This window comes from Achromobacter dolens (genome assembly GCF_902859745.1).
GTDB lineage: Bacteria > Pseudomonadota > Gammaproteobacteria > Burkholderiales > Burkholderiaceae_B > Achromobacter > Achromobacter dolens.
On sequence record NZ_CADIJW010000023.1, the window covers coordinates 1 to 55677 of the forward strand.

60 protein-coding genes (1 of these 60 only partly in view) are annotated in these 55677 nt (G+C 66.7%); 17 read left to right on the forward strand and 43 right to left on the reverse strand.

The genetic code is table 11. The features are described 5' to 3' along the window. Window positions 1–427: single-stranded DNA-binding protein (gene ssb / locus HV783_RS16735; protein WP_175189525.1), on the reverse strand; the 427-nt coding region annotated here is incomplete at its 3' end. 282 nt (window positions 428–709) lie between these two features. Continuing rightward, complete coding sequence (locus tag HV783_RS16740) at window positions 710–1894, reverse strand: MFS transporter (RefSeq protein ID WP_054500255.1); 1185 nt, start codon at window positions 1892–1894, stop codon at window positions 710–712. A gap of 134 nt (window positions 1895–2028) precedes the next feature. Here HV783_RS16740 and uvrA point away from each other — a divergent pair, with 134 nt between their 5' ends. Together uvrA and HV783_RS16750 are read left to right on the forward strand one after the other, a co-directional pair. Then, window positions 2029–4884: an excinuclease ABC subunit UvrA gene (uvrA, locus tag HV783_RS16745; RefSeq protein WP_410546462.1), complete on the forward strand. Its 2856-nt coding sequence runs from the start codon at window positions 2029–2031 to the stop codon at window positions 4882–4884. Between the two features lie 42 nt (window positions 4885–4926). Continuing rightward, a complete protein-coding gene (locus HV783_RS16750; RefSeq protein ID WP_175189526.1) occupies window positions 4927–5589 on the forward strand; it encodes a glutathione S-transferase family protein in 663 nt (220 codons plus the stop codon). A gap of 85 nt (window positions 5590–5674) precedes the next feature. Here HV783_RS16750 and HV783_RS16755 read toward each other — a convergent pair whose 3' ends face one another. From HV783_RS16755 to HV783_RS16765, 3 genes are read right to left on the reverse strand one after another with little or no spacing between them, the layout of a single operon-like run. Next, on the reverse strand, window positions 5675–6802 hold the full coding sequence (locus tag HV783_RS16755) for a deoxyguanosinetriphosphate triphosphohydrolase (protein ID WP_054500252.1): 1128 nt from the start codon (window positions 6800–6802) through the stop codon (window positions 5675–5677). Between the two features lie 26 nt (window positions 6803–6828). Continuing rightward, the gene (gene aroB / locus HV783_RS16760; protein WP_054500251.1) at window positions 6829–7905 is read right to left on the reverse strand and encodes a 3-dehydroquinate synthase; all 1077 of its coding nucleotides are present in this window, start codon (window positions 7903–7905) and stop codon (window positions 6829–6831) included. Next, on the reverse strand, window positions 7902–8543 hold the full coding sequence (locus HV783_RS16765; protein ID WP_054500250.1) for a shikimate kinase: 642 nt from the start codon (window positions 8541–8543) through the stop codon (window positions 7902–7904). The genes aroB and HV783_RS16765 overlap by 4 nt, the downstream gene beginning before the upstream one ends. 115 nt (window positions 8544–8658) lie before the next feature. On the opposite strand from HV783_RS16765, the gene HV783_RS16770 reads away from it, so the two are divergent. Next, the gene (locus tag HV783_RS16770; protein ID WP_049077212.1) at window positions 8659–11106 is read left to right on the forward strand and encodes a penicillin-binding protein 1A; all 2448 of its coding nucleotides are present in this window, start codon (window positions 8659–8661) and stop codon (window positions 11104–11106) included. Between the two features lie 47 nt (window positions 11107–11153). On the opposite strand, the gene cyaY is transcribed toward HV783_RS16770, so the two are convergent. Then, window positions 11154–11483, reverse strand: a complete 330-nt coding sequence (gene cyaY / locus HV783_RS16775) for an iron donor protein CyaY (protein ID WP_049077214.1) — start codon at window positions 11481–11483, stop codon at window positions 11154–11156. A gap of 55 nt (window positions 11484–11538) precedes the next feature. Between cyaY and lptM the strand changes: the two genes are divergently transcribed. Together lptM and lysA are read left to right on the forward strand one after the other, a co-directional pair. Beyond that, a complete protein-coding gene (gene lptM, locus HV783_RS16780; RefSeq protein WP_276608455.1) occupies window positions 11539–11706 on the forward strand; it encodes an LPS translocon maturation chaperone LptM in 168 nt (55 codons plus the stop codon). Beyond that, on the forward strand, window positions 11703–12995 hold the full coding sequence (lysA, locus tag HV783_RS16785) for a diaminopimelate decarboxylase (RefSeq protein ID WP_175189527.1): 1293 nt from the start codon (window positions 11703–11705) through the stop codon (window positions 12993–12995). Before lptM ends, lysA begins: the two co-directional genes overlap by 4 nt. Window positions 12996–13058: 63 nt before the next feature. Here the strand turns inward: lysA and ccsB are convergent, their stop codons facing one another. From ccsB to HV783_RS16800, 3 genes are all read right to left on the reverse strand, one after another. Further along, on the reverse strand, window positions 13059–14405 hold the full coding sequence (ccsB, locus tag HV783_RS16790) for a c-type cytochrome biogenesis protein CcsB (RefSeq protein WP_006392019.1): 1347 nt from the start codon (window positions 14403–14405) through the stop codon (window positions 13059–13061). Between the two features lie 8 nt (window positions 14406–14413). After that, window positions 14414–16492, reverse strand: a complete 2079-nt coding sequence (locus tag HV783_RS16795) for a cytochrome c biogenesis protein ResB (RefSeq protein ID WP_175189528.1) — start codon at window positions 16490–16492, stop codon at window positions 14414–14416. 117 nt (window positions 16493–16609) lie between these two features. After that, window positions 16610–17311 (reverse strand): c-type cytochrome, encoded by a 702-nt coding sequence (locus tag HV783_RS16800; RefSeq protein ID WP_100503279.1) that lies wholly within the window; start codon window positions 17309–17311, stop codon window positions 16610–16612. Window positions 17312–17566: 255 nt separating this feature from the next. On the opposite strand from HV783_RS16800, the gene yihA reads away from it, so the two are divergent. Continuing rightward, window positions 17567–18190, forward strand: a complete 624-nt coding sequence (gene yihA, locus HV783_RS16805; protein WP_049077223.1) for a ribosome biogenesis GTP-binding protein YihA/YsxC — start codon at window positions 17567–17569, stop codon at window positions 18188–18190. Further along, complete coding sequence (hemB, locus tag HV783_RS16810; RefSeq protein ID WP_175189529.1) at window positions 18187–19203, forward strand: porphobilinogen synthase; 1017 nt, start codon at window positions 18187–18189, stop codon at window positions 19201–19203. Before yihA ends, hemB begins: the two co-directional genes overlap by 4 nt. Window positions 19204–19331: 128 nt before the next feature. Here the strand turns inward: hemB and HV783_RS16815 are convergent, their stop codons facing one another. From HV783_RS16815 to cutA, 3 genes are all read right to left on the reverse strand, one after another. Beyond that, window positions 19332–20195, reverse strand: a complete 864-nt coding sequence (locus HV783_RS16815) for a DMT family transporter (protein WP_054472680.1) — start codon at window positions 20193–20195, stop codon at window positions 19332–19334. Window positions 20196–20326: 131 nt separating this feature from the next. Beyond that, a complete protein-coding gene (gene dsbD, locus HV783_RS16820) occupies window positions 20327–22168 on the reverse strand; it encodes a protein-disulfide reductase DsbD (RefSeq protein WP_421422003.1) in 1842 nt (613 codons plus the stop codon). A gap of 32 nt (window positions 22169–22200) precedes the next feature. After that, complete coding sequence (gene cutA / locus HV783_RS16825) at window positions 22201–22548, reverse strand: divalent-cation tolerance protein CutA (RefSeq protein WP_054500245.1); 348 nt, start codon at window positions 22546–22548, stop codon at window positions 22201–22203. 119 nt (window positions 22549–22667) lie between these two features. Here cutA and HV783_RS16830 point away from each other — a divergent pair, with 119 nt between their 5' ends. After that, window positions 22668–23105 carry an HIT family protein gene (locus tag HV783_RS16830; RefSeq protein WP_049077232.1) on the forward strand — a complete coding sequence of 146 codons (438 nt, stop codon included), beginning with the start codon at window positions 22668–22670 and terminating at the stop codon, window positions 23103–23105. A 101-nt stretch (window positions 23106–23206) separates the two neighbouring features. Here the strand turns inward: HV783_RS16830 and rplQ are convergent, their stop codons facing one another. From rplQ to HV783_RS16925, 19 genes are all read right to left on the reverse strand, one after another. Beyond that, window positions 23207–23599 carry a 50S ribosomal protein L17 gene (gene rplQ, locus HV783_RS16835; protein ID WP_006389635.1) on the reverse strand — a complete coding sequence of 131 codons (393 nt, stop codon included), beginning with the start codon at window positions 23597–23599 and terminating at the stop codon, window positions 23207–23209. A 188-nt stretch (window positions 23600–23787) separates the two neighbouring features. Next, window positions 23788–24774, reverse strand: a complete 987-nt coding sequence (locus tag HV783_RS16840) for a DNA-directed RNA polymerase subunit alpha (RefSeq protein WP_006216514.1) — start codon at window positions 24772–24774, stop codon at window positions 23788–23790. A 213-nt stretch (window positions 24775–24987) separates the two neighbouring features. Further along, the gene (rpsD, locus tag HV783_RS16845; protein ID WP_006389633.1) at window positions 24988–25611 is read right to left on the reverse strand and encodes a 30S ribosomal protein S4; all 624 of its coding nucleotides are present in this window, start codon (window positions 25609–25611) and stop codon (window positions 24988–24990) included. An 11-nt stretch (window positions 25612–25622) separates the two neighbouring features. Further along, window positions 25623–26024 carry a 30S ribosomal protein S11 gene (rpsK, locus tag HV783_RS16850; RefSeq protein ID WP_006216516.1) on the reverse strand — a complete coding sequence of 134 codons (402 nt, stop codon included), beginning with the start codon at window positions 26022–26024 and terminating at the stop codon, window positions 25623–25625. A gap of 15 nt (window positions 26025–26039) precedes the next feature. Then, entirely contained in the window at window positions 26040–26405 is a 366-nt protein-coding gene (gene rpsM / locus HV783_RS16855; protein WP_006389632.1) for a 30S ribosomal protein S13, read from the reverse strand. A 43-nt stretch (window positions 26406–26448) separates the two neighbouring features. After that, window positions 26449–26562: a 50S ribosomal protein L36 gene (gene rpmJ, locus HV783_RS16860; RefSeq protein WP_003806928.1), complete on the reverse strand. Its 114-nt coding sequence runs from the start codon at window positions 26560–26562 to the stop codon at window positions 26449–26451. 34 nt (window positions 26563–26596) lie between these two features. Next, window positions 26597–26815: a translation initiation factor IF-1 gene (gene infA / locus HV783_RS16865; RefSeq protein WP_003806927.1), complete on the reverse strand. Its 219-nt coding sequence runs from the start codon at window positions 26813–26815 to the stop codon at window positions 26597–26599. Window positions 26816–26822: 7 nt separating this feature from the next. After that, window positions 26823–28148: a preprotein translocase subunit SecY gene (gene secY / locus HV783_RS16870; RefSeq protein ID WP_006389630.1), complete on the reverse strand. Its 1326-nt coding sequence runs from the start codon at window positions 28146–28148 to the stop codon at window positions 26823–26825. Between the two features lie 14 nt (window positions 28149–28162). Then, on the reverse strand, window positions 28163–28603 hold the full coding sequence (gene rplO, locus HV783_RS16875; protein ID WP_020925824.1) for a 50S ribosomal protein L15: 441 nt from the start codon (window positions 28601–28603) through the stop codon (window positions 28163–28165). 9 nt (window positions 28604–28612) lie between these two features. Further along, window positions 28613–28798 (reverse strand): 50S ribosomal protein L30, encoded by a 186-nt coding sequence (gene rpmD / locus HV783_RS16880; protein ID WP_006216520.1) that lies wholly within the window; start codon window positions 28796–28798, stop codon window positions 28613–28615. A 3-nt stretch (window positions 28799–28801) separates the two neighbouring features. Beyond that, complete coding sequence (rpsE, locus tag HV783_RS16885) at window positions 28802–29323, reverse strand: 30S ribosomal protein S5 (protein WP_006389628.1); 522 nt, start codon at window positions 29321–29323, stop codon at window positions 28802–28804. A 15-nt stretch (window positions 29324–29338) separates the two neighbouring features. Next, window positions 29339–29704 carry a 50S ribosomal protein L18 gene (gene rplR, locus HV783_RS16890; RefSeq protein ID WP_006389627.1) on the reverse strand — a complete coding sequence of 122 codons (366 nt, stop codon included), beginning with the start codon at window positions 29702–29704 and terminating at the stop codon, window positions 29339–29341. A gap of 21 nt (window positions 29705–29725) precedes the next feature. Next, window positions 29726–30259, reverse strand: a complete 534-nt coding sequence (rplF, locus tag HV783_RS16895; protein WP_049077235.1) for a 50S ribosomal protein L6 — start codon at window positions 30257–30259, stop codon at window positions 29726–29728. Between the two features lie 12 nt (window positions 30260–30271). Then, window positions 30272–30667, reverse strand: coding sequence for a 30S ribosomal protein S8 (gene rpsH, locus HV783_RS16900; protein ID WP_006216525.1), 396 nt, complete (start codon window positions 30665–30667; stop codon window positions 30272–30274). A 10-nt stretch (window positions 30668–30677) separates the two neighbouring features. Next, complete coding sequence (gene rpsN / locus HV783_RS16905; protein WP_006227037.1) at window positions 30678–30983, reverse strand: 30S ribosomal protein S14; 306 nt, start codon at window positions 30981–30983, stop codon at window positions 30678–30680. Window positions 30984–30995: 12 nt separating this feature from the next. Then, window positions 30996–31535 (reverse strand): 50S ribosomal protein L5, encoded by a 540-nt coding sequence (rplE, locus tag HV783_RS16910; protein WP_006389624.1) that lies wholly within the window; start codon window positions 31533–31535, stop codon window positions 30996–30998. A gap of 12 nt (window positions 31536–31547) precedes the next feature. Continuing rightward, window positions 31548–31868 carry a 50S ribosomal protein L24 gene (rplX, locus tag HV783_RS16915; protein ID WP_006389623.1) on the reverse strand — a complete coding sequence of 107 codons (321 nt, stop codon included), beginning with the start codon at window positions 31866–31868 and terminating at the stop codon, window positions 31548–31550. An 11-nt stretch (window positions 31869–31879) separates the two neighbouring features. Then, window positions 31880–32248, reverse strand: a complete 369-nt coding sequence (gene rplN / locus HV783_RS16920; RefSeq protein WP_006216531.1) for a 50S ribosomal protein L14 — start codon at window positions 32246–32248, stop codon at window positions 31880–31882. 353 nt (window positions 32249–32601) lie between these two features. Further along, on the reverse strand, window positions 32602–33366 hold the full coding sequence (locus HV783_RS16925; protein ID WP_054500244.1) for an aspartyl/asparaginyl beta-hydroxylase domain-containing protein: 765 nt from the start codon (window positions 33364–33366) through the stop codon (window positions 32602–32604). 186 nt (window positions 33367–33552) lie between these two features. Between HV783_RS16925 and HV783_RS16930 the strand changes: the two genes are divergently transcribed. Further along, window positions 33553–34980 carry an NAD-dependent succinate-semialdehyde dehydrogenase gene (locus HV783_RS16930; RefSeq protein WP_006389621.1) on the forward strand — a complete coding sequence of 476 codons (1428 nt, stop codon included), beginning with the start codon at window positions 33553–33555 and terminating at the stop codon, window positions 34978–34980. A gap of 41 nt (window positions 34981–35021) precedes the next feature. Here the strand turns inward: HV783_RS16930 and HV783_RS16935 are convergent, their stop codons facing one another. After that, on the reverse strand, window positions 35022–35984 hold the full coding sequence (locus HV783_RS16935; RefSeq protein WP_175189531.1) for an AraC-like ligand-binding domain-containing protein: 963 nt from the start codon (window positions 35982–35984) through the stop codon (window positions 35022–35024). 164 nt (window positions 35985–36148) lie between these two features. On the opposite strand from HV783_RS16935, the gene HV783_RS16940 reads away from it, so the two are divergent. Genes HV783_RS16940 through HV783_RS16965 form a run of 6 tightly spaced genes read left to right on the forward strand, consistent with a single transcriptional unit; the run spans window position 36149 to window position 41852 of the window. Continuing rightward, window positions 36149–37045: an alpha/beta fold hydrolase gene (locus HV783_RS16940; protein ID WP_175189532.1), complete on the forward strand. Its 897-nt coding sequence runs from the start codon at window positions 36149–36151 to the stop codon at window positions 37043–37045. 16 nt (window positions 37046–37061) lie between these two features. After that, window positions 37062–38234 carry a substrate-binding domain-containing protein gene (locus HV783_RS16945; protein WP_054500241.1) on the forward strand — a complete coding sequence of 391 codons (1173 nt, stop codon included), beginning with the start codon at window positions 37062–37064 and terminating at the stop codon, window positions 38232–38234. A 12-nt stretch (window positions 38235–38246) separates the two neighbouring features. Continuing rightward, window positions 38247–39017 carry an ABC transporter ATP-binding protein gene (locus HV783_RS16950; protein WP_144656143.1) on the forward strand — a complete coding sequence of 257 codons (771 nt, stop codon included), beginning with the start codon at window positions 38247–38249 and terminating at the stop codon, window positions 39015–39017. Next, entirely contained in the window at window positions 39014–39766 is a 753-nt protein-coding gene (locus HV783_RS16955; protein WP_175189533.1) for an ABC transporter ATP-binding protein, read from the forward strand. Before HV783_RS16950 ends, HV783_RS16955 begins: the two co-directional genes overlap by 4 nt. Beyond that, window positions 39763–40773 carry a branched-chain amino acid ABC transporter permease gene (locus HV783_RS16960; RefSeq protein WP_054500238.1) on the forward strand — a complete coding sequence of 337 codons (1011 nt, stop codon included), beginning with the start codon at window positions 39763–39765 and terminating at the stop codon, window positions 40771–40773. The genes HV783_RS16955 and HV783_RS16960 overlap by 4 nt, the downstream gene beginning before the upstream one ends. 11 nt (window positions 40774–40784) lie before the next feature. After that, the gene (locus HV783_RS16965; protein WP_054500237.1) at window positions 40785–41852 is read left to right on the forward strand and encodes a branched-chain amino acid ABC transporter permease; all 1068 of its coding nucleotides are present in this window, start codon (window positions 40785–40787) and stop codon (window positions 41850–41852) included. Between the two features lie 51 nt (window positions 41853–41903). Here HV783_RS16965 and HV783_RS16970 read toward each other — a convergent pair whose 3' ends face one another. The 11 genes from HV783_RS16970 to HV783_RS17020 form a co-directional block, all read right to left on the reverse strand. Continuing rightward, window positions 41904–42434 carry a hypothetical protein gene (locus tag HV783_RS16970; protein WP_175189534.1) on the reverse strand — a complete coding sequence of 177 codons (531 nt, stop codon included), beginning with the start codon at window positions 42432–42434 and terminating at the stop codon, window positions 41904–41906. A gap of 155 nt (window positions 42435–42589) precedes the next feature. Next, window positions 42590–42991, reverse strand: coding sequence for a hypothetical protein (locus HV783_RS16975; RefSeq protein WP_175189535.1), 402 nt, complete (start codon window positions 42989–42991; stop codon window positions 42590–42592). A gap of 208 nt (window positions 42992–43199) precedes the next feature. After that, window positions 43200–43937 (reverse strand): hypothetical protein, encoded by a 738-nt coding sequence (locus HV783_RS16980; protein WP_175189536.1) that lies wholly within the window; start codon window positions 43935–43937, stop codon window positions 43200–43202. Between the two features lie 118 nt (window positions 43938–44055). Beyond that, entirely contained in the window at window positions 44056–45198 is a 1143-nt protein-coding gene (locus HV783_RS16985) for an alginate O-acetyltransferase AlgX-related protein (protein WP_144656151.1), read from the reverse strand. An 11-nt stretch (window positions 45199–45209) separates the two neighbouring features. After that, entirely contained in the window at window positions 45210–46619 is a 1410-nt protein-coding gene (locus HV783_RS16990) for an MBOAT family O-acyltransferase (RefSeq protein WP_175189537.1), read from the reverse strand. 65 nt (window positions 46620–46684) lie between these two features. Beyond that, the gene (locus tag HV783_RS16995) at window positions 46685–47359 is read right to left on the reverse strand and encodes a cell division protein FtsQ (protein WP_054500232.1); all 675 of its coding nucleotides are present in this window, start codon (window positions 47357–47359) and stop codon (window positions 46685–46687) included. 32 nt (window positions 47360–47391) lie between these two features. Continuing rightward, window positions 47392–48054 (reverse strand): SGNH/GDSL hydrolase family protein, encoded by a 663-nt coding sequence (locus HV783_RS17000; RefSeq protein WP_081273406.1) that lies wholly within the window; start codon window positions 48052–48054, stop codon window positions 47392–47394. A 25-nt stretch (window positions 48055–48079) separates the two neighbouring features. Beyond that, on the reverse strand, window positions 48080–52042 hold the full coding sequence (locus HV783_RS17005) for a cellulose biosynthesis protein BcsC (RefSeq protein ID WP_254603924.1): 3963 nt from the start codon (window positions 52040–52042) through the stop codon (window positions 48080–48082). Then, window positions 52033–52413 carry a hypothetical protein gene (locus tag HV783_RS17010; protein ID WP_254603926.1) on the reverse strand — a complete coding sequence of 127 codons (381 nt, stop codon included), beginning with the start codon at window positions 52411–52413 and terminating at the stop codon, window positions 52033–52035. The genes HV783_RS17005 and HV783_RS17010 overlap by 10 nt, the downstream gene beginning before the upstream one ends. Beyond that, window positions 52410–53216 (reverse strand): hypothetical protein, encoded by an 807-nt coding sequence (locus tag HV783_RS17015; protein WP_175189538.1) that lies wholly within the window; start codon window positions 53214–53216, stop codon window positions 52410–52412. The genes HV783_RS17010 and HV783_RS17015 overlap by 4 nt, the downstream gene beginning before the upstream one ends. Then, the gene (locus tag HV783_RS17020; protein ID WP_054500222.1) at window positions 53213–53977 is read right to left on the reverse strand and encodes a WecB/TagA/CpsF family glycosyltransferase; all 765 of its coding nucleotides are present in this window, start codon (window positions 53975–53977) and stop codon (window positions 53213–53215) included. Before HV783_RS17020 ends, HV783_RS17015 begins: the two co-directional genes overlap by 4 nt. A 272-nt stretch (window positions 53978–54249) precedes the next feature. Between HV783_RS17020 and HV783_RS17025 the strand changes: the two genes are divergently transcribed. After that, window positions 54250–55368 (forward strand): SLBB domain-containing protein, encoded by a 1119-nt coding sequence (locus tag HV783_RS17025; protein WP_175189539.1) that lies wholly within the window; start codon window positions 54250–54252, stop codon window positions 55366–55368. Next, window positions 55368–55677, forward strand: partial view of an SGNH/GDSL hydrolase family protein gene (locus tag HV783_RS17030; RefSeq protein ID WP_144656174.1) — the 5' portion only. Its footprint extends 452 nt past the window's final position; only the first 310 of its 762 coding nucleotides appear in the window; it begins with the start codon at window positions 55368–55370; its stop codon lies beyond the right edge, outside the window. The genes HV783_RS17025 and HV783_RS17030 overlap by 1 nt, the downstream gene beginning before the upstream one ends.

Below are 55677 nucleotides of genomic sequence, written 5' to 3' on the forward strand. Positions count from 1 at the left end.
GTGCCGGGGCGCGCTGCTGCGGCTGGCGCGCGGGCGCGTCGTCGTAGCCGCCGCCACCGCCGTAGCTGCCGCCACCGCCGCCGCCGTCTTCGCGGCCGCCCAGCATCTGCATCTGGTCGGCCACGATTTCGGTGCTGTAGCGGTCAGCGCCAGTGTCCTTGTCCTGCCACTTGCGAGTCTTCAGGCGGCCCTCGATGTAGACCGAGCGGCCCTTCTTCAGGTATTCGCCGGCGATTTCGGCCAGGCGGTTGTACATGACCACGCGGTGCCATTCGGTTTCTTCGCGGCGCTCGCCCGAGGCCTTGTCCTTCCAGGTGGAGGTGGTGGCGATGGACATGTTGCAGATTGCGGCCCCGTCGGGGCTGTAGCGGACTTCCGGGTCGCGACCCAGGTTGCCCACGAGAATGACTTTGTTAACCGATGCCATGCCGTTGTCCCTCTGTTGTTGACAGCCTGTGCCACGCGTTGCCGCGAGCGCGCCGGCAACAACATAAATAGCGATGTTGAAGACCGGCTTCATGAAACTCGCCGGTCATCGCAGCGATGACCGGCGACGCCGGTGAAGCCCTAATTTGCCTTCTATTATCGACGAAAAGCGTCTGGCGCGCCAAACCCGATTGGTGACAAAGCCATCCGTCCAGGGAAACGATTTCACCGCTGTTGGACACCGTTGGCGGCGCGATCCGCGACTTTCGCCAACCGCGGTCTTCTAGGCCAGCGGCTTGAGCGCCCACGTCACGGCCAGCCAGACGGCGGCCAGCACCGCGGCGCCGACGAACACCGCACCGGGGCCGGAATGCGAGGCGATCCAGCCGCCCAATGCGCCGCCGGTGAACAGGCCTGCGGCCTGGGCAGTGTTGTAGAAGCCCAGCGCCAGGCCCTTGTAGGCCTGCGGCGCCACCCGAGACACCAGCGAAGGCTGCAGCGCCTCCAGTACGTTGAAGGCCACGAAGAAGCCGGTCAGCGCCGCCGCCAGGGTGTAAAAGCCGTGGCTGGCCGCCGGCAGCAGCGCGCACACCAGCACCAGGCCGGCCACGGCGGCGCGCAAGGCGCCCCGGTGGGCGCGGCGCTTTTCCGCCACGAACACCACCGGCACCATCAGCACGAACGACACCAGGATCACAGGCAGATACACCTTCCAGAGCTCACGCGCATCCAGGCCGCCAACTTTGGCCAGCAACGCCGGCACCACGACGAACAGCGACACCTGGATCAGGTGCAGCACGAACACGCCGAAATTCAGCCGCAGCAGGTCGGCATGGGTCAGCACCTGGCGCGGACTGGCGGCCTGCATGCTGCGGGCCTGCGTACGCGGCACCACCGGCACCACCCAGCGCGCCACCGCCAGGCACACCACGCCCAGACAGGCGATGGTCCAGAACAGGCCCGACAACCCCCACCAGCCCACCAGCAGCGGCGACAGCACCAGCGACGCGGCGAACGACAGGCCGATCGAGCCGCCCACCATGGCCATTGCGCGGGTGCGCACCTCGTCACGGGTGGCGTCGGCCAGCCAGGCGGTCACGGCGGCCGAAATGGCCCCGGCCCCCTGGATGGCGCGACCGATGGTGATCCAGAACACGTCGTCGGCCTGCGCGCAGACCACGCTGCCCGCCACGAACAGCAGCAGGCCGAACAGCACCACCGGCCGGCGGCCCCAGCGGTCCGACGCCAGCCCGAAGGGAATTTGCATGAACGCCTGGGTCAGGCCGTACATACCCAGCGCCAGGCCGACGCGGGCGGGGTCATCCCCCCCGGGCAGGCCGCGGGCGGCCACGGCGAACACCGGCAGCAACAGGAACAACCCCAGCATCCGCGCGGCGAACAAACCGGCCAGCGCCACGCTGGCACGGCGCTCGGAAGGGGTCAATTTCAGTTTCGTGTCTGCCGGCATGCGGAATTTTCAACGATGACGAGGGCCGTTCGCGCGTGAATGTCATGCGCTGGCGGTCTGATCTATGGCCTGGGGACTCGGCGCGCTATAGTACCAAGTTGGCCTTTGCAACCGCTTAAAAGAGCCCGATAGACGTGACCATACGCATTCGGGGTGCCCGCACCCACAATCTCAAGAACGTCTCGCTGGATCTGCCGCGCCACAAACTGGTGGTGGTTACCGGCCTGTCCGGCTCGGGCAAGTCCTCGCTGGCATTCGATACGCTCTACGCGGAGGGGCAGCGGCGCTACGTCGAAAGCCTGTCCGCCTACGCGCGCCAGTTCCTGCAGTTGATGGACAAGCCCGACGTCGACCTGATCGAGGGCCTGTCGCCGGCCATCTCGATCGAGCAGAAGGCGGCGGGCCACAACCCCCGCTCCACGGTCGGCACCATCACTGAGATCCACGACTACCTGCGCCTCTTGTACGCGCGGGTCGGCACGCCCTATTGCCCGGACCACGGCCTGCCGCTGCAGGCGCAGAGCGTCAGCCAGATGGTGGACGCGGTGCTGTCCTGGCCGGCCGACACCCGGCTGGCGGTGCTGGCCCCCATCGCGCGCGGCAAGAAAGGCAGCTTCGAGGACGAATGCGCCAGCCTGCAGGCACAGGGCTACGTGCGCCTGCGCGTGGACGGCCAGATGGTCGAAATCGACGGCATGGCGCCGCTGAAGAAAACCGAGAAGCACGACATCGACGTGGTCATCGACCGCCTGCGCATCAAGCCCGAAAGCAAGCAGCGCCTGGCCGAGAGCTTCGAGACCGCGCTGCAACTGGCCGACGGCCGCGCGCTGGCGCTGGACATGGACGGCGCCCGTGAACAGGTCTTCTCCAGCCGCTACGCCTGCCCGGTGTGCAGCCACAGCCTGCCGGAACTGGAACCGCGCCTGTTCAGCTTCAACAACCCGATGGGCGCCTGCCCCAGTTGCGATGGCATCGGCCAGGTGGGGTTTTTCGATCCCAAGCGCGTGGTCGCCTTCCCCGAGCTGAGCCTGGCGGCCGGCGCCATCCGCGGCTGGGACCGCCGCAACGCCTTCACCCACTCGCTGCTGACCAGCCTGGCGGCGCATTACGAATTCGACATCGAGGCGCCCTTCGAGGACCTGCCCGAGGCGCTGCGCGACAAAGTGCTTTACGGCTCGGGCGACGAGGAAATCTCGTTCCTGTACCTGAATGAAAAAGGCCGCAGCACCGTCAAGCGCCACACCTTCGAAGGCGTGATTCCGAACCTGGAACGCCGCTGGCGCGAGACCGATTCGGCCACCGTGCGCGAGGAATTGGGCAAGTACCGCAACATCAAGACCTGCCCCGACTGCTGCGGATCGCGCCTGCGGCCGGAAGCGCGCAATGTGCTGATCGGCCAGGATCCGCGCGGCGGCGAGCGCCACGGCCAGGCCATCTATGAAGTCGAAGCGATGCCGCTTTCGACCTGCCTGGCGTGGTTCCGCGACCTCACCCTGACCGGATCCAAGCAGGAGATCGCGCAGCGCATCGTGCGCGAGATCGAGGCGCGCCTGAGCTTCCTGAACAACGTCGGCCTGAACTACCTGTCGCTGGACCGCAGCGCCGACACCATCTCCGGCGGCGAGGCCCAGCGCATCCGCCTGGCCAGCCAGATCGGCTCGGGCCTGACCGGCGTGATGTACGTGCTGGACGAGCCCTCCATCGGCCTGCACCAGCGCGACAACGATCGCCTCATCGGCACGCTGCAGCACCTGCGCGACCTGGGCAACAGCGTCATCGTGGTCGAGCACGACGAGGACATGATCCGCATGGCCGACTGGGTCGTGGACATGGGCCCGGGCGCGGGCGAGCACGGCGGCGAAGTGGTGGCGCAGGGCGATCCTGAGACCGTGCAGCGCGACCCGAATTCGCTCACCGGCCAGTACCTGAGCGGCCAACGCGCCATCGCCATCCCGCAGCGCCGCCCCGTCACGGACGATCTGCCCTGGCTGACCCTCACCGGCGCCACCGGCAACAACCTCAAGAACGTCGACCTGCGCCTGCCTGCCGGCCGCCTGATCTGCGTCACCGGCGTGTCCGGTTCGGGCAAGTCGACCCTGGTCAACGACACGCTGGCGGTGGCGGTGTCGCGCCAACTGCATCACGCCCAGAGCGAACCCGCCCCCTACACCGCGATGCAGGGCCTGGAGAACTTCGACAAGATCATCAGCGTCGACCAGAGCCCGATCGGCCGTACGCCGCGCAGCAACCCGGCCACCTACACCGGCCTGTTCACCCCGATCCGCGAACTGTTCGCGGGCGTGCCCGAGGCCCGCACCCGCGGCTACGATCCCGGCCGCTTCAGCTTCAACGTCAAGGGCGGCCGCTGCGAGGCCTGCCAGGGCGACGGCGTGGTCAAGGTCGAGATGCACTTCCTGCCCGACATGTACGTGCCCTGCGACGTCTGCCACGGCAAGCGCTACAACCGCGAAACGCTCGAGATCCGCTACCGCGGCCGCAACATCAGCGAAGTGCTGGACCTGACCGTCGAGCAGGCGCTGGAGTATTTCGAATCGGTGCCGGCGATCGCACGCAAGCTGCACACGCTGATCGACGTCGGCCTGTCGTACATCCGGCTGGGCCAGAGCGCCACCACGCTGTCGGGCGGCGAAGCGCAGCGCGTGAAGCTGTCGCAGGAACTGTCGCGCCGCAGCACCGGCCGCACGCTGTACATTCTGGACGAGCCCACCACCGGCCTGCATTTCCGCGACATCGAACTGCTGCTGCAGGTGCTCAACCAGTTGGTGGACAGCGGCAACACCGTGCTCATCATCGAGCACAACCTGGACGTCATCAAGACCGCGGACTGGCTCGTCGACATGGGCCCCGAAGGCGGCGACGGCGGCGGCCGGGTCGTGGCGCAAGGCACGCCGGAAGACGTGGCGGCGGCGCCGGAAAGCCACACCGGACACTATCTCGGCAAACTGCTGCGCCGCACGCCCGGCGGCTGAACGGCGCGGCGCAATCAGGGCCTGTCACTAAGGGGAATCGGCATGTACACCTTGATCATCGGCAACAAGAACTACTCGTCGTGGTCGCTGCGGCCATGGCTCGCGCTGCGCGCCACCGGCGTCGCTTTCACCGAACAGAAGCTTGGCCTGTTCACCGAGGCGTTCGCCCGCCACCTGGAAACGCTCACGCCCGCCGGACTGGTGCCGGTGCTGCTGGATGGCGACCTGGCGGTCTGGGACTCGCTGGCGATCTGCGAATACGTGGCTGAACAGCATCCCGAGGCCCGCCTGTGGCCGCAGGACGCCCGCGCCCGGGCCCGCGCCCGTTCGCTGGCGGCGCAGATGCACAGCGGCTTCGGCGCGCTGCGCCAGGCGCTGCCGATGAACATCGAGGCGCACCTGCCTGGCATCGACATCCCCGAGGCCGCGCGCCAGGAGATTTCGCGCATGCACGCCATCTGGCAGGACACGCGCGCGGAATTCGGCCAGGGCGGCCCGTTCCTGTTCGGCGCCTTCTCGATCGCCGATGCGTTCTTTGCGCCGATCGTGTCGCGCTTCGTCACCTACGGCATCGCCGCGGCCGGCCCGGTGCGCGACTACATGGACGCGGTGCTGGCGCTGCCGGCGATGCAGGAATGGATGCGCGACGCGCGCGCCGAAGCCACCTTCGTCGAGGCCGACGAGCCCTACCGCAAGCATCGTTGACGCCGCTGGGCCGCGTCTCGCCGCCTGAACCCGGCGCGGGTGCCGCCCAGGACACGTCAGCCTGAACGCCGCCTGGCGTCGGCGCCTAGCTCATGTCGAACAGGCGCCGGTGCTCGCGGATGGCGTAGCGGTCGGTCATGCCGGCGATGTAGTCGGCGATGGCGCGGGCCTGGTCGTTGAAGGCGGCGCGCCGATAGTCCGGCGGCAACAGGCGCGGATCGTCCAGGAACGCCGCGAACAGTTCGCGCACGATGCGCCGCGCCTTCGTGGTCATGCGCAACACGCGGTAGTGTCGGTACAGATTGTCGAACAGGAACTTCTTGAGTTCGTCGGCTTCGCGCCGAATGTCGTCCGAAAACCCAGCCAGCGGCGGCGCGCGGCGCACGTCGTCGGCGCAGGCTGGCGCCGCCTCGCGGATGCGCGCCAGCGACGTGCGCGTCAGGTCGCCGATCAGCGTATTTATCATGCGGCGGATGGTCTCGGCCACCGCGCGGCGCGACGCCAGTCCGGGATAACGCGCCAGCACCTCGGCATGATGACGCTGGAAGATGGACACTCCCTGCAATTGCTCCAGTGTGATCAGTCCCGAGCGCAGGCCGTCATCGATGTCGTGGTTGTTGTAGGCCACTTCGTCGGCCAGGTTGGCGATCTGCGCCTCCAGCGACGGCTGGGTGCGCGCCAGGAAACGTTCGCCCACGGCGCCCAGTTGCCGCGCATGGGCCGCCGAGCAATGCTTGAGGATGCCCTCGCGGGTCTCGAAGCACAGGTTCAGGCCGTTGAAATCGGCATAGCGCTCTTCGAGCTCGTCGACCACCCGCAGGCTCTGCAGGTTGTGCTCGAAGCCGCCGGCCTCGGGCGCCAGCTCGCGCATGCAGGCGTTGAGTTCGTCCTGGCCGGCATGACCGAACGGCGTGTGGCCCAGATCGTGCGCGAGCGAAATGGCTTCGGTCAGGTCTTCCGACAGCCCGAGGCTGCGCGCCAGGGTTCGCGCGATCTGCGCCACTTCCAGGCTGTGCGTCAGGCGCGTGCGGAACAGATCGCCTTCGTGGTTCACGAAGACCTGGGTCTTGTACTCCAGCCGCCGGAACGCGCCGGAATGGATGATGCGGTCACGATCGCGCTGGAATTCCGTGCGGTTTTCCGGCGCGGGTTCGGCATAGGCCCGGCCGCGCGATCGGGACGGGTCGGATGCATAGGAAGCCAGTTCTTTCATCTGCGACACCGTCTCTCCAGCATTCTTTATTGAGTGGTTCGGGCCAGTACGGCGCGCACGGCATCGGCCGGCGCCGCCCGCATCATCGCTTCGCCGATGCGGGTCATGAGCACGTAGCGGATCTCGCCGCCCTCGGTCTTCTTGTCGACCTGCATCAGGTCGAGCCAGCGATCGGCTCCCAGGTCGGGCGCAACCGCGGGACAGCCGATGGCCTCGACCAAGGCGCGCACGCGGGCCACGTCGGCGCGGGGAAAGCCTGCCACGTCCGCGGACAGTTCCGCCGCCTGCACCATGCCGCAGCCGACCGCCTCGCCGTGCAACCAGGCGCCATAGCCCAGGCCCGCCTCGATGGCGTGGCCGAAGGTGTGGCCCAGGTTCAGGATGGCGCGCAGGCCGGATTCGCGTTCGTCCTTGCCCACCACCTGCGCCTTCAGTTCGCACGAGCGGCGGATGGCGTAGGCGATGGCCTGCGGGTCCAGGCTGCGCAATTTCTGCGCATTCTGTTCGCACCAGGTCCAGAATTCCGGATCCAGGATCAGGCCGTACTTGATGACTTCGGCCAGGCCGGCCGACACTTCGCGCGCCGGCAGCGTGGCCAGCACGGCGGTGTCGATCTCGACCGCCAGCGGCTGGTAGAACGCGCCGATCATGTTCTTGCCGAGCGGATGGTTCACGGCCGTCTTGCCGCCGACCGACGAATCGACCTGGGCCAGCAGGGTCGTGGGCACCTGCACGAAACGCACACCGCGCATGTACACCGCGGCGGCGAAGCCGGTCATGTCGCCGATCACGCCGCCGCCCAGCGCCACCAGCACGCAGCGGCGGTCCAGGCGATTGCCCAGCAGCGCGTCGAAGATCAGGTTCAGGGACTGCCAGTCCTTGTACGACTCGCCGTCGGGCAGCTCGATGCGCAGCACCCGCTTGCCGGTGCGCGCCAGGGCGGCTTCGGCGCGTTCGCCATACAGCGCCGCCACGGTCGGGTTGGTCACCACCGCGATGGCGGTGGCGTCGGCGGGGATGCTTTCGTCCAGGGCATCCAGGCGCCCCGGCGCAATGCGGATAGGGTACTGTCCGCCCGGGGTGTCGACCTCAACAACGTTCATATCTGCTTCTCGAAGGCTTGTAATTGCGGCAGGAGCGCCTTGACCAGCGTGTGGATGGGCATGGAGCCGGTTTCCACCACCAGGTCGGCGACTTCCTTGTAGAGGGGCTCGCGCAGGGTCATCAGGTCGCGCAGCGTGCCGCGCGGATCGGCGGTGGCCAGCAGCGGCCGGTTGCGATCGCGGCAGGTGCGGCGGAACAATTCGTCCACACTGGCCCTCAAATAGACCACGATACCCCGCTCGCGCAGGCGCGCCCGGTTTTCGGCGGCCAGGATGGCGCCGCCACCGGTGGCGAGAATTATGTTGCGCCGTTGGGTACACTCTTCCAGGGCGGCGGATTCCCGGCGACGGAAACCGGCCTCACCCTCGATTTCGAAGATTACCGGCACCCGTACGCCGCAACGCGCCTCGAGCTCATGGTCCAGATCGATAAAATCGCGCCCCAGGGCACGCGCCAGGCCACGGCCGATGGTCGTCTTGCCCGCTCCCATCATCCCCACCAGGAAGATGGGCAGGTCGTGCGGCAACGACACGGCCTTGCCCAGGCACTCCGAGGCGCAGGGCTGGTTTTCGGGCGCCTCGCCGGAGGGCGCCAGGTCCGGGGCAGCCTCCGGACATGAGTGAGCGGAAAAGTTCATGACGGCATTATCACATCTGCCGCCAAGTTGCCCGCGCGCCACACTGAACTATCTTGTTACAGAAACCGATCCGCCACACTGAGGCGGGACCGGAGATACCCGTAAAATCGCCGCGATGAGCAAGCCGCAGAATTCCTCCAAAAAAGACAAGCCCGCCAATAACGGTTCCCCGATATTGCGTTTTTTCGTCAAGACCGGCATTTTCTTTGCCGGCCTGTTCCTGTGCGGCGTGCTGCTGGCGGGCATGGCGCTGGCGCTGGCCTGGCCCAACCTGCCGGACCTGAACGCCATGACGGACTACCGCCCGCGGGTGCCGCTGCGCGTCTACACGGCGGACAAGGTGCTCATCGGCGAATTCGGCGAAGAACGCCGCAACGTGCTGCGCTTCAATGAAATCCCGGACGTGATGAAGTCCGCGGTGCTGGCGGCCGAAGACGACCGCTTCTACCAGCACGGCGGGATCGACTGGACCGGCGTGGTGCGCGCCGGCCTGACCAACCTGATCAACATGTCCAAGACGCAGGGGGCCAGCACCATCACCATGCAGGTGGCGCGCAACTTCTACCTGTCGTCGGAAAAGACGTACTCGCGCAAGTTCTACGAACTGCTGCTGACGTTCAAGATCGAATCGGAGCTCACCAAGGACCAGATCCTCGAGCTCTACATGAACCAGATCTACCTGGGTCACCGCGCCTACGGCTTTGCGGCCGCCTCGCGCACCTACTTCGGCAAGCCGCTGTCGGAAGTGACCCCGGCCGAAGCCGCCATGCTGGCGGGCATCCCCAAGGCCCCGTCGCGCTTCAACCCGATCTCCAACCGCCCCCGCGCCGAGCTGCGCCAGCGCTACGTGCTGGGCCGCATGCTGTCGCTCGGCTACCTGACCGAGCCTGAATACAAGACGGCGATGGCGCAGCAGATCGTCATGAAGTCGGCCGAAGGCACGCCGGCCGGCGGCTACAGCATCCATGGCGAATACGTGGCCGAACTGGCGCGCCAACTGCTGTTCAACGTGTACCAGGACAACGTCTATTCGCGCGGCATCAACATCTACACCACGGTCCAGTCCAAGGACCAGGAAGCGGCCTACCGCGCCGTGCGCGAAGGCGTGCTGGAATACACCCGCCGCGCGCCCTACCCCGGCCCCGAGGAACAGCTCGACCTGCCCCCGGGCACCGAAAACAACCCGCAGGCCCTGGACGAATTCCTGGACGGCGTGTTCGACAAGTTCAGCGACAGCGGCGACCTGCTGACCGCGCTGGTGCTGTCGGCCAGCCCCACCGAAGTGAAGCTGGCGCGCAGCTCGCGCGAGATCATCACCGTCACCGACAAGAAGGTGCTGGGCGTGGTGGCGCGCGCGCTCAACGACAAGGCCAAGCCCGAGCAGCGCATCAAGCGCGGCTCGGTGGTCTACATCCGCAAGCTGGGCGACAACTGGGAAATCATCAACCTGCCGTCGGTGCAGGCGGCGTTCGTGGCGCTGTCGCCGCAGGACGGCGCGATCCGCGCCATGGTCGGCGGCTTCGACTTCTACCGCGGCAACTTCAACCGCGTGACGCAGGCCTGGCGCCAGCCCGGCTCGAACATCAAGCCGTTCATCTACGCCGCCTCGCTCGAGCGCGGCCTGACGCCGGCCACGCAGATCTCCGACCAGCCGTTCGAGCTGACCGCGGCGCAGACCGGCTCCAAGGCCTGGAACCCGAAGAACTACGGCAACCAGTACGAGCCCATGCTGACGCTGCGCCAGGGCCTGTACAAGTCCAAGAACATGGTCTCGATCCGCATCCTGCAGGCCATCGGTCCGCAGTACGCGCAGGACTACCTGACCCGCTTCGGTTTCGACAAGGCGCGCCAGCCCGCGGTGCTGCCGCTGGCGCTGGGCGCCGGCTCGGTGACCCCGCTGCAACTGGCCGGCGCGTTCTCGGTGTTCGCCAACGGCGGCTATCGCGTCACGCCCTACCTGATCGACCGCGTCACCGACAGCAGCGGCAAGATCGTGATGCAGGCCAAGCCCACCGTGGCCGGCGACGCCGCGGCCCGCGCCATCGACCCGCGCACCGCCTGGATCATGGACGACGTGCTGCGCGGCGTGGCCACCTACGGCACCGCTGCCCGCGCCCGCGTGCTGCTCAAGCGCAACGACATCGCTGGCAAGACCGGCACCACCAACGAATCCGTGGACGCCTGGTTCTCGGGCTACACGCCGTCGCTGGTGGCCACCGCCTGGCTCGGCTTCGACCAGCCCAAGTCGCTGGGTTCGCGCGAAACCGGCGGCGGCGTGGCCATGCCGATCTGGGTCGACTACATGCAGGACGTGCTCAAGGGCGTGCCGGAAGAAAAGCCGCGCCCCCGTCCCGACGGCATCATCGTCGAGAACGGCGAGTACTACTTCTCGGAATTCCCGCCCGGACAGGCGGTGGCCCGCCTGGGCCTGCCGCAGGCGGATACGCTGGGCGAGTTCCTGAACGGCCTGAACAGCGACAGCGGCGAGGACAACCGCATCAAGGTGGCGCCTGGCGTGGGCACGCAAAGCGCCCAGCCGTGGTCGCAGAAGATCCCGTTCTGAATGGAATGAAAAAGGCCGGCGAATCGCCGGCCTTTTTTTGCGGGACGCTACAGGCGGATCGTGACGGGCACGCCCGCCGCGGCGGAACAGATCTGCGATAGCGCGTCGGGCAGATTCGGGCCGCCTCGGGTATCGTTCCAGTGCTGGCCGTCGTAGCGGTAGTGGAAGCCGCCGCTGCGTGCGGCCACCCACAGTTCCTGCATGGCGGCCTGGCTGTTCACCACCACGTGGGTATTGTCTTCGAACACCATCGTCAGCACATTGCCGCTGCGGCTGGTTTCGACGTCGACGTCGAGCGAAGCCGCCCAGTCATCGGCCTGGCTTTCGATGCTGTTCAGCACCTGGTCGATCAACGCAAGAAATTCGGATTCGGTCATAATCGAGCCTGCAAGAATTACGGAGTTCCCAGTGTTCCAATTGGCATTCAGCCGCATGTCTCTTCGCATTGTAGCCACGCTGTTGGCGACCGGCATGGTTGCGGCCTGTGGCTACAAGGGTCCGTTGTACATGCCCACGCCTGACGGCAAGCCGCCGCCCCCCGGACAGCGACAAACCACGCCCCAGGTGCCGCAGATACCATCCGCGCCCTCCCTGCCATGACCGCCGCGTTCCCGGTTCCGCCCGAACTGGCCGGGCATCCGTACTTCCAGTACCGCAATAACGTGCTGTACGCCGAAGACGTGCCGCTGGACCATCTGGCCGAAAGACTGGGAACGCCGCTCTATGTCTACTCCCGCGCGGCGCTCAAGGCCGCCTGGGAAACCTACCGCAGCGCCGTGGGGCAGCGCCCCGTGCAGGTCTGCTACGGCATGAAGGCCAATTCCAACCTGGCCGTCCTCAAGGAATTCGCCCGTCTCGGCGCGGGCTTCGACATCGTCTCCGGCGGTGAATTGAAACGGGCCCTGGCCGTGGGCGCCGATCCCGCCCGCATCGTCTTTTCCGGCGTTGGCAAGCAGGCCTGGGAAATGCGCGCGGCGCTGGCCGCCGGCGTCATGTGCTTCAACGTCGAATCCGAAGCCGAATTGCAGCGGCTGTCCGACGTTGCCCAGGAAACCGGGCAACGCGCTCGGGTGGCGCTGCGCGTCAACCCGGATGTCGACGCGCAGACCCATCCCTATATTTCCACCGGCCTCAAGGAAAACAAGTTCGGCATCCCCATCGGGGCGGCGCTGGACGCCTACCGCAGCGCCCGCCTGCTGCCTGGTCTCGAGATCACCGGCCTGGACTGCCACATCGGCTCGCAACTGACCGACATCAGTCCCTACTTCGACGCGCTGGAAAAGCTGCTCGACCTGGTCGCCGACCTGGACGGCATCGGCATCCGCCTGTCACACCTGGACCTGGGCGGCGGCCTGGGCATCCGCTACCGCGACGAAGTGCCGCCCTCGCCCAAGGCCCTGCTGGATCATGTGTTTCAGCGCCTGCAGGCGCGTGGCCACGGCCATTTGCGGCTGGTGCTCGAACCCGGCCGGTCGCTGGTCGGCAACGCCGGCGTGCTGCTGACCGCCGTCCAGTACCTGAAGCACGGCGAGGCGCGCAACTTCGCCATCGTCGACGCCGCCATGAACGACCTGATGCGTCCGGCGCTGTACGACGCCTGGCACGGCCTGCGGCCGCTGCGACCGCGCGCGGGCGACACGCTCGAATACGACATCGTCGGCCCGGTCTGCGAAAGCGCCGACTGGCTGGCCCGGCAGCGCGCGCTGGCGCTGGAACAAGGCGACGTGCTGGCGCTGGAATCGGCGGGCGCCTACGGCATGACCATGGCCGGCAACTACAACACCCGCCCACGCGCGGGCGAGGTCATGGTCGACGGCGACCGCTATCACGTGGTGCGCCAGCGCGAAACGCTGGACGACCTGCTGCGCGGCGAGTCGACGCTGCCCTGAACGCGCCCTGGCTTTCCAATGAAAAAGGCCCCGTCGAAGCGGGGCCTTTTGCCGTGCGCCAGATCAGAGCTGGCCGTAGGAATGCAGGCCCGACAGGAACATGTTCACGCCCAGGAAGGCGAAGCCGGTGATCAGCAGGCCCGTCAGCGCCCAATAGGCCGCCATCGTGCCGCGCAGGCCCTTGATCAACCGCATGTGCAGCCAGGCCGCGTAGTTCAGCCAGACGATCAGCGCCCAGGTTTCCTTGGGGTCCCACTGCCAGTAGGCGCCCCAGGCGTCCGCGGCCCACAGCGCCCCCAGGATGGTCGCCACGGTGAAGAAGGCGAAGCCGATGGCGATGGCGCGGTACATGATGTCGTCCAGCACCTCCAGCGGCGGCAGCGCGGCGGCGATGCGGCGCCGGCCCAGCAGGATGGCGCCGACGATCACGGCGCCGATGCCGAAATACAGCATCCAGGTGGCCGACAGGCCGTCGGTGCGGAACACCATCGGCTCGGCGCACAGCAGCACGCCCAGCACGAACAGCGGCGCCAGCTTGAGCCACGACGAGGTCTGGCCGTGCTGCTTGACCAGGTAGGCGAAGCCGACCATCGCCGCCAGCGAGAAGGTGCCGTAGCCGATGAAGTTGGCCGGCACATGCAGCTTCATCCACCAGCTCTTGAGCGCCGGCACCAGCGGCTGGATCTGCCCGGCATCGCGCGTGAACGAATACCACAGCAGGAACACCACCGCCGAGGTCACCACCAGCAGCACGAAGCCGCCCAGCGCGCGCGTGGCGTACTTGCGTTCGTAGTACAGATAGAACAACGCCGTGATCAGCGCGAACAGCACGAACACTTCGTACAGGTTGCTGACCGGGATGTGGCCCAGATCCGGGCCCATCAGGTGGCCCTCGCGCCAGCGCACCAGCAGGCCGGTGACGCCCGCGAACACCGCACCCCAGGTCAGGGCCGTGCCCAGCCAGGCCGCGGTCGGGCTGAAGAAACCGATCCAGTAGCAGACCATGGCCAGCGCGAACAACGCGCTCATCCACAGGATGGCCGACTGCGACGAGAACAGGTATTTCAGGAAGAACACCTGTTCGGCCCGCGCCAGGTCGTTGCCGTAGAGCATCAGCGCCAGGCCGGCCGCGATCGCACAGGCCACCATCAGGCGGCGCAGGGGCCGCCACAGCCAGCCCATCCAGGCCAGCACCGGCACGGTGCCGCACAGGATGATCTTCTCGTAGTAGTCCATGGCGCCGCTAAAACGCGTCAGCGCGAAACCGGCGCCCGCCGCCAGCAGCAGGAAGAACACGATGTCCGTCCAGTCCGGCCGGCCGCGCTGCGCGCGGCTGTCACCGGTCTCGGACAGGCTGTCCTGCCAGAGATTGTCGGGCGTGGGGGAATGCGTGGTGGTGGTCGTGGACATAGGAAACCTTAAGACCCTTTCTGGCGCAGCAGCGCCTGCTTGAAGCGATCGAACTCCTGGTTGAAGTCGAGTGTACGCTTCTGCGACGTCATCGCCGCCAGGATGCCGCAGCCGCCTTCCTGCGGCTTGATCCAGATCCAGACGCGGCGATCCCGAATATAGAACATCGAAAACACCCCCAGGACCAGCAACAGGCTGCCCAGGTAGACCGTATTCTTGCCCGGCGTGCGGCTGACCTGGAACACGCTGGCCTGCACGTGGTTGAAATCGGCCAGGGAGAAGAAGACCGGCGCCGGATAAACCGTCAGGTCGGACAGGGCCGCCACCGCCAGGCGCGACCAGAGCGCGGCACGCTCGGCCTCGGGGCCTTCTGTGGGCACGGGCGGCAAGCCGGCGCGTTCGCGCTCGACCGCCCGCAGTTCGTTCATGCTGGCGCCGATCAGGCGGATCACCACGTCCGCGGCGCGCTCCAGGTCGGCGGCCGGCGTGTTGGCCTGCAGGAACGCGGCCACGGCCTGCAGGCCGCCGGAGGCATAGGTTTCCAGGGCGCGCTCGGCCGCCGTCTGCAGCGGCTGGCGGTCGGCGCCGCTGGGGCTGTTGCGCTCGGCGAAGCGACGGGCCGCCTCCTGTCGCGCGGCGGGATCGGCCAGCGTCGCGCGCAGCCGCATGAACTCGGCCACGGAACTGTCGTCATCGGCCGGGATGCGCAGATAGCGGAACGGTTCGGAGGCATTGTTGCGCACGCCGGCCAGGAACACGCTGGCGCCATCCAGTTGCACCGGCAGCATGTAGTTCTGGAACTCGTGGGCCTGGCCCGCATCGTCGATCAGCTTGTATTCGACGCTGGGACCCACGTTGCGCAGGTTTTCGTTCTTCTTGCCGGCGGCGCTGCCGGACACGGAGGCCACATGCTCGGCGAAGCTCTGGTTGCCGCCCTTGGGATCGCCGCGGGTCAGGTCCTCGACGTTGATCGGACGCAGGGCCGTGATTTCCACGCCCATGCTGCGCGGGCCACGCGCAGTGTTAGCGCTTACTTCGGAAGTCTTGCCCACGGTGCCGTCAACATTGAACGTGGCGCTGTCGGCGCCCACCAGCGGGTAGCCTTTGAGCACCACCGTGCTGCCGCCATCATCGAAGCTGGACTGGTACACCGTCATGCCCTTGAAGCGCAGCGGCTCGTTCACCTCGATGGTCGAATCGAAATGCTTGCCGGTATCCGGATCGGTCACTTCGACTTCGCTGGCGAAGCGGCTGGGCATGCCGGTCGAGTAGTAATCGACGATGAATTTCTTGAGCTTCAGCGTGAACGGCATCGGCTGCACCAGCGCGCCGTCGCCCACCATCACGACCGCGGTGCTGGCCTGGCCATTCTCCGGCACCAGCACGCTGGCGCGGAAACTGGGGTTGTTGACCGACAGGCGGCCGCTCTCCGGCACCTCGGAAATCAGCATGTTCTCGACAATGGGTTTCTTGCCGCCAAACATGACCTGCAGGCGCACCGGCAGCTCGCTGTCGAGCAGGCCGCCGATACAGATGATGACCATGGCGGCGTGGGCGAACACGTAACCCAGCCGGTTGGCGCTGCCCTTCTTGGCCGCCAGCAGCACGCCCGTGCTGTCCTGGCGCTCGCGCACCGCATAGCCCATGCGCTTGAGCAGCGCCGTCAGGCCGGCCGCGGTCCGCGGCACGTCGGTGGGCGCCTCGGTCTCGACCCGGTGCGGAAAGGCCCGCAGGCTGCCGCCACGCACGTGCTCGCGGAACGAACGCGCGTCGCGCAGCATCTTGGGCGCGTTGCGGATCAGGCAGACGGACGTCGAAATGACCAGGAACGCCATGATCAGCAGGAACCACCAGCTGTTGTAGACGTGCCAGATCGAGAACTTGTCGAACACCTCGAACCAGAACGGCCCGAACTGGTCGATGTAGTTGTTGGACGAGCGGTTTTGCTGCAGGACCGTCCCCACCAGGCTCGCCACGCAGATGAACATCAGCAGGCTGACGGCGAAACGCATCGAGCCCAGCAATTCAAACAGATCGCGGGGCAGGCTGCGCAGGGAGGGACGGGAGTGTGTCTGAGTCGAATTCATGAAAAAAGGGGGGCCGCGCGATCGGCTACCCCCCTCGTAGACAGCGCATGACGGAATCAGGTTCCGCCATGCCAGGTTGCGTGAACGCGGACCAGCCGCGCGCGTGCCGGCGTACGGCTACCGCAGGCCAGCCGCGTAGTCCGCCACGGCCTTGATGTCGGCATCCGACATCCGGTCGGCCACGGCGTGCATCACGTCGTTGGCGCGATCGCCGCTGCGGAACAGCTTGAGCTGCTCTTCGATGTACAAGGGGAACTGGCCCGACAGGCGGGGGTACTGGCCCGGAATGCCCGCGCCATTGGCAGAATGGCATGCGGCACAAGCCGGAACATTGCGCTCGGGCAAACCGCCGCGCCAGATCTTTTGACCCAGGTCAACCAACTTCTCCTGGCCGGCCGTGGCGGGTTCTTTCAGCGGCTGCTGCGCCAGGTACAGCGCAATGTTCTGCATGTCGGCCGGCGTCAGGTTCTGCGCCATGGCGGTCATGGGGGTCGGATTGCCGCCGGGGCCATTGCGCACCGGCAGCTTGGCGCCCTGCTTGACCTGGAAGTCGGTCAACTGCTTGACCAGGTATTCGTGGGGTTGCGCGGCCAGGTTGGGATTCACCGGAATGGTGCTGTTACCCGCCGCGCCATGACAGGACGCACAGGCGATGATGCCGCGCGAGGCATCGCCCTGGTCAAACAACTGCCCGCCCTTGGCGGCATCCGGCTTGGCCGGGCCCGCGGCGCCGTCAGCGGCGAAGCTCGTAGTAGAAAAGGCGGAGGCGCCGAGCAACAGCCCGCTCGCAACCAACATCCGGGACAGCACACGCTTCATGAAGACCTCGACGATCACATCGATCAAGGCGCAAAAAGGCGCCCACGCCTGCCCGCACATCTGGAAAACCGTATCGAACCTGATTTGCCCGTTTGCCTGCGCGTCAAAGGCGGCAGTACCTTCGAAGCCGGATGACCGGCGGGTACGAAATGCCCTCAACGGTAAGCAAAAGAGACGGCTCCGCGCACGGGGACCACTGTTGCAAACGCCGGATTATACAATAGGGCTCGAAACCAACTGTAGCCAAAGCCATCCGTGTCCCTCCTACATCGCGCCTCTTTCCTTACGTCGGCCGCTCGCCTCGACCAGTTGCCGCCTCCTGACGCGCCCGAGGTTTGCTTCGTCGGCCGCTCCAACGCCGGCAAGTCCACGGCCATCAACGTGCTGTGCAACCAGCGCCGCCTTGCCTTCTCCAGCAAGACGCCGGGCCGCACGCGCCTGATCAACATGTTCGGCCTGCCCGACCCGTTGAACCCCGAAGGCCACATCGGCTACCTCGTCGACCTGCCCGGCTACGGCTATGCCTCCGTGGCCCGCGACGAAAAGGAAAAATGGGCCGACATCCTGGGCGGCTACCTGCGCGACCGCGAATCGCTGGCCGGCATCGTGCTGCTCATCGACATCCGCCGCGGCGTCACCGAACTGGATCGCCGCCTGGCCAATTTCATCGCCCCCACCGGACGCCCGGTGCTGGCGCTGCTCACCAAAGCCGACAAGCTGCCCTACGGCCAGCGCGTGCGCACCGTGTTCTCGGTGCGCAAAGACCTGGCGGACATCGGCGCCCTGCACACCATCCCCTTCTCGGCGCCGGAGCGCATCGGCCTGGAAGAAGCTGGCGCGCACATAGAAAACTGGATTTCTCCCAAGGTCGTACCATGAACCCGCAGATCATCACCCCCGACTTCCCGGTTTCCCGCCCCCGCCGCCTGCGCCGCGACGACTACACCCGCCGCCTGGTGCGCGAGAACGCCCTCACCGTCAACGACCTGATCTATCCGGTCTTCGTGGCCGAGGGCAGCGGGCTGAAACAGGCCGTGCCGTCGCTGCCGGGCGTGGTGCGCTATTCGCTGGATACGTTGCTGCCGGTGGCCGAGGAATGCGTGGCGCTGGGCATCCCGGTGCTATCGCTGTTTCCCGCCATCGACCCGGCGCTCAAGACGCCCGACGGCATCGAAGCCACCAACCCCGACGGCCTGATCCCGCGCGTGGTGCGCGAACTGAAAAAACAATTCCCCGGCCTGGGCGTGCTGTGCGACGTGGCGCTGGACCCGTACACCAGCCACGGCCAGGACGGCGTCATCGATGAAAACGGCTACGTCGTGAACGAGCCCACCGTCGAGATCCTCGTCAAGCAGGCCCTGACACAGGCCGCGGCCGGCGTCGACATGGTCGCCCCCAGCGACATGATGGACGGCCGCATCGGCGCCGTGCGCCGCGCGCTGGAGGCCAACGGCTACATCCACACCCAGATCATGGCCTACTCGGCCAAGTACGCCAGCGCCTTCTACGGCCCGTTCCGCGACGCCGTGGGCTCGGCCACCAACCTGGGCAAGTCCAACAAAATGGCCTACCAGATGGACCCGGGCAACCTGGACGAAGCGCTGCGCGAAGTCGCGGCCGACCTGCAGGAAGGCGCCGACATGGTCATGGTCAAGCCCGGCATGCCGTACCTCGACGTGCTGCGCCGCGTCAAGGACACCTTCCGCGTCCCGACCTTCGCCTACCAGGTGAGCGGTGAATACGCGATGATCAAGGCGGCCTCGGCCAACGGCTGGCTCGACCACGACAAGGTCATGATGGAAGCGCTCCTGGCGTTCAAGCGCGCCGGCGCCGACGGCATCCTGACGTACTTCGCGATCGAAGCGGCGCGGCTGCTCAAGCAGCAGCGCTGATCCCGGCTGGCGGGGCCTGCTCGGCCCCGCCCCGCTCGTCATCCGCGCGCCTCGGCATGAAACGCGCACACGAAACGCGCCCATGCAACGCGCCAACTACCGGCGGGCCCTTGCGGCCCGCCGCGGTTTCAACGCGACGCCGGCGCGCCGCGGCGCAGGCCCAGCCAGGTGCCACTGAGAATGCAGGCCAGCCCCGCCACGTGCACCAGCGTGACGTGCTCGTCCAGGAACAGCGCGGCGAACAGCAGGCCGAAGATCGGCAGCCAGTTCACGAACAGCGCCGCGCGGCTGATCCCCAGCCTGGCAATGCCCGCGTTCCACAGGATGTTGCTGACGCCCGAGGCGATCACCGCCGAGAACAGCAGCACCAGCCATGGCCACCACGTCATGCTCCAGTTGTCCGCGTCATACGACGAGGGCGTCATGGCCGCATGCGCCATCAGCATCAGGCCGCCGGCCAGGTACATGTACCAGAGCATCGCCAGGGGATCGAGCGTGCGCGAGATGCGCTGGATCACCAGCCCGCCGAACACGAACACCGCCACCGCCAGGAACACGATGGCGTCGCCCCAGCCGGTCAGCCCCAACTGCGCGCCGCTGCCCACCACCACCATCGCCACGCCGGCCAGGCCCAGCAAGGCGCCGGCGATCCGCAGCCACGTCAGCCGCTCGCGATAGAACAGGGCCGCCAGCAACGCCGACAGCAAGGGGCTGGTGGCCATCAGCAGCGTGCCATTGGCGGCCGACGAGAACTGCAGCCCGTACACCAGCGCGGTCTGGTGCGCATACACCACCAGGAAGCCCGCCAGCGCCACCCAGGCCAGTTCCACGCGTCCCAGCTTCGGAATGCGGCCGCGCCGCGCCTTGACGATGAGGGTGACGGCGACGAACGCCACGGCGATCCGCAAGGCCGCCAGGGCGCGGATATCCATGTGCTGCGTCAGATACTTGATGGAGACGATGTTCAGGCCCCAGGTGGCCATCACGAACATCAATTGCAGATAGATCAGACCGGTGCGGTCCTGGCTTGCATCGACTGTCGGAGACGTCACGGGCGCCGGCCTGAGGGGTTGGAGGCGCCGCCCACGCGGCGCGAACCCTCATGGTAGCGGCCGGCCACCGCTCAACGCAATAGCACGCGGTCCAGTGACTCGGTGAAGCGCTTGGCGTCCTGGAAGCCCACCACGCGCGCGTCCGGCAATTCCTTGCCGCCGGGTTCGAAGAACATGATGCCCGGCGGGCCGAACAGGCGGAAACGCTTGAGCAACGCCCGATCGTTGGCATTGTTGGCGGTCACGTCGGCCTGCACCAGCAGCATGCCGGCCATGCGTTGCGCCACGCCCGGATCGGTGAAGGTGAAGCGCTCCATCTCGCGGCACGATACGCACCAGTCGGCGTAGAAGTCCAGCATCACCGGCTGCGTGCTCGCGGCCAGCAGCGCGTCCAGCTCGGCGTTATTGCGCACGCGCTTGAACTGCACCTCGCCAGCATGCGCGGCGGCGCCCGAGGCCGCCGGGCCGCCGGAGGCAAAATGCGACAGCGGCTGCAGCACGTCGCGGCCGCCGCTGGCCGCGCCAATCAGCCACGCGGCGGCGGCCAGGGCCAGCAGCAGGCCGATGCCCTTGCCGAACATGCGCGCCGAGCCGGCGCCCGCCGGCAACGCGTCGAACGCGCGCAGCATCACCGCGCCGACGATCGCCAGGAAGGCCCAGCCCGTCATCTGCACCCAGGTCGGCACCACCGGAATCAGCATCCACCAAGCCGTCGCCAGCAGCAGCATGCCGAACAGCCGCTTGACGCCATCCATCCACGGCCCGGCCTTGGGCAGCAGCGCGCCCGACGAGGCGCCGACAATCAGCAGCGGCACGCCCATGCCCCACGCCATCGCGAACAGGGCCGCGCCGCCCAGCACCACGTCGCCGGTCTGCGAGATGTACAGCAACGCGCCGGCCAGCGGCGCGGCCACGCACGGCCCGACGATCAGCGCCGACAACGCGCCCATCAGCAACGCGCCGGTGTAACGGCCGCCTGGAATGCGCGACGAGCGCTCGGCCAGCCGCGCCTGGATGCCGGACGGCATCTGGAAGGTGAAGGCATCGAACATCGCCAGCGCCAGCACCGCCAGCAGGATCGCGAACAGGGTCAGGATCCACGGCGTCTGCAGCCACGCGGCCAGGCCCGCGCCGCTCAGGCCGGCGGCCACGCCCAGCGCGGTGTAGACCACCGACATGCCCAGCACGTAGGTTGCCGCCAGCGCCAGGCCGCGGCCGCGCGTCGGGCGTTCCTGACTGGCGCCGCCCAGCACGATCGACGACAGGATGGGAATCATCGGCAGCACGCAGGGCGTGAACGCCAGCAGCAGGCCCAGCACCAGGAACACGCCGGCCGTCTTGATCCAGCCCAATCCGCCCAGCGCATCGGCCAGGCCGGTATCGCCCGCGTTCACCAGCGCGCTCAGGCCGCCGCCCGCAGCGGCCGGCGCGGCCGAGGCGCCCCCGCCGCCCGCCAGCGCGTAGCCGCCCGCCACCGGCGTCAGCTTCACACTGCTGTCCATTGGCGGATAGCACAGGCCGGCATCGGCGCAGCCCTGGCCGGTCAGCGTCAGCGTGAACGGTTGGCCGCCGGGCGTCACCGGCACGCGGATCAGCACGTCCTGGTGATAGACCTCCATGTCCTTCTCGAAGGTCGGGTCGTATTTGACGTCGCCCTTGGGGTAGACCGGCTCGCCCAGCGTGGCCGCACCCAGCGGACTGATGCTGATGCCGAAGCGCTCGCGGTACATGTAGTAGCCTGGCGCCACGCGGAAACGCAGCTCGACGGTATCCGGCGTGGCCATCGCCGCGCTGAAGACGAAGGCCTTTTCGGGTTCGAGGAATTCGGCCTCGGCGCGCGCCGGCGCGTTCCAGGCCAGCCACAGCATGGCCATGGCCAGCAGCGCCAGCAACTTGGGGAAAAAGGCACGCATCGGTGCGCCGGTTCGGACCGCGGGTTGCAACATCAGTCTCTCTTGTTCTGCACGATGGCCGTCTGCTGGCGCACCCAGTCGAGATAGGGCGCGGCGCCGCCGATGACCGGCAGCACGATGATTTCGGGCACGTCGTAGGGATGCATCTGCGCCAGGGCCTGGACCACGGCCTTGTGGCGCGCGTAGGTGGTCTTGATGTGGATGGGGATTTCCTCGGCCCCCTCCACCTCGCCTTGCCACTGGTAGATGGACAGGCCCGGCGCCCCAAGGTTCACGCAGGCGGCCAGGCCATCCTCGACCAGCACGTGAGCGATGCGCTTGGCCAGCAACAGGTCCGGCGCATTGCTGATGACCAGCACGACGTCGTCATCGCGCAACATGGAGCCTCCTGGGAATACCCGTGTGGGATGTAACTCGGGGTATTTTATCGGTATCGCCGCCCGCGTCCGCCGACAATCAGACCCGCGGCCATCGCGCACCCATCCCCTCCGAGGCAAGCATGTCCGATAACTGCCTGTTCTGCCGCATCGCCCGCCACGAGATCCCGGCCCACATCATCCACGAAGACGACCGCCTGATGGCGTTCCTGGACATCCAGCCGGTGCGCCCCGGCCACACGCTCATCATTCCCAAGCAGCACTATCCCTACTACGAGGACATGCCCGCCGACCTGGCCGGCCACATCGTCAACCTGGGGCAGAAGCTCGGCCGCCACATGAAGCGGCTATACGGGGTGGACCGCGTCGGCTTCGCCTTCACCGGCATCCACGTCGCGCATACCCATGCGCATGTGATCCCCATGCACCATCCGCAGGATGTGACCTCGACCCAGTACATCGAGCAGCAGGACCTGACGTTCCGCATGCCGCCGCAGGCGCCCCAGGAGGCCCTGGCGGCCACGGCCGCGCAATTGCGGGGGGAGCTGTACGCCTCATAACGATCGGCGCGCCTGCACTGCCTGGACGGCCCGCAAGCGCCGCGCAAAAAACAAGGGCGGGTCCGAAGACCCGCCCTTGTCGCTTATCTAGACACCGAAACTTATTCGGCGCTGTCCTCAGCGGCCTCATCGACTTCCGGACGGTCGACCAGCTCCATGAAAGCCATGGGCGCGTTGTCGCCTTGACGGAAACCCATCTTCAGCACGCGGGTGTAGCCGCCGTTGCGGGCCGCGTAGCGCGGGCCGATTTCGGCGAACAGCTTCACCACGGCATCGCGATCGCGCAGACGGGCAAAAGCCAGACGCTTGTTCGCGAGGGTGGGTTCTTTACCCAGCGTGATCAGGGGTTCGATGACGCGGCGCAGTTCTTTCGCCTTGGGCAGCGTGGTCTTGATGGCTTCGTGGGTGATCAACGAAACGGCCATGTTGCGGAACATGGCAAGACGGTGACTGCTGGTGCGGTTGAGCTTACGCAAGCCATTACCGTGACGCATGATAAGTATCCTTTGAATCTAATGAAGGCGTTTCCGCCATCGGGTTATCCGGCTCTTCTATCGACCTGCAACCAGGCCGCGGTCCGGTGGAAAACGGTGCATTTTACGACGGTTTCGCAAACCGCCCGGCGGTGAAGCCGGGCGCCGCGGGAAACGCCCCTGCGAGAGGGGCGCCACCCTTGCAAGACTTACGGACGCTCCAGGCCCAGCGGGGGCCAGTTTTCGAGCTTCATGCCCAGCGTCAGGCCGCGTGCAGCCAGGACTTCCTTGATCTCGTTGAGCGACTTGCGACCCAGGTTCGGGGTCTTGAGCAGTTCGTTCTCGGTACGCTGGATCAGGTCGCCGATGTAGTAGATGTTTTCGGCCTTCAGGCAGTTGGCCGAACGCACGGTCAGTTCCAGGTCGTCGACCGGACGCAGCAGCACCGGGTCGATCTGCGGCGTGCCGCGGACCGGGGCTTCGTACGAATCGCCGGCGCCTTCCAGGGCGGCGAAGACCGAGATCTGGTCCATCAGGATGCGAGCCGACTGGCGCACCGCTTCCTCGGGCGAGATGACGCCGTTGGTTTCGATGTCCAGGACCAGCTTGTCCAGGTCGGTGCGCTGTTCCACACGGGCGCTTTCAACCGCGTAGCTGACGCGGCGGACCGGGCTGAACGAGGCGTCCAGAACGATGCGGCCGATGGTGTGGGTGCGGTCTTCCGACAGCGCGCGCACGTTGCCCGGCACGTAGCCGCGGCCCTTCTCGACCTTGATCTGCATTTCCAGCTTGCCCGCGTCCGTCAGGTTGCAGATGGCGTGGCCGGGGTTGATGATCTCGACGTCGTGCGGCAGCTCGATGTCGCTGGCCAGCACGGTGCCGGCGCCGGTCTTGCGCAGGACCAGGGTGACTTCGTCACGGTTGTGCAGCTTGAAGACCACGCCCTTCAGGTTCAGCAGGATGTCGACGACATCTTCGCGAACGCCCGGGATGGTCGAGTATTCGTGCACCACGCCCGTCATCTGGACTTCGGTCGGCGCGTAGCCGGTCATCGAAGACAGCAGGATGCGGCGCAGGGCGTTGCCCAGCGTATGGCCGTAGCCGCGCTCGAACGGCTCCATCACGATCTTGGCATGGTGGGTGCCGACCGGTTCGACTTCAATGGAGCGCGGCTTCAGGAAACCTTGAGTGGACATGTACTGTGTTCCTTTTCAATACCCTCGGCTCGTTACACCGATAAGGCTGATGGACAGGTTGAAACGTGAAACGCGGGCAGCGCAAAAAGCCGCCCGATACTTACCGCAAAGCCCGCCCCGCCAAACGGCGGAAAGCGGGCTGCTGCGAGACTTGCAAACCGGTCGCGAAACCAGCGTGCCAGCACCTTGCGAAGGAGGCGCCGGCAGGCGTGATTAACGCGAGTACAGTTCGACGACCATCGATTCGTTGATGTCGCGAGCGACGTCAGCGCGATCGGGAGCCGACTTGAACGTGCCGGTCAGCTTGGTCGTGTCGACTTCCACCCACTGGGGGATGCCGATGCTGGTGGCCAGGTCGAGCGATTCCTTGATACGGCCTTGCTTCTTGGCCTTTTCGCGGATCGAGATGACGTCGCCAGCCTTGACCAGCATCGAAGCGATGTCGGCGGTGTGGCCGTTCAGTTCGATGGCGCGGTGGCTCACCAGCTGGCGAGCTTCGGCGCGGGTCGAGCCGAAGCCCATGCGGTAGACGACGTTGTCCAGGCGCGATTCCAGCAGCTGGATCAGCGTTTCGCCGGTGTTGCCACGGCGACGCTCGGCTTCAGCGAAGTACTTGCGGAATTGCTTTTCCAGCACGCCGTACATGCGCTTGAGCTTTTGCTTTTCGCGCAGCTGCAGGCCGTAGTCGGAAGTGCGGGCACCCGAAGTGCGGCCGTGTTGGCCAGGCTTGGAATCCAGCTTGCACTTGGAATCCAGCGAGCGGCGGGCGCTCTTCAGGAACAGGTCAGTACCCTCGCGGCGCGAGAGCTTGCATTTGGGTCCAATATAACGTGCCATGTGGATTCCCTTTAGATACGACGACGCTTCGGCGGACGGCAGCCGTTGTGCGGAACGGGCGTGATGTCGGCGATGGACGAGATCTTGATGCCCAGCGCGTTCAGGGCGCGGACCGACGATTCACGGCCGGGGCCGGGGCCCTTGATACGCACTTCCAGCGTCTTGATGCCGTATTCCAGCGCGACACGGCCGGCCGTTTCAGCGGCGACCTGCGCGGCGAACGGGGTCGACTTACGCGAACCCTTGAAGCCAGCACCGCCCGACGTGGCCCACGACAAAGCGTTGCCCTGACGGTCGGTGATGGTGATGATGGTGTTGTTGAACGAAGCGTGAACGTGCGCGATGCCGTCCGAGACGTTCTTCTTGACCTTTTTGCGCACGCGCGAAGCGCCGCTGGTGGAAGCTTTCGCCATAATCCAGTTCCTCGATTATTTCTTCAGGGACGCAGCAGCACGACGCGGGCCCTTGCGGGTGCGGGCGTTGGTGCGAGTGCGCTGGCCGCGCACGGGCAGGCCGCGCTTGTGGCGCATGCCGCGGTAGGTTCCCAGGTCGATCAAACGCTTGATCGAGAGCTGCACTTCACGACGCAGGTCACCTTCGACCGTGAACACACCAACGTGTTCGCGGACGCGTTCCAGTTCAGCGTCGCTCAGATCCTTGACCTTTTTGTCAAACGGGACGTTAGCCGCTTCGCAGATCTTGCGAGCGCGCGTACGACCGATGCCAAAAATGGCGGTCAGGCCGATCTCGGCGTGCTGATGCGGCGGAATGTTAATGCCAGCAATACGGGCCATGACTGTTCCTTGAATAAATCCGTTGCGTAGTCGCTAACCCGAGTTAGCCTTGACGCTGCTTGTGACGCGGGTCGGTGCAGATAACGCGCACCACGCCGTGACGTTTGATAACTTTGCAGTTGCGGCAGATCCGCTTAACCGATGCCATTACTTTCATGGTTGACTCCTAATTTTCCGTAATCCGGTTTCGCTCACTTGGAGCGGAAAACAATCCTGGCTCGCGTCAGGTCATAGGGCGTGAGCTCCACTGTGACCTTGTCACCCGGCAGGATCCGGATGTAATGCATACGCATCTTGCCGGAAATATGGCCCAACACCACGTGGCCGTTTTCGAGCTTGACGCGAAATGTCGCGTTCGGGAGGTTCTCAAGAACCTCGCCTTGCATCTGAATGACGTCGTCCTTGGACATCTTTTGCTTACCGCATCGGCAAACCCGCGCCCTTGAAGTTAGCCTTCTTGAGCAACGAGTCGTACTGGTGAGACATCATGTAGGCCTGGACCTGCGCCATGAAATCCATCGTCACCACCACAATAATCAACAGAGACGTACCACCGAAGTAGAAGGGGACGTTCCACCGCATCACCAGGAATTCCGGCAACAGGCACACCAACGTGATGTAGATGGCACCTGCGAGCGTCAGACGCATCAGGATCTTGTCGATGTAGCGGGCCGTCTGTTCGCCCGGACGGATGCCCGGAACAAACGCACCACTCTTCTTCAGGTTGTCCGCCGTTTCGCGGCTGTTGAACACCAGAGCCGTGTAGAAAAAGCAGAAGAAAATAATCGCGACCGAATACAGCGTGATGTAGAGCGGTTGACGAGGCGACAGGGCCGCAGCCAGGTCGCTAAGCCAGCGCATGTTCTCACTGCTGGAGAACCAGCTCGTGATCGTGGCCGGGAACAGGATGATCGACGACGCGAAGATCGGCGGAATCACCCCGGCCATGTTCAGCTTCAGCGGCAGGTGCGAGCTTTGACCACCGTAGACCTTGTTGCCGACCTGACGCTTGGCGTAGTTCACCGTGATCTTGCGCTGTCCGCGTTCCACGAACACCACAAAAGCGGTAACCAGCACCACCAGGGCCACGATGAACAGTGCCGACAGCACGGACATCGCGTTGGTGCGGACCAGGTCCAACAGTGCAGCCAGCGCCGCGGGCAGGCCCGCAACGATACCTGCGAAGATCAGGATGGAAATCCCGTTGCCGAGACCGCGCTCCGTGATCTGCTCACCCAGCCACATGACGAACATGGTGCCGGTGACCAGGGTCACGACGGTCGTGAAGCGAAACAGCATGCCCGGATCGATCACAAGTCCCTGCTGGGACTCAAGCGCAACCGAAATGCCCACTGCCTGCACCAGCGCCAGCACGACCGTGCCGTAGCGGGTGTATTGGGTAATCTTCCGACGGCCGGCCTCGCCCTCTTTCTTGAGCGCTTCCAGCGACGGCACCACCACCGACATCAACTGCATGATGATGGATGCCGAAATGTACGGCATGATCCCCAGGGCAAAAATCGAGAAGCGCGAGAGCGCCCCGCCCGAGAACATGTTGAACAGGCCCAGGATCCCGCCCTGGTTCTGGCGGAACAAGTCCGCCAGCGCGTCCGGGTTGATACCCGGAACGGGGATGTGTGTACCCAAACGGTAAACCACCAGGGCGAGCACCAGGAACACGAGGCGGCGCTTGAGGTCGCCGTACCGCGTTCCGGTTTTACCCAATGCCTGCGCGTTAGCCACTCGTCACCTCGTGATCAAGCAAGCGAGCCGCCCGCGGCTTCGATGGCGGCGCGAGCGCCAGCCGTCGCGGTAATGCCCTTGAGCACGACCTTGCGCGAGAGTTCACCCGACTTGATGACCTTGGCGTAACGAACCGCCTGGCCAATCACGCCAGCCGCCTTCAGCACTTGCACGTCGATTTCGTCGACGGGCACGGCTTGCAGGTCCGACAGACGGACTTCGGCGTACAGGTGCTGACCGAGCGGGGTGAAACCACGCTTGGGCAGGCGACGCTGCAGCGGCATTTGACCGCCTTCGAAGCCAACCTTATGGAAACCGCCCGAACGCGACTTCTGACCCTTGTGACCACGGCCGGCGGTCTTACCCAGACCCGAACCGATGCCACGGCCGACGCGGCGCTTGGCGTGCTTGCTGCCCTCGGCGGGCTTCAGCGTATTAAGTTGCATATCCGACATGGTGATTCCTTAGGCTTCCGAGACGGAAACGAGATAATCCACCTTACGGATCATCCCACGCACCTCGGGCGTATCGACCAGCACGCGGCTGCTGTTGATACGGCCCAAGCCCAGACCGCGAACCGTGTCACGGTGCGATTGCTTGGTACCGATCACGGAGCGCACGAGGGTCACTTTGATCTGCTTCTGAGCCATGATTTACCCCAGGATCTCTTCGACGGTCTTGCCGCGCTTGGCAGCAACATCCGCCGGGGTCAGGGAGGCGCGCAGGCCATTCAACGTGGCGCGAACCATGTTGTAGGGGTTGCTCGAGCCCAGGCTCTTGGCAACCACGTTACGCACACCCATCACTTCGAAAATAGCGCGCATCGGGCCGCCGGCGATGACGCCGGTACCTTCAGCAGCGGGCGAAATCAGCACGGTGGCGGCGCCATGCTTGCCGACCACGGTGTGGTGCAGCGTGCCGTTCTTCAGGGCCACCTTGAACATGCCGCGACGGGCCTGTTCCATAGCCTTCTGAACCGACACCGGCACTTCACGCGCCTTGCCCTTGCCCATGCCGACGCGGCCATCGCCATCGCCAACCACGGTCAGCGCGGCAAAGCTCATGGTGCGACCACCCTTGACCACTTTGCTCACGCGGTTGACCGCGATCATCTTTTCGCGGAGGCCGTCATCGTTCTCTTTTTCCGCGGCGTTCTTGCCTTGTACTTTAGCCATTTGACAGATCCTCGCTTAGAACTTCAGGCCGGCTTCACGCGCGGCATCGGCCAGCGCTTTCACGCGGCCATGGTAACGAAAGCCCGAGCGATCGAAAGCGACCAGTTCGATACCGGCAGCCTTGGCCTTTTCAGCCACGCGCTTGCCAACCAGCGAAGCGGCGGCCTTGTTGCCACCTTGGCCGGTCTGGCCAGCCAACTGGGCGCGCACTTCGGCTTCCACCGTCGAGGCGCTGACCAGAACGCGATCGCCTTCCGGCGAAATGATATTGGCGTAGATGTGCTGGTTCGAGCGGAAAACCGAGAGGCGATGAACGCGCAGCTCGTTGATCTTCCGGCGGGTCGGAACCGCACGACGCAAACGGGAAACTTTTTTGTCCATGATTCGTCCTTGCGTGCGCCGTTATTTCTTCTTGGTTTCTTTGATGACGACGCGTTCGTCCGAGTAACGCACGCCCTTGCCCTTGTAGGGTTCGGGTTCGCGGTACGCGCGGATTTCAGCGGCCACCTGACCGACGACTTGCTTGTTGGAGCCCTTGATGACGATTTCCGTCTGGGTGGGGCATTCGGCCTTGATACCGGCCGGCAACTTGTGCAAAACGTCGTGCGAGAAACCGAGCTGCAGCTTAACGGCGTCGCCTTGAATCGAGGCGCGGTAACCCACGCCAACCAGATTCAGCTTGCGCTCGAATCCCTTGCTCACGCCGTTGACCATGTTGGCCACCAGCGCGCGCACGGTACCCGACATGGCGTTGGCGTGACGGGTTTCGTTGGCGGCGACAAACGTCAGCTTGCCGTTGTCCAACTGAACCGTAACGTCGCCAGTCAGGGCTTGGGTCAGGGAACCCAGCGGGCCCTTGACGGTGATCTGATCCTGCTTGATGTCGGCTTCGACACCCTTGGGCAGGTCGACCGGATACTTAGCGATACGTGACATTCGAATTTCTCCTTAGGCCACGTAGCACAGCACTTCGCCGCCGACGCCGTTGGCGCGAGCCTTACGGTCGGTCATGACGCCGCGCGAGGTCGACACGATAGCCACGCCCAGGCCGTTCATGACCTGAGGAATGCTGGTACGGCCCTTGTAGATACGCAGACCGGGGCGCGAAACGCGTTCGATGCGCTCGATGACCGGACGGCCAGCGTAGTACTTCAGGGTGATCTCGAGCTCAGGCTTGGCCTGGGTGCCCTTGATTTCAAAGCTGTCGATGTAGCCTTCGTCCTTCAGCACGGCGGCAATGGCCGCCTTCAGCTTCGAGGAGGGCATGCTCACCGTAACTTTGTCCACTTGCTGCGCATTGCGAATGCGGGTCAGCATATCGGCGATGGGATCGCTCATGCTCATATTCTTTCTCCTACCAGCTGGCCTTGGTGATGCCGGGGATTTCACCCTTCATCGCCATTTCACGCAGTTTGTGGCGCGTCAGGCCGAACTTGCGGAACACACCGCGCGGACGACCGGTGACCACGCAACGGTTACGTTGACGCGTCGGGTTGGCATTGCGCGGCAGCTGTTGCAGCTTGAGCCGAGCTTGGTAACGTTCTTCGTCGGTCTTCGACTGGTCGTCGATGATCGACTTCAACTCAGCGCGCTTGGCGGCGAACTTGTCAGCCAGCTTGGCGCGCTTGATGTCGCGATTGATGAGGGAAAGTTTAGCCACGTCATCAGCCCCTTAGTTACGGAACGGGAAGCTGAAGGCCGTCAACAGCGCCTTGGCTTCTTCGTCGGTCTTCGCGGTGGTGGTGATGCTGATGTTCAGCCCACGCAGCGCGTCGATCTTGTCGTACTCGATTTCGGGGAAAATGATCTGCTCTTTCACCCCGATGTTGTAGTTGCCACGGCCGTCGAAAGCACGACCCGAGATGCCGCGGAAGTCGCGCACGCGAGGCAGCGCAACCGCCACCAGGCGATCCAGGAATTCGTACATGCGTTGACCACGCAGCGTGACCATGCAACCGATCGGGTAGTTTTCGCGGATCTTGAAACCGGCGATAGCCTTCTTGGTCTTGGTCACGACAGGCTTTTGGCCAGCGATCTTGGTCAGGTCCGAGACAGCGTGCTCGATGACCTTCTTGTCGGCGACGGCTTCCGAGACACCCATGTTCAGGGTGATCTTGGTGATGCGCGGCACTTCCATGGCGCTCTTGTAGCCGAACTTGGCCTGCAGGTCGCCAGCGACCTTGCTCTTGTAGAAATCTTGCAAACGAGACATGTCTATCGCCCCTTACGCCTTGGCGCCGACAACGGCACCATTGGAACGGAACACGCGAACCTTGCGGCCTTCGACTTCTTGCACGCCGACGCGGTCGCCACGACCGGTGGCGGGGTTGAAGAGCGCCACATTCGAGATGTGGATCGGCATGGTCTTTTCGACGATGCCACCCGGGTTGTTGGCCATCGGGTTGGCTTTCACGTGCTTCTTGACGACGTTGACGCCTTCGACCAGGACGTGGTCGGCATCGACGCGCGCCAGCACGGTACCGCGACGCTTCTTGTCGCGGCCGGTCAGGACGATGACTTCGTCGCCTTTACGAATGTTGTTCATCGTAGGGCTCCTTACAGCACTTCCGGGGCCAGCGACACGATCTTCATGAACTTCTCGGTACGCAGTTCACGCGTAACGGGTCCGAAGATGCGGGTGCCGATGGGCTCCAGCTTGGCATTGAGCAACACGGCGGCATTGCCACCGAAACGAATCAGCGAACCGTCCTTACGGCGCACGCCCTTGGCGGTACGAACCACCACGGCATTGTAAATTTCGCCTTTCTTGACGCGTCCGCGCGGAGCCGCATCTTTGACGCTCACCTTGATGATGTCGCCGATACCGGCATAACGGCGCTTGGAGCCACCGAGCACCTTAATGCACATGACATGACGCGCACCAGTGTTATCGGCCACGTCCAGCGTGGTCTGCATTTGGATCATGATTTTTCCTGTTCCAACTTAACTGGAAATACGGTTTTCCCCAAAAAAGGGAACACTGCAATTCCTGCCAGTTTTGGTCCCGTCAGGTCAGCCGCCCTGCTTTGTTGCTGGCTGGTCTTGAGCTTTCGCCCTGAAACCATCAGCTGGTGGCAACGCAACGACCCTGGGTTGAAATCCTGCGGGTATTCCCCCAACACGTTGGCCCGGCTAGTTCCAGGCCAATCGACAATCTGGGAAAGCTGACCATTCTAGCCTGGTTAGATTTTGAGCGCAAGGCCTTTGTTGAGATAGTGAGCAAATACGCGACAGCGCCTGTGGACAACCGTCGCGTTTCCCCCCGGTCAGGGGCCGAATTAATCCGCCCCCGTTTTATCCCGGTAGTAATTGCGTTCCCAGGCGTCGTGGTTCGCCTTGCCGCGCCGGATCTCGTCGGTGAACGGCGCCGCCATCAACACCAGCCGGTTCAGCCAGCGGATCGGCGCCCGGCAGGGACGTTCGAAGTCGACGAACAACACCGCGCGGGTGCCGTCCGTGTCATTGTGCACCTGGTGCGGATAGAGGTCGTCGAACACCACGGCCTCGCCTTCCTTCCAGTGGTAGCGCTCGCCGCCCACCTCGATCCAACAGCGTTCGGCCGGCTGCGGCACCAGCAGCCCCAGGTGCAGGCGCAGGACGCCGTTGTAGGGGCCGGTGTGCAGCGGAATGCGCTTGCCCGGCTCGAGGATGGAATAGAACGCGGTGCGCAGGCCGGGAATCTCGCGCAGCGCCTGGGCGGTGGCCGGACAGCGCGCCAGGTTGCGGTCCGAGCGCAGGCCGTAGCCCATGAAGACGAAGGTCTTCCACTGGTCGTCGGAGGTAATCATGCCGACATCCGGGGACAGTTCATGGAAGGACGGCAACTGCTCGCGCTCGGCCAGCAGGGCCATCAGCTCGGCGCGGATCGCGGGCGCCTGCGCCTCGAGGCGGGCGATCCAGGGGAACTGGCGGTTCTGGAAGATCGGGTGGTCCCCCACCAGGGAGGCTCGCGCGATGCGGTGGCGCAACCAGTCGATGAAACGGAAGAAGACGCGGGAATAGACACTGGGCTGGCTGGGCGGACGCGTATCGGCAGGTTGCACAATAGGTATCTATATAGACTTCCAAAGATGCATCATTTTGTCCATGGCGCACCCGGGGCGCAAGTGCCGGCCATTGGCTCCTAGCCGGCGACGGAGATTGGCCCTCCCCGCGGCGGACAAGCTGGTTTAGACTGGCATGGGCGATTGCGATCGCTACCCACTCCTATTTCGCAAGGAAAGACAGGCATGTATGAACAGTTGGCGCTGTATATCGACGGCGAATTCGTCGCCGGCGAGGGCAGGCGCACCCAGGACGTCATCAACCCGGCCACGCTGGAAGTGCTCGGCCAGCTGCCTCACGCCACCGAAGCGGATCTGGACCGTGCGCTAGCCGCCGCCCAGCGCGCGTTCGAATCCTGGAAGAAGTCTTCTCCCATGGATCGTTCGGCCATCCTGCGCAAGGTCGCCACCCTGTCGCGCGAGCGCGCCAAGGAAATCGGCCGCAACATGACGCTGGACCAGGGCAAGCCGCTGGCCGAGGCCATCGGCGAAGTCACCTCCTGCGCCGAACACGCCGACTGGCACGCCGAGGAATGCCGCCGCATCTACGGCCGCGTGATCCCGCCGCGCAACCCGGACGTGCGCCAGATCGTGGTGCGCGAGCCGATCGGCGTCTGCGCCGCCTTCACGCCCTGGAACTTCCCCTACAACCAGGCCATCCGCAAGATCGCCGCCGCTCTCGGCGCCGGCTGCACGGTGGTGCTGAAGGGTCCGGAAGACTCGCCCAGTGCCGTCATGGCGATCGCCCGCATGTTCCACGACGCCGGCCTGCCCAAGGGCTGCCTGAACATCGTCTGGGGCGAACCGGCCAAGATTTCCGACTACCTGATTCGTTCGCCGATCGTGCGCAAGGTGTCGTTCACCGGTTCCGTGCCGGTGGGCAAGCAGTTGGCGGCGCTGGCCGGCGCGCACATGAAGCGCGTCACCATGGAACTGGGCGGCCACTCGCCGGTGCTGGTGTTCGACGACGCCGACATCGACCGCGCCGCCACCATGCTGGCCAAGTTCAAGGTGCGCAACGCCGGCCAGGTGTGCGTCTCGCCGACCCGTTTCTACGTCCAGAACGGCGCCTACGAGCAATTCCTGGCGCGTTTCTCCGACGTGCTCAAGAACATCAAGGTCGGCGACGGCCTGGAAGCCGGGACCGACATGGGCCCGCTGGCGCACGAGCGCCGCGTGCCCGCCATGAGCGCCTTCATCGACGACGCCAAGAAGCATGGCGGCAAGGTGGTCGTCGGCGGCGGCCCGCTGGACCGCAAGGGCTTCTTCTTCGCCCCCACCGTGGTGACCGACCTGCCCGACAACTCCATGCTGATGACCGAGGAACCCTTCGGCCCGGTGGCGCCGGTGGTCCGCTTCACCGACACCGATGAAGTGCTGGCGCGCGCCAACAGCCTGCCGTTCGGCCTGTCTTCCTACGTCTTCACCAATTCGCTGCAGACCGCCACCAAGGTCTCCAACGGCCTGGAAGCCGGCATGGTCAACATCAACCATTTCGGCAGCGCGCTGGCCGAGACGCCGTTCGGCGGCATCAAGGACAGCGGCATCGGCAGCGAAGGCGGACTGGAAACGTTCGACGGCTACCTGGTCACCAAGTTCATCACGCACATCTGATCGCTATTGTTCGCGACAAGGCCCGCGCAAGCGGGCCTTTTTCATTGCTGCGCCGCACGCCACTCGCGCGGCGACACGCCGAAGCGGCGCCTGAACAGGCGGCTGAAATGCGAGGGGTGGGCAAAGCCGGCCTGGTACGCCAGTTCGGCGATGCCGCGGTGACGCTGGGCCGGGTTCAGCAGCAGTTCGCGGCAGCGCTCCAGGCGCTGATCGAAGACGAAACTTTCCACCGAGAGGTCGCCCGCCTGGAAGACGCGGTGCAGGTAGGCCACCGACAGGCCGCAGCCCTGCGCCACCCGCTGCGGCGACAGCGCCGGGTCGGCCAGGTGCTGGCGAATATAGGCCATGGCGCGCTGGCGATGCGCCATGGTCACGCTGCTGTCGGCTTGCGACGCATGCCCCTGCCCCGGCTGCACCAGGAACAGCACGATCAGGTCGACCAGCCGTTCGCCCAGTTCGGCCGCTTCCGCCGGCGACCAACCGTCCAGCCCCTTGAAAAGGTGGTCCATGTAGCTGGCCAGCATCGCGCCGCGTGGCGACCCGTCGTCGACGCGCAGCTTGTAGAAGGGACCGATGCGCGAATCGCGCTGAGACAGCGCGCTGCGCGGGAACGACACGCTCAGGCTGCGGTAGCCGTCGGCGCCAAGCGCGGTCGCCTGGTACGGCAGGCTCTGGTTCATCAGGTAGACGCAGCCGGGCTCGACCTGGAATTCGCGGCCCTGCTGCACCACGGCCAGCGGCCCGGCCAGAGGCAGACCGAAGGTGTAGAACTCCTGGTCCAGCCGCGAGGCATTGCCGGGCGTGCGCTCGATCCTCTGTCCCTGATAGTGCAGGTCGTTGAACTGCAGGCTGGCGCGCCGCACATAGCGCACGTGGCCGGCGAATTGGCCGGCCTGGCCATGGTGCACCTCGAACGGCCCGAAGGCATCCGACAGGGCCGCGCGCCATTGCTCGTACCGCTCGGCGCCAGCAACGGCCGAAGTGGCGAATTCCGTGTCGGGCATGGCGCGGTCTCCTGGTTCGCGGGGTCGCCGGGGGCTCGTGACCCTGCGTCTACATATTCTTGACTCACCCTGCCGCGGGCGGTCCGGCGCATTGTGGCCGCGCCTGGCGCAAGTCTATAGTCAGCGCCACAAGCATACAACCTGGACAACCCGGGAGGAGACGCATGGCCAACGCGCCCGCACAGGCCGCTCGCCACACGCCGGCTTCGCGCTATCTGCGCTGCGAAGGCCGCGAGCTGCATTACACCGAATGGGGCCGTCCGGACGCCCCCGCGCTCATCATGTGGCACGGCCTGGCCCGGACCGGCCGCGACTTCGACGAACTGGCGCAGGCGCTGGCCGGCGACTACCGCATCCTCTGCCCCGACACGATCGGCCGTGGGCTGTCGCAATGGAGCCCCGATCCGGTGGCCGAGTACCGGCTGGATTTCTACGCCCGGCTGGCGCGCGCCCTGCTCGACGGCCTGGGGCTGGGCCGGGTGCGCTGGGTCGGCACCTCGATGGGCGGCGCCACCGGCATGTACGCCGCCGCCACCACGCTCAAGGACCGCATCACACACCTGGTGGTCAACGACATCGGGCCGTCGCTGCCGCAGCCGGCCATCGACCGCATCATGGCCTATGCCGGCAACCCGCCGGCCTTCGACACCGTCACCGAACTGGAATCCTGGCTGCGCGCCGCCTACAAGCCGTATGGCTGGCAGAGCGACGAGCAATGGCGCCGCATGGCCGAGACCTCGGTGCGCCGCCTGCCCGACGGCCGGGTCACGGCGCACTACGATCCGGCCATCGTCGGGCAGTTCCAGCATCATCCGGCGGACTACGAGCGCTGGACCGAATACGACACGCTGCGCATGCCGCTGCTGCTGCTGCGCGGCGCCGATTCCGACCTGCTGCTGCCCGAGGTGGCCGAGGCCATGACCCGCCGCGGCCCGCGCGCGCGGCGCATCGATTTTCCGGATTGCGGCCACGCGCCAGCGCTGAACGTCGCGCCGCAGATCGAGGCCGTCCGCCAATTTCTCGCCACGCCGGCCGCCGACGCAGCCGCCGGCGTCCACTAGGACCAAGGAGACTCCCATGAAACGCATCCTGCTCGCCGCGCTGGCCGGCCTGTGCCTGAGTTCGGCCGCCATGGCAAAGGACTTCGTCGTGGCGCACGTCTACGACAAGACCGGGCCGCTGGAGGCCTACGCCAAGCAGACCCACAACGGCCTGATGCTGGGCCTGGAATACGCCACGCAAGGCACCATGACGGTGGCCGGGCGCAAGATCCGCGTGATCGAGAAGGACAACCAGGGCAAGCCCGACGTCGCCCGCGCCCAGCTCGCCTCGGCCTACGCTGACGACAATGCCGACATCGCGGTGGGCCCGACCTCGTCGGGCGTGGCGCTGGCCATGCTGCCGATCGCCGAGGAGTACGAGAAGATCCTGCTGGTGGAACCGGCGGTGGCCGATTCGATCACCGGCGACAAGTGGAACAAGTACATCTTCCGCACCGGCCGCAATTCATCGCAGGACGCCATCGCCAACGCCGTCGCCTTCGACCAGCCGGACACGTCCATTGCCATGCTGGCACAGGACTACGCGTTCGGCCGCGACGGCGTCAAGGCCTTCAAGGGCGCGCTCAAGCAGGCCAGGATCGTGCACGAGGAATACCTGCCGGCCAACGCCACCGACTTCACCGCCGGCGCGCAACGCCTGTTCGACGCGCTCAAGGATAAGCCGGGCCGCAAGATCATCTTCATCCTGTGGGCCGGCGCCGGCAATCCGTTCAAGATCGCCGATCTCGACCCCAAGCGCTTCGGCATCGAGATCGCCACCGGCGGCAACACGTTGGCCGCGATGACGCCGCTCAAATCGCTGGCCGGCATGGAAGGCGCGACCTATTACTACTACGGCATCCCCAGGAACCCGATCAACGACTGGCTGGTGGCCGAGCACCAGAAGCGCTACGGCCAGCCGCCGGACTTCTTCACCGCGGGCGGCATGTCCGCCGCCATCGCCATCGTCACCGCGCTGAACAAGAGCGCCGGCAAGAGCGACACCGACACGCTCATCAAGACAATGGAAGGCATGAGCTTCGACACGCCCAAGGGCAAGATGACCTTCCGCCCGGAAGACCACCAGGCCATGCAGTCGATGTACCACTTCCGCATCAAGAACGATGCCTCGGTGCCGTGGGCGGTGCAGGATCTGGTCAAGGAAATCACGCCCGACCAGATGGCGGTGCCGATCCAGAACAAACGCTGAGCCCTGCCCTTCATGCTGGAAACCCAATCGCTCACGATCCGCTTCGGCGGCCATGTGGCCGTCAACGCGGTGAGCTGCCGCTTCGCGCCGGGCAGCCTGACGGCCATCGTCGGGCCCAACGGCGCGGGCAAGACCACCTATTTCAACCTGATCTCGGGACAACTGCGCGCCAGCGCCGGCTCGGTGCGCCTGAATGGCCGCGACCTGACCGGGCTGTCGGCGCCGGCGCGCATGCATGCCGGCCTGGGGCGCGCCTTCCAGTTGACACAGCTTTTCCCGCGCCTGTCGGTGCGCGAGAACGTGCGGCTGGCGTTGCAGTCGCGCCAGCAGGGCCTGGGCTGGCGGCAGATCCGCTTCTGGCGCACGTGGGACGATGATCGGACACTGCTGACGCGCGCCGACGCGCTGCTCGAACGCACCCGCCTGACGGCCCGCCGCGACCAGGCCGCGGCCGACCTGCCGCACGGCGACCAGCGCAAACTCGAGATCGCCATGCTGATCGCGCTGGAGCCGCAGGTGTTCATGTTCGACGAGCCCACCGCCGGCATGAGCGTGGACGATGTGCCCGTGGTGCTGGACCTGATTCGCGAGATCAAGGCCGACGCCTCCAAGACGATCCTGCTGGTGGAACACAAGATGGACGTGGTGCGCGAACTGGCGGACCGCATCGTGGTGCTGCACAACGGCGAATTGATGGCCGACGGCGAGCCCGCCGAGGTGATCGCCTCGCCGATCGTGCAGCAGGCCTACCTGGGCGCCGCCCTGCCGGAGAAGACGACATGAGCGGCGCCACCTTGCTGGAACTGAAGGACGTGCACACGCACATCGGCGCGTATCACATCCTGCACGGCGTGGATCTGTCGGTGCCGGCCGCCGGCGTCACCATGCTGCTGGGCCGCAACGGCGCCGGCAAGACCACCACGCTGCGCACCGTCATGGGCCTGTGGAAGGCGACGCAGGGCCACATCGGCTTTGATGGCGCCGCGGTCGTCGGCCCGGGCGTGCGCACCTCGCCGCCCGACATGGCGCGCCAGGGCATCGCCTACGTACCGGAGAACATGGGCATCTTCGCCGACCTGTCGGTCAAAGAGAACATCCTGCTGGCCGCGCGCCAGGCGCGCAGCGCCGCGCAGTTGGACACCGCGCGGCTGGAATGGATCTTCGGCTTCTTTCCCGCGCTCAGGAAATTCTGGCTGTACCCCGCCGGCAAGCTGTCGGGCGGCCAGAAGCAGATGCTGGCCGTGGCGCGCGCCATCATCGAACCGCGCCGCCTGCTGCTGGTCGACGAGCCCAGCAAGGGCCTGGCGCCCGCCATCATACAGAACATGATCGACGCCTTCATGGAACTCAAGCAGGCCTCCACCACCATCCTGCTGGTGGAGCAGAACTTCAACTTCGCGCGCCAGGTGGGCGACCACGTCGCGGTCATGGACAACGGCCGGGTGGTGCACGCCGGCGGCATGGCCGAACTGGCGCAGGACGACGCGTTGCAGACCCGGCTACTGGGCCTGTCGCTGGGAGCGCATCAGTGAGCGCCGCCGATATCGATACACCCCTGCCGCAGACCCGCGCCGACCTGCGCCCGGTGCTGCTGGTGCTGGCGCTGGCCGCCATCGCGCTGCCGCTGGTGGGTTCATTCTCGACCTGGGTGACGCTGACCTTCGCCGGGCTGGCGATGGGCATGATCATCTTCATCGTCGCCTCGGGCATGACATTGGTGTTCGGCCTGATGGACGTGCTGAACTTCGGCCACGGCCTGTTCATCGCCATCGGCGCCTACATGGCTGCCACGGTCCTCGGCGCGATGTCCGACTGGACCCAGTCCGGCAGCCTGTGGCTGAACCTGGCCGCGGTGCTGCCCGCCCTGATCGTCGGCATGCTGGTGGCCGGCGCGGTGGGCGTGGCATTCGAGCGCGTGATCGTGCGGCCGGTCTATGGCCAGCACCTCAAGCAGATCCTCATCACCATGGGCGGCATGATCATCGGCGAAGAGATCATCAAGATGCTGTGGGGCCCGCAGACGCTGTCGCTGCCTCTGCCCGAGGCGTTGCGCGGCGCGCTGCTGGTCGGCGATGCGGCCATCGAGAAATTCCGCATCGTCGCGCTGGTGGTGGGCCTGGTGGTGCTGGGCGGCATGCTGTGGCTGCTGAACCGCACCAAGCTCGGCCTGCTGATCCGCGCCGGCGTCGAAGACCGCGAGATGGTCGAAAGCCTGGGCTACCGCATCCGCCATCTGTTCGTCGGCGTGTTCGTGGCCGGCTCGATGCTGGCCGGCCTGGGCGGCGTGCTGTGGGGGCTGTACCAGCAGTCCATCGTGCCGCAACTGGGCGCGCAGGTGAACGTGCTGATCTTCATCGTCATCATGATTGGCGGCCTGGGGTCGACGGTGGGCTGCCTGATCGGCGCGCTGCTGGTGGGGCTGATGGCCAATTACACGGGCTTCCTGATACCCAAGGCCGCGCTGTTCTCGAACATCGCGCTGATGGTCGCCATCCTCCTGTGGCGACCGCAGGGCGTGTACCCGGTCACGAATCGCTAGGAATCGCACTCATGTCCTTCCGCCTGCTTTCCGGCGACCCGCCGCGCAGCGCGCTGCTGGCGGTCATGCTGGTCGCCATCGTCATCGCGCTGGCCGCCGCGCCGTTTCTGTTTCCCGGCCCCAAGTCGCTGGCCGTGGCGGCCAAGATCCTGGTGTTCGTGATCCTGGTGGCCAGCTATGACCTGCTGCTGGGCTACACCGGCATCGTCAGCTTCGCCCACACCATGTTCTTCGGCATCGGCGCCTATGGCGTGGCGATCGCCAGCCTGCGCCTGGACGCCAACTGGCTGTCGGTGCTGGCGGGGACGGCCGCGGGACTGGCCGTGTCGCTGGTGTTCGCGCTGGTGATCGGGCTGGCCAGCCTGCGCGTGCGCGCCATCTTCTACGCCATGATCACGCTGGCGGTCGCGGCGGCGTTCCAGACGCTGGTGTCACAGCTATCCGACCTGACCGGCGGCGAGGACGGCCTGAACTTCAAGGTGCCGCAGATGCTGCGCCCGGCCTACCGGCCATTCGCCGAGCCGCTGTTCGGCGTGACCATCGACGGCCGCATCATCACCTACTACCTGATCGCCGCCGTCTGCGTGGCGCTGTTCCTGATGCTGCTGCGCATCGTCAATTCGCCGTTCGGCCGGGTGCTGCAGGCGATACGCGAGAATCCGTTCCGCGCCGAGGCCATCGGCTACCGCACGGTGCTGTACCGCAGCCTGTCGAACCTGCTGGCGGCGGCCTTCGCCACGCTGGCCGGCGCGCTATATGCGCTATGGCTGCGCTACAACGGCCCAGACACCTCGCTGTCGTTCGAGATCATGCTCAACATCCTGCTGATGGTGGTGATCGGCGGCATGGGCACGATGTACGGCGCGGTAATCGGCGCCAGCCTGTTCGTGTTCGCGCAGAGCTATCTGCAGGACGGACTGCACGTGATCCATGACGCCGTCGCCGGCGTGGCGCCGCTGGCGCTGCTGTTCGAGCCGGACCGCTGGCTGCTGTGGCTGGGCATCCTGTTCGTGCTGTCGGTGTACTACTTCCCGACCGGGATAGCCGGGCGCTTGCGTGAGCTGGCGCGGCGGCGCTGACTGCCGGGCAGGAATGCGGTGTGGCGCCAGTCACACCGCATCCCGCGCGCGTCACTTCACGCGGCTGCGCAGGTCATCCACGCTGCGCTTGACCTCGTCGATGCGGTGTTGCAGGTCATCGACCTTGCGGCCGCCGGAATCATTGGCGCTGCCCAGTTGCGACACGCTGCGCGACAGCTTGTCCAACTCGTTTTTCTGGCTGTCCACCTGCCGTGACAGCTTGTCCAGTTCGCCCTTCTGGCTGTCGCTGCTGCGGCCGCCGTCGCCCTGTCGGCGTTCCAGGTTGGCGATCTTCTGCGCCTGCTCCTCGATCTTGCGATTGAGCGCATCATTGCTGGCGCGCAACTGCTCCAACGCCTTGCCCTGATCGGCGACACGCTGCACCAGATTCTCCAGATCGCGCACGGTCATGCCGGCGCGCACCCGGCTGTCGTTGCCGACGACCACCAGGCTGTCGTCCCAGGGACGGGAAATGACCTGGTCCTTCAACACCGCCTGGGCCGAGGCGGCAAAGGCCGCCGAGCCTGTGGCGACCAGTAGCGCCAACCGCAACAACGCGACTTTCGAGACCGTGACACGCATATGCCTGACTCCTGATGGGGACGCTGTCCAGGCGCGGTTCGCGCCAGGTGGCCAGTTATATCAGGCCGATCGCGGTCCGATCGCGGCGCGCATTCGACAGTTGCTTCGGCGGGTTTCAAAGGACGGCGCCGCGCGGCGCCAGGCGGACAGAACGCCTAGCGCCCGCCCTGCCGCATCGTGTCGGCATCGCGCCGCAGATCATTGACCCGACGCTGCATCGTGTCCACGCTGCGCTGCGCGGCGCCGCCCAGTTGCGAGCCCGACGGCGTCGGCGCGAGCGGCGCCATGTTCATCGGCGCGCCGTTGTTCAGGGGGATCATCGCCGGCGGATAGGGGTCGACCGTGGCCGGCTTCTGCGTCAAGAGGCGCTCCAGCACCTGCAGTCGGTCGCGCTGCGCCTGCAACGCGCGTTCGTTATCCAGCACGGCCTGCTCGCCTTCATCGTCAGTGCCGAAAATGGCGGCGTGATCGAGCGACAGGCCATCCAGGCGCACGCGCGGGTCGGGGCCGGCGTTCAGGAGGCTGCGGCCGAGCGCGGCGGGGTCGGACGTGGGCATCACAACGCCGGCCGGCGGTTGGCCTTGCGCCAGCGCGGATGCGGCGGCCAGGCCGCTCACAGCCAGCCACCCGAGCGCAAGCCCCTTCCTGAAACCTCGCATGATGTCTTCGTTCCCCGAGGGCACGCGGCGCGGCGTTCAGCGCCCGCCCATTCATCCGTGCCGCGGGTAGTTTAACTTTCCGGCCGGCCGCGGACCACGCGCGGCCTCAGGCGGCGCATGTATCGAGCTTGTTGGCCATTTCGTCGAACGTGTCCATCAACCGTCTGGTCTTCGCCAAGCCATGCTTGGCGCGGTAGGTGGCGGCCAGGCCCAGGAACCGCTCCGTGGTGCTCCGCGGGTCGACGAAGGCGAGGTACATGGCCATCTGTTCGCCGGTCAGTTGGTATGGGCGCACCATCGCGATCAGGCATTCGCAATCGACCACGACGATGTCGGCATCCGGATCGCGCGGCGGCTTCGCGGGAGCGGGCTGCGCCGTCGACCCCACGGGAGTCGTCGCCGGGGTGGTGCACCAGTTCCGCAATGCATCCGTGCCGTCGCGGCCGCCGGCGCCGGCAACCGGCTCGCGGATCTGCGCCAACAACCCGGCGTTCGGTCGCAGGCCATCCACGAACGGCGTGTCCGGTTGCGCCTGCTTCTGGCCAGCGGCCGAGCCCACCTCGACAGGCTTGATGGGGATGGACTTGACCGGCGGCGGCGGCCTGGACGGGTTCGGGGAAATGGCGGGCCGTGGCGGCGCGTGGTGCGGTGGGGATGCCGGCTCGGACGTCAGCGTCACGTACATGACCTGCGCTGGCGGCGGCGACGCGGGAACGGACTCAGCGGCCGGCGGCTGAAACAGCCAGAATACCGCGGCTGCGTGCGCCGATACCGAGACCCCCAGCGCCACGGGCCGCAGCCAGCCTCGCGCATACGCATGCTGTTGGACGCTCTCTATCGCCATGGCCGCCTCGACGCTGCGTGTAGACAGGCACAGGTATATCAAGCATCCGGATACAGTCCATTTCCAGCACGGCGATATTTGCTGCAACCGGTTTCATTGGCACTGGCCGTGGCGACATTCAGAACCCCACGCGGTCCTCGGCGGCCAGGGGCGCGCCCAGGTCGCGTTCGTCCATCTCCCAGATCAGGAGACGCGGCGGACTCTGCTTCCAGGCGGGACTCTTGAAGTACGACTGCGCCGCGCCGCCGAACTTGCCGCCGTCGCGGGCGAAGTTGCCGACCGCCACGCCGAGGTCCCGTGACAATTGCGGCAGGAACTCCGAGGTGCGCGAGAACGAGGTGCCCACCAGCGCCAGCGAAGGCAAGGCGCTGTCGCCGAACAGGTCGTCGGCATCGCCGGCGGACGCGGCGGCCTCCGGCGTGTAGGTATGCAGCGCGACCACTTCGGCGCGCGGCTGCCAGGCCAGCGGCAGCCAATCGACCCCGGCCAGCCGCACCAGGTCGCCAGGCCGTGGCGCGGGCGGCTGGGCAGTGACGCGCCAGCGCTGCGGCGCCTGCAGCGCGACGCCGCTGGCGCGCACCTGCTCGGCGACGGCGCGCGCGGCGGCGCCGGCGCCGGCCTCGGTCCAGTGCGAGTCGTTGCGGTAATAGGCGTCCTGCGGCACGCCGCGCAGCGCGGCGCTCAGGTCGACCGTCGCCACGCCCTGCGCGCGCAGCACGCCGACCCAGCTCGACAGCCGGTCCTCGAAGCCCGCCGAACGGTGCAGGCCGCACAGGCGCGCGGACTCGATGCGGCTCTTGTCCGGCACCACGGCCACCAGCAGCCGGATGCCGCGGGCAGCCAGCGCGTCGCGCAGCGACACGACGATGCGGGCCCGCTCGGCCTGGTTCTCGCGCGCGGCGGGATGGGGCTGCAGTTCATCGCCCAGGAACAGCCAACCATCGCAGCCCCGCCGCACGCGCGGGCCCAGGTCGCCCAGCGTCAGCCAGCCCAGGCCACGTTGCAGGCGCGCGGCCTCGCTGCTGAATGTCATGTCGGCCAGGCGCAACGACAGGTCGTGCGTGACGCCGCCATCCAGCACGCGCGGCAGCGAGGTGTCGTCCGGCAGCACGTCGTGGTCCAGGCTCCACCAGATGTTGCTGAGCATGGCGCCGGCCATGAAGAGCACCAGCGCCACGCCGGCGAGCTGGCTGGCGCGGCGGTTGGCCACCGAGGCATGGGCTATGGGCGGCGGGGCCGGGGTATCGTGATGGGCGCTCATCGTCTCCGGCCTCAGAATTGGAAGTAGAGGAAAGGCACGGCGCCGCGCGCCGCGATCAGCGCGTAGGCCAGCAGGAAGCCGGCCACCGGCCACACCGCGCTCCAGGCCGTGCGCAACATGCCGGCCGGCCGCGCCGACCACCACGGCTGCCAGGCGGGCAGGATGACGCACATGATGCCCAGCGCGGCGGCCAGCCAGTGGGTCGGCCGCAGCACATACAACATCGAATCGCCCAGGCCGATGCCATTCAGGCCGAACTGGCCCCGATACATGGCCAGCGCGGCATGAAAGTCGACCGCGCGGAAGATGGTCCAGGCCAGCATCACGAACAACAGCGTGGCGACGCGCGACAGCCAGCCCGGCAGCGCCGGCAGGCCATTGCCGTTCCAGGCGCGCGCCACGGCCAGCGCGGCGCCATGCGCCAGGCCCCACAGCAGGAAGTTCCAGCTCTCGCCGCCATGCCAGAGACCGGCGATGCCCATGGTCAGCAGCAGGTTGCGATAGGTCTTCCACACGCCCAGGCGATTGCCGCCCATGGGAATGTACAGGTAGTCGCGGATCCAGCTCGACAGCGACAGGTGCCAGCGCCGCCAGAAGTCCTGGATGCTGCGCGCCAGGTAGGGGTTGTTGAAGTTCTCCGGCAGGTGAAAGCCCATCATCAGGCCCAGGCCGATGGCCATCGCGCTATAGCCGGCGAAGTCGAAGAACAGTTGCAGGGTGTAGGCGCCGCAGCCGATCCAGGCGTCGGCCAACGAGGGCGTACGCAGGGCGAAGGCGGCATCGACCACGGGCGCCAGCGTATCGGCCACCAGCACCTTCATGCTCATGCCGATCATGAAGCGCCGCGCCCCCAGGCAGAAATTGCGCCAATCCATGGTCCGATGGGCGATCTCCTTCTCGACCCAGGCCCAGCGGATGATGGGGCCGGCGATCAACTGGCCGAACATGGCCTTGTAGGCGGCGAAGTCGATGAAGTTGCGTTCGGCGCGCACGTCCTGGCGATAGACGTCCACCAGGTAGGAGATGGCCTGCAGCACGAAGAAGGACAGGCCCGCCGGCAGCGCCACCCGCTCCCAGGCCAGCGGCACGGCGCCCGCCATGGCTGCAACGTCGTTGAACGTCGACACCAGGATGTTGGCGTACTTGTACCAGCACAGCGCCGCCACATTGGCCGTCAACAGCAGGGTCAGGAGCACCTTGCGGCGATGGCCGGCGCGCAACTGCTCCAGCATCAGGCCGCCGGCCCATGCCACGACGGTGACCGCGACCAGCAGCAACAGGTAGATTGGCTTGAGCCAGCTATAGAAAATCCAGCTACCGACCAGCAGCACGAAATTGCGCGCGGGCTGCGGCGTCAGCGCGTAGACGACGAGGAACAGCGGCAGGAACAGCGTCAGGAATTCGAGGGACGCGAAGACCATGGCGGAGGGTGGCCGGAGATATTGTTATCGAAGCGGGGGCCGCGCCCCCGCCGTTAGGGGCCGGATCAGCGGGCCGTCTGGTCCGGCGCGTGCAACAGGCGGGGACCCTGCGCCGACGGCAGCAGGAACACGGTGTGGCGTTCGCCGGCCTGCAGCGCGCCCAGATCCAGCTCCGGCCCCGCGGGCTGGCCCCCGCAACTGGCTCGCACCTTCAGGGACACGGGATTGACCAGTCTCCGCGCGGCGCCGCCATCGGCCACGTGCTCGAACATCGCCAGGTTGCGCGGCACGGCCAGCAGGCCGGCGTCGGCGCATGACGGATCGAGGTTGTAGAACCCCACCGAGACCTTGAGCGCGTTGAAGTCCTCGGGCTGCTCGCGCACGATGCGCGCCTGCAGGCCGTCCTTGCCGGGCAGGCCGACCACCGAGGCGAATTCGCCGGGCTGCACCGAGATGGCCACCTCCTGCTTGCGGCCGCCGCTTTCGAGCAGGCCCTGCATCTTCGCGCCCGCCTTGACCGGCATGAAATCCGACGCGGGATGGGCGGCGTCGAGCTGGATGCGCGCCTGCGATCCCTTGGCGCTCACCGCCATCGGCTCGGCGCCGCCGTTGACGAAGCGCACGAACGACGCGTCCTCGGCCGGGCCGGTGTCATAGAGCTGGATCTGCGCCGCGCCGGCAACGCCGGCGGCCAGGGCGAACGACAGGGCGGCCAGGCCGCGCGACAGGAGGATGCTCATCCGTTGTCCTTTGGAAGCGGGGATCGCGCGCGTCATTTCTTCTGCAGCGCCTTGACCTGCGGCAGCTCGCCCAATTGCTTGGCAATGGCGTCGCCCCAGGCCTTGTAGCCGGTGTTGGTGTAGTGCTGGCCGTCGGTGGTGGGCCACTGGCCGGGCGTCGAGAACTGGGTCGAATCGATGTACGCGCAGGGCGCCACGTTGCTGCCCAGGAAGGCCGACACCTGCTTGACCCGCGCGAAATTCTTGTTGTATTTGCCGCCCTCGGTGCCCCAGCTGGGACCGATCCAGACGCAGGCCGTGCCGGTGCCCGAGATGGCCTTGGTCAGTGCGGTCGTCTGCTGCCAGGCCCAGGTCTTGGGAAAGGATGGATTGGTGTAGCCGGCCATGGTGTCGCCGAGCACGATCACCACCAGGTTGGGCTTTTTGGCCGCGATCAGGTCGGTGACCGGGGTGGTGCGGGCATCCTTGCCCTTGAGCACGATCTGGCCGTCGTTGAGGCGCTCGGCGCCGCCGCAGGTGCTGGGCGTGGTCTTGAGCCAGTCACCGGCATTGCTGCCGCACACGCCGATGGTCTGCACCACCGCGCCCTGCTTGACCAGGTCGTCCTGCAGGGTCGTGATCAGGTAACCGGGCGCGGCCAGATGGCTGTCGCCGATCAACAGGATGCTCATTCCGGCAAAAAGAGAGGTCAGCATGGCAATACTCCTTGATGAGACGTCCCTAGCGGGCGTACGGCGACTGATAGGGATTGACCGGCAGGTCCAGCGGACGCGTCTGCGGATAGAACGCGTAGCGCAGATAGAGCCCGCCCACGTATTGGCGGTAATCGGTGGCGTTGTCCATGGCCATGGTGCCGCCCAGGAACAGATTGGGCGACAACTGGTACTCGCCCGCCGCCGCCAGGTTGTAGCCCACGCCGGTGCGCGACTGCCCTTCGTAGGTCGCCGGGGCGCCATAGACGGCGCGGTTCGCCGCGTTGGCCGCCGCCTGCATGCCGCCGCTGGTCGGGAAATAGTCGGCGCCGTCTTCCTTGAAATGGCGCAGGCCGACCGAACCTTGCAGCTTGTATGTGAAGCGGCCATCGCGCTGCGCCCAGGTCACGGGGAAGCTCAGCGCGTAGAACTGCTGCGGGCTGAAATAGCCGCCGTGGCCGTAGGTGAAGAAGCGCTGGTTGTTGTCGTAGAAGATCGCGCCCAGGTTCAGGCCGGCCGTCAGCATGCGGTTGGTTTCGCGCGTCAGGTTCCAATAGATGCCGGTGCCGACCTCGGTGCGGCTGTTGGACTCGACATTGTGGCCGTCCAGGCTGCGCCACGAACCGTAGGCGTAGACGCCGTAGTCCTTGTTGTCCATGCCGATCTGGCCGCCCACGCCGGTGGCCGTGACCGCGCCCCAGCGCTGGCCGGTGCGGTCGTCGCGCGCGCCGGCGAAGGACACCAGGCTGTCGGTCACCGCGCGGCGCGACAGGTCCACGCTGTACCAGGTGCCCGCGCCGCGGTCGATGGGGCCGTTCAGGCGCACGCCACCGACCACGTTCGAATACTCGAAGCCCAGCGGCGTGGTGCCGATGTCGGCGCTCAGGCCCTGCATGGTGTAGCCGACCGACAGGCCCACGCCCGAGTCGCGCTGCTTGCCGGCTCCGCCCACCAATCCCGCCTGCTGCGCCGTGGCCGCCACCGGGCCGCCGCCAAAGCGGCTGTTGCTGGAATAGTCGTCGCCAAGGCGACCAGCGTCCAGGGTCACTGGCGTCGCGCGCAGCGAGATCTTGCCATCGCCCGCCGGAATCAGGGCCTCGATGGGCGCGTCGATCTCGGTCATCTTGCTCATGCCGGCTTCACCGTTGTTTGACCGGACGAAGCCGCCCACGCGGACCTCGGCGCTGCGCTCCTGCATGACCTCGTCGAGTTCCCGTTGCAGGGTGGGCGACGCCGCGCCGCCGCCATAGGCCGCGGGCGGGTTGGCGGCCGCGCGCGAATCCTGCGCGCCGGCAATGACATAGGGCTCCTGGCGCGACACCATGGGCGCGCCGTCATAGCTGGCGCCGTACCCTGCGGCATAGCCCGTGCCGTAGCCGGCGCCATAGGTGGGAACCTGCGGGTCGTTGAGGGCCTCTCCCATGACCTGCGTCACGCGGGTGGACCGCGAACGCTGGCCCGGCAGGCCGACGAAGGGGTTGCCGTCGGCATAGTTGGCGGGCGCCGCGCCGCTGGCCACCATGGTGCCGCCGCCGCGCGCCTGCTGGGCGGCGATGGCCTGCTGGTACAGCGCGGCGGCGCGCCCGGTCTTGCCGCGCGAACGGTAGATGCGCGCCGCGCCGGCCAGCACGTCGGGATCGTTCGGCGCCAGCGCCAGCGCCTTGTCCATCGAGGCTTCGGCCGAGCGCCAGTCATCGGCCTCGGCGGCGATGCCGGCGACGGCGATCTGCAACTGCGCGTTGTCGGGATCGCGCGCCTGCAGGCCACGATAGATGGCCAGGGCCTTGTCGCGGTCGCCGGCGGCGACATACATGCGCGCCAGCGCGCCCTGGGCCAGGGGATCGTCAGGCCGGCGCTTGAGCACCGGCTGCAGGATGTCGTAGGCAGCCACCAGGTCGCCGCGCTGGCGCATGGCCTCGGCCTGGCGCACGGTATACAGGCTGACCAGGTCCTGGAAACTGCGATGCTGGTCGGCGTCCATCGGCAGCTTCTGCACCTGGCGCAGCACGGCCGCGGTGCCGGCGTCATCGCCGCTCTTGAGCAGCACGCTGGAGTACGGGATCAACACATCCGGGCCGGCCGGCCGGCTTCCATCCACCAGCGGCCGCATCACGGCGAGCGCCTGCGGCGTGTCGCCCGCGTCGATATAGGCCTGGGCGATTGCGCCAAGCAACTCGGGATCGTTGCCCGCCGCGGCCTGCAAGCCGGCCAGGCGCTGGCGCGCCTGCGCCGCGTCGCCCGACTGCGCCAGGCGCGAGGCCTGGGCCGCCTGCTCGTGCACCCACACGTTGCGCTGAAAGCGCGTGATTTCCGGGGTGCGGCGGTTCTCCGGGATGCGCGCCAGGATGTCGTAGGCACGGCCCCATTCACCGCGCTCGGACGCGAACAGCGCGTTGGCGTGCAGCGCGTCGGCCGAGTCCGGTTGCACGCGCAACGTCTCGTCCATGATCTGTTGCGCGCGGACCGATTCACCGCTGCGCAACAGCAGCCGCGCCAACTCGTAGGTGGTCCAGGGATTGCGCGGGTCCGTCCTGCGCGCGTCTTCCAGCATGCGACGCGCGCCGGCCGTGTCGCCGCGCTTTTCCGCCTCGCGCGCCTGGCCCGCCATGACGGCCGCGCGCAGGCGACTGACGTCGCCCGTCTGGCCCGCCGGCAGCGCATCGACCAGCCGCAGGGCTTCTTCGGCGCGGCCGGTCTGGGCCAGCACGTCGGCCAGGCCGCGCACCGCCTCGGGATCATTCTTGTGCCGGGCAAGCACGTAGCGATAGGTCTTCTCGGCGTTGGCCATGTCGCCGGCGCTGGCATAGGCCCGGCCGATGGCGTTGTAGGCGCCGGTGGCATTGCCGTCCAGCCGGATGGCCTGTTCGAGCAGCTTGCGCGCGCCGTCGCCGTCGCCCCGCTGGCGTGCCGCCTCGGCCTGGTCCAGCAGGTTCCAGTAGCGCACCCCCGCGAGGGCGCGGGTCCAGTTGCGCCCGGCACCGGGACGGGCCGCCGCGCGCGACAGCAGTTCCTGGGCCTCGGCGTTGCGGTCCTGCTGCATGCGCACCAGCCCCAGGCCGCCCAGTGCGTCCGGATCATTGGGGGTGGCGCGCAGCTTTTCCTGGAACGCGGCTTCGGCCGCGGCCAGGTCGCCGTTCTTCAACGCCGCGAAGCCGCGCACCAGGCGCGCATCCTGGCGCCAGACCGGCGCCGGCGCGCCGCGTTTGGCCGACGGATTGTCGAGCACCGCGCGCACTTCCTTGTCGTCCGGATGCGCCGCCAGATAGGCCTCGAACAGCGGCTTCTCGCTGGCGTTCGGCGCGCCCAGCCAGATCAGGCCGGCGCGCCAGCTTTCGGTGGCGTCGGCGCCGACGTCCTTGCGTTGCGCCAACTGCGCCAGCATGCGCACGCCGTCGGCGCGCCGGTCTTCGTCGCGGATCAGGTGCTTGGCCAGGGCCAACTGGACGTTCGGATTGCCGGGCGTCTCGCGCGAGAGCCGCTGCAGGCCGGTGATGGCGCGCGACAGGCCCTTGTCCGAATAGCCGAGGAAACTGTAGTACTCGAGCGCGATCTCGCCCTGCGGCTCGCGGCCCTGCAGGGCCTGGTCGTAGGCCTGCATCGCCTTGTCGATCTCGCCCGAGGCCGCCAGCATGCGCGCGCGGTCGAGGTCGGCCGCGGCGGCGCCGCCGGCCAGGCCAATATCCTGCTGCAGGCGCTTGGTGAAGGTGCCGTTGGCGTTGAGCTGCTTGAGCCGGGTCAGGTAGCCCTGGGCATCGTCCAGGCGCTTTTCGCGCACCGCCGCCAGCCCAAGGCCGTACATCGCCTCCTGCTGCGAGGGATCGGACAGGAGCAGCTTTTCCCAGGCCTGCGCGGCGCGCTTGGAGTCGCCCTGGTTCTGCCAGTAGCGTCCCTGCTCCAGCAGCGAAGCGGTGGCGGCCGGTTGGGCCCAGCCACTCTGGTGCATCAGGGCGGCCAGAACGCCGATGGCCAGCTTGTGGCGGTTCAAGGACATTTCTTCTCCCACTCCAATGACACACGGCCGGTGGCACCGAACCGGTACCGCTGCTCGAACCAGCCCATCCCGAACAGGCTGAGCACGTAATCGTAATAAGGCGGCTGCTGAACCGCCAGCCGCGCAGGGGCCTGGCTGGCAGCCCAGGCCTCGCGCACGCGCCGCAACTGTCCCTGCAGCAGGTCATTCTGCCCGCGCGCCTGGAAATACGGCAACAGGGCGGCCGAGAAACCGAACGGCCCCTGGCCCTGGACTTGGCCGCTGTCCACGTCCACTGACTCGGGCGGCACGCCCGTGGCGCCGACGGCGGTGGCCATGCCTGACAGCGCAGCCAGTAGCGGCCGGGCGGCGGGATCTTCGGCCGGCGTCATGCCAGCCCACAGATCAGCGTCTTGGGGCTGTAGTCCCAGCGCGCCGCGACGAAAGCCTCGTTGTCCGTGTAGCGGTCGTCGATGGTCGCGACCAGGTCCGGCGTGCGGCCGTAGTAATCGACCTGGGTATGGCGCAGGCCCGTCTGCGCGAAGGAGCGGCCGAACCCGGCATAGCGCGCCGACAGTTGCCAGCCCTGGTCCTTGCGGTCATACAGGGTGCGGTTGATGTCCTGGTCGTAGCGCGTGCCGTTGGTGAAGACGCCGAACACCGGCAGCGTCAGCCGCTCCGAGATGCGCAGGCCCAGCTCGGCCGACTTGTTGTCGCGCGTCTGCAGGTCGCGGTCGGGCCAGGTGCGCGCCATGTTGGGATTGAGCTGGCTCTGGTAGCCGTAATCGAAGCGCCCGGCGAACAGCCGGCCGGCGCGCCAATGCAGCGTCGACAGCATGTTGCCGGGCTGGTGGTCGAGCTGCCGGTTATTGCTGTAGCGGGCATCGGCCAGCGTGCCGCCCACGTCCAGCCGGGTGTCGTCGGACAGCAGCGGCATGCGCAGCCCCAGGCCGACCGAATTGACCCAGACGCCCGCGCCCCGGATGTCGGAAGACGACTGCGGCAGGCGCGCGGGATTGCTCTGGTATTGGTAGGAACTGCCCAGTTGCACGGCGTAGTCGGCCGGCCCCGGCGCGCCCATGGCCTGGACGCCGCACATCATCAGGCTGGCCGCGGCCAGCTTGCGTCCGATCGTGACCGTGCTTCGCTTGGCCCCGCCATCCAAGGCAAGGCTGGCGCCGGGGCGCAAGATCACGGCGCCGAGCCGCGCCGCTTGCGCCATTGCCGCCAGCAAAGTCCCAGGAAGCGTGGATCGTCGACCAGATACCGGCGCCACAGGCGGCGCGGGTTGCTGGCCAGGCGCCACAGCCATTCCAGGCCGATGCGCTGCATCCACATGGGCGCACGGCGTTGCAGGCCGATGGCGAATTCCATGGCCGCGCCCACGCAAAGCAGGATCCCCCCGGGCAACTCGCCGGCGTGATGCAGCACCCAGTGTTCCTGCTTGGGCATGCCCACGCACAGGAAGACCACGTCGGGCCGGCGTTCGCGCACACGGTCGGCATAGGCCTGCCCCTCGGGTCCGAGCGGATCGAAGCGCATCGAGGGGCTGACGATATCGATGTTCAAACCCGGGTAATACTGCGCGAAACGCGCGAGCAGGTCGGGCTCGGAGCCAGGCATGCCGCCCAGCAGCATCACTTGCCAGCCCTCGCGCTGGGCGCGCTGGCACAGCGCGACGAACAGGTCGGAACCGGTGATGCGCTCGGGCAGCGGCTGGCCCAGGAAACGGCTGGCCCACACCACGGGCATGCCGTCGGCGAAGATGAAATCGGCCTTGGCGTAGCGCTCGCGGAATTCCGGCGAGGCATCCAGGCGCACCACATGATCGACATTGGGCGTGACCACGATGCGGGCGCGACCGTCGCGGCGCACGGCCGCCTGCGCCAGGCCCTCGACGGCCTCATCGAAGGAGACTGCCGCGATATCGAGGTCGAACAGCCGCACGACGGGCATGACGGGGATATCGTCGTTCGCAGTTCCGCGGGGGTCGGATACGTGCTCTGAACTGTGCAAGGAGGATCTCGCTACGAAGGGCGGTAAGCTCGGGAACAATGGTCTCACGTTTGCGTTTGAGAAAACCACATCCATCGAGCCGGCACGCGCGTATTGTATTTAAAATACCCATAGTGTGGCGTTTTGCTTCGGCTACTATTGGACGCGCGCAACCTTTAACCAAAGGATCGGAGAATAACGTGGCGTGTCTGACGACGATATGGCGGAAAGCGATGTTGGCGGCGCTGCTGGCCTGTGCGCATGCGGCGGGCGCGCAGGACCTGCCGATCCCCGACCCCGTGTCCCCGTCCCGTCCGGCGGCGCCCTCGCCCGACAACGACTTCAAGCGCTACAACGCGCCCTACGAGTCCCCCGCCTACACCCCGCCCGCCCCCATTGGCGCACCCGTGCGCCCGCAGCCGACCCCGCCGGTCGCCGCTCCGCCCGCGCCGCCCGCCGCCTACACGCCGCCGGCCGTGCCGCCCGCGGTCAAGAGCGGCAGCGGTGATCGCGGCACCGACCGCCACATGGCCGGCAACCGGTTGCCGGAAAACGGCGTCGTGCCCACCCCGCGCCAGGCCGCCGTGGCGCCGGCCGACCCGGCCCTGGAGCAGGCCATCGGCAGCGCCATCGGCGCGGTCGGGCCGGGCGACACGCTCAACATCAACATCCTTGGCACCGGCGGCACCCAGGCCCGCGCCACGGTCGATGCCGACGGCCAGATCGTGGTGCCGATGCTGGGCAACGTCCGCGCCTCGGGCCTGACGCCCGCGGCCATCGGCAAACGCATCGAACAGGACCTGCGCAGCAAGGGCTACATGACCGATCCGCAGGTCGCCGTCGAGGTCGTCACGCTGCGCAGCCGCATCGTGTCGGTGCTGGGACAGGTCGCGAGGCCGGGCCGCTACCCCATCGAAGGCAAGCTGTCGGTGCTGGAACTATTGGCCATGGCCGGCGGCGCCACGGGCGGCGCTGGCGACGTTGCCACCCTGGTGCGCCGCGCCGGCGGCGGCAACGACCGCATCAATCTCTACGTGGGCAATCGCCAATCGCCCTCGCAAAGCCTGCAGGACACCGAGCTGCAACCGGGCGACGTGGTGTTCGTGCCGGAAGCGCCGCGCTTCTACGTCTACGGCGAAGTCGGCAAGCCCGGCGCCTATCCGTTGGAACAGGGCCTGAACGTCATGCGCGCCCTGGCGGTCGCCGGCGGCCTGACGCCGCGCGCGTCCGACAGCCGCATCGACCTCAACCGCACGGACGCGCTGACCGGCGAGATCACCGACCGACGCGCCAAGCTGACCGACGCGGTCCAGCCCGGCGACGTCATCCACGTCAACGAGCGCTTCTTCTGATGAACCGCCGCAGCCTGCTCTCGGCCCTGCTGCTGGCCCCGGGATGCGCCGCGCTGCCCGCATGGGCGCGCGACCAGCGCATCTACGCCGTGGTGGTCGGCGACTCCATCGCCGAAGGCGAGATCCAGCGCAAGGGCCGCCTGAACGTGCAGGGCCAGTTCGTGCCGGACTATCCGTCCAATCCGGGCCAGCTCTCCTACGACCTGGCGCGCTATTCCGGCGTGTTCCATTTCAACCATGGCATCGGCGGCCAGATGTCGGCGCAGGTCCGCGCCCGCTGGCGCCGCGACGTGCTGGCCGAGGAATACG

Coding starts and splice junctions, on each gene's coding strand:
- HV783_RS16740 (WP_054500255.1), bottom strand. CDS start 1,894: ATGCCGGCAGACACGAAACTGAAATTGACCCCTTCCGAGCGCCGTGCC.
- HV783_RS16750 (WP_175189526.1), top strand. CDS start 4,927: ATGTACACCTTGATCATCGGCAACAAGAACTACTCGTCGTGGTCGCTG.
- HV783_RS16755 (WP_054500252.1), bottom strand. CDS start 6,802: ATGAAAGAACTGGCTTCCTATGCATCCGACCCGTCCCGATCGCGCGGC.
- aroB (WP_054500251.1), bottom strand. CDS start 7,905: ATGAACGTTGTTGAGGTCGACACCCCGGGCGGACAGTACCCTATCCGC.
- HV783_RS16765 (WP_054500250.1), bottom strand. CDS start 8,543: ATGAACTTTTCCGCTCACTCATGTCCGGAGGCTGCCCCGGACCTGGCG.
- HV783_RS16770 (WP_049077212.1), top strand. CDS start 8,659: ATGAGCAAGCCGCAGAATTCCTCCAAAAAAGACAAGCCCGCCAATAAC.
- cyaY (WP_049077214.1), bottom strand. CDS start 11,483: ATGACCGAATCCGAATTTCTTGCGTTGATCGACCAGGTGCTGAACAGC.
- lptM (WP_276608455.1), top strand. CDS start 11,539: ATGTCTCTTCGCATTGTAGCCACGCTGTTGGCGACCGGCATGGTTGCG.
- lysA (WP_175189527.1), top strand. CDS start 11,703: ATGACCGCCGCGTTCCCGGTTCCGCCCGAACTGGCCGGGCATCCGTAC.
- ccsB (WP_006392019.1), bottom strand. CDS start 14,405: ATGTCCACGACCACCACCACGCATTCCCCCACGCCCGACAATCTCTGG.
- HV783_RS16795 (WP_175189528.1), bottom strand. CDS start 16,492: ATGAATTCGACTCAGACACACTCCCGTCCCTCCCTGCGCAGCCTGCCC.
- HV783_RS16800 (WP_100503279.1), bottom strand. CDS start 17,311: ATGAAGCGTGTGCTGTCCCGGATGTTGGTTGCGAGCGGGCTGTTGCTC.
- hemB (WP_175189529.1), top strand. CDS start 18,187: ATGAACCCGCAGATCATCACCCCCGACTTCCCGGTTTCCCGCCCCCGC.
- HV783_RS16815 (WP_054472680.1), bottom strand. CDS start 20,195: ATGTTCGTGATGGCCACCTGGGGCCTGAACATCGTCTCCATCAAGTAT.
- dsbD (WP_421422003.1), bottom strand. CDS start 22,168: ATGCGTGCCTTTTTCCCCAAGTTGCTGGCGCTGCTGGCCATGGCCATG.
- cutA (WP_054500245.1), bottom strand. CDS start 22,548: ATGTTGCGCGATGACGACGTCGTGCTGGTCATCAGCAATGCGCCGGAC.
- HV783_RS16830 (WP_049077232.1), top strand. CDS start 22,668: ATGTCCGATAACTGCCTGTTCTGCCGCATCGCCCGCCACGAGATCCCG.
- rplQ (WP_006389635.1), bottom strand. CDS start 23,599: ATGCGTCACGGTAATGGCTTGCGTAAGCTCAACCGCACCAGCAGTCAC.
- HV783_RS16840 (WP_006216514.1), bottom strand. CDS start 24,774: ATGTCCACTCAAGGTTTCCTGAAGCCGCGCTCCATTGAAGTCGAACCG.
- rpsD (WP_006389633.1), bottom strand. CDS start 25,611: ATGGCACGTTATATTGGACCCAAATGCAAGCTCTCGCGCCGCGAGGGT.
- rpsK (WP_006216516.1), bottom strand. CDS start 26,024: ATGGCGAAAGCTTCCACCAGCGGCGCTTCGCGCGTGCGCAAAAAGGTC.
- rpsM (WP_006389632.1), bottom strand. CDS start 26,405: ATGGCCCGTATTGCTGGCATTAACATTCCGCCGCATCAGCACGCCGAG.
- rpmJ (WP_003806928.1), bottom strand. CDS start 26,562: ATGAAAGTAATGGCATCGGTTAAGCGGATCTGCCGCAACTGCAAAGTT.
- infA (WP_003806927.1), bottom strand. CDS start 26,815: ATGTCCAAGGACGACGTCATTCAGATGCAAGGCGAGGTTCTTGAGAAC.
- rplO (WP_020925824.1), bottom strand. CDS start 28,603: ATGTCGGATATGCAACTTAATACGCTGAAGCCCGCCGAGGGCAGCAAG.
- rpmD (WP_006216520.1), bottom strand. CDS start 28,798: ATGGCTCAGAAGCAGATCAAAGTGACCCTCGTGCGCTCCGTGATCGGT.
- rpsE (WP_006389628.1), bottom strand. CDS start 29,323: ATGGCTAAAGTACAAGGCAAGAACGCCGCGGAAAAAGAGAACGATGAC.
- rplR (WP_006389627.1), bottom strand. CDS start 29,704: ATGGACAAAAAAGTTTCCCGTTTGCGTCGTGCGGTTCCGACCCGCCGG.
- rplF (WP_049077235.1), bottom strand. CDS start 30,259: ATGTCACGTATCGCTAAGTATCCGGTCGACCTGCCCAAGGGTGTCGAA.
- rpsH (WP_006216525.1), bottom strand. CDS start 30,667: ATGAGCATGAGCGATCCCATCGCCGATATGCTGACCCGCATTCGCAAT.
- rplE (WP_006389624.1), bottom strand. CDS start 31,535: ATGTCTCGTTTGCAAGATTTCTACAAGAGCAAGGTCGCTGGCGACCTG.
- rplX (WP_006389623.1), bottom strand. CDS start 31,868: ATGAACAACATTCGTAAAGGCGACGAAGTCATCGTCCTGACCGGCCGC.
- rplN (WP_006216531.1), bottom strand. CDS start 32,248: ATGATCCAAATGCAGACCACGCTGGACGTGGCCGATAACACTGGTGCG.
- HV783_RS16930 (WP_006389621.1), top strand. CDS start 33,553: ATGTATGAACAGTTGGCGCTGTATATCGACGGCGAATTCGTCGCCGGC.
- HV783_RS16935 (WP_175189531.1), bottom strand. CDS start 35,984: ATGCCCGACACGGAATTCGCCACTTCGGCCGTTGCTGGCGCCGAGCGG.
- HV783_RS16940 (WP_175189532.1), top strand. CDS start 36,149: ATGGCCAACGCGCCCGCACAGGCCGCTCGCCACACGCCGGCTTCGCGC.
- HV783_RS16945 (WP_054500241.1), top strand. CDS start 37,062: ATGAAACGCATCCTGCTCGCCGCGCTGGCCGGCCTGTGCCTGAGTTCG.
- HV783_RS16950 (WP_144656143.1), top strand. CDS start 38,247: ATGCTGGAAACCCAATCGCTCACGATCCGCTTCGGCGGCCATGTGGCC.
- HV783_RS16955 (WP_175189533.1), top strand. CDS start 39,014: ATGAGCGGCGCCACCTTGCTGGAACTGAAGGACGTGCACACGCACATC.
- HV783_RS16965 (WP_054500237.1), top strand. CDS start 40,785: ATGTCCTTCCGCCTGCTTTCCGGCGACCCGCCGCGCAGCGCGCTGCTG.
- HV783_RS16970 (WP_175189534.1), bottom strand. CDS start 42,434: ATGCGTGTCACGGTCTCGAAAGTCGCGTTGTTGCGGTTGGCGCTACTG.
- HV783_RS16975 (WP_175189535.1), bottom strand. CDS start 42,991: ATGCCCACGTCCGACCCCGCCGCGCTCGGCCGCAGCCTCCTGAACGCC.
- HV783_RS16980 (WP_175189536.1), bottom strand. CDS start 43,937: ATGGCGATAGAGAGCGTCCAACAGCATGCGTATGCGCGAGGCTGGCTG.
- HV783_RS16985 (WP_144656151.1), bottom strand. CDS start 45,198: ATGAGCGCCCATCACGATACCCCGGCCCCGCCGCCCATAGCCCATGCC.
- HV783_RS16990 (WP_175189537.1), bottom strand. CDS start 46,619: ATGGTCTTCGCGTCCCTCGAATTCCTGACGCTGTTCCTGCCGCTGTTC.
- HV783_RS16995 (WP_054500232.1), bottom strand. CDS start 47,359: ATGAGCATCCTCCTGTCGCGCGGCCTGGCCGCCCTGTCGTTCGCCCTG.
- HV783_RS17000 (WP_081273406.1), bottom strand. CDS start 48,054: ATGCTGACCTCTCTTTTTGCCGGAATGAGCATCCTGTTGATCGGCGAC.
- HV783_RS17005 (WP_254603924.1), bottom strand. CDS start 52,042: ATGTCCTTGAACCGCCACAAGCTGGCCATCGGCGTTCTGGCCGCCCTG.
- HV783_RS17010 (WP_254603926.1), bottom strand. CDS start 52,413: ATGACGCCGGCCGAAGATCCCGCCGCCCGGCCGCTACTGGCTGCGCTG.
- HV783_RS17020 (WP_054500222.1), bottom strand. CDS start 53,977: ATGCCCGTCGTGCGGCTGTTCGACCTCGATATCGCGGCAGTCTCCTTC.
- HV783_RS17025 (WP_175189539.1), top strand. CDS start 54,250: ATGTTGGCGGCGCTGCTGGCCTGTGCGCATGCGGCGGGCGCGCAGGAC.